The organism is Flavobacterium sp. AJR (genome assembly GCF_002156885.1).
Classification (GTDB): domain Bacteria; phylum Bacteroidota; class Bacteroidia; order Flavobacteriales; family Flavobacteriaceae; genus Flavobacterium.
Window position 1 is genome coordinate 1 of record NZ_NCWQ01000028.1, and the last position, 41,956, is coordinate 41,956.

Here is a 41,956-nt window from a genome sequence, read left to right on the forward strand (position 1 = left end):
CTTTACTTTTGTAAATCCGTATCATCCGCGTCCCTTTATAGATAATCTAAGTTAGCAACTCTTTCTCAAAGTCCTAAAAAATCTGTGGCCTGTTTTTTAGTTTAATAGCTTCAACGCTTCAATTAATTTTTTATTTTCAGCTTCAGTTCCAATAGTTAATCGCAAACAATTTTCGCATAATGGCTGAGTCGTTCTGTTTCTTATAACGATTCCTTTAGCGATTAATTCATCATATCTTTTGTTGGCATCGTCTACTTTTACCAATATAAAATTAGCTTCAGTTGGATATATTTTTTCTACAAATTTAACATTAAGTAATACTTTAAGTAATTGCTCTCTTTGCGCTATTATTGCAGCTATTTCGGTATTAATTTTAGCCGTTTCTTTTAATCGTAAACCTGCTCTTTGTTGTGTAAGTTCGTTTACATTATAAGGAGGTTTTATTTTGTTTAAAACTGAAATTACCGCTGCCGATGCATAACAAATTCCTAAACGTATTCCTGCTAAACCATACGCTTTAGAGAGTGTTTGGGTGATTACCAAATTAGGATATTCGTCTAGTTCGTTAATCCAGCTTTCTTTTTTAGAGAAATCAATGTAAGCTTCGTCTATAACTACCAAACCTTTAAAATTCTGCAATAAAGCTACTACGCTTTCATCAGAAAATGAATTTCCTGTAGGGTTATTTGGCGAACATAAAAAGAGTATTTTGGTATTAGCATCTACAGCTTCTAATATTTGGTCAACTTTTGGTTGGAAATCTTCCGAAAGCAAAACCTCTTTATTTTCTACATCATTTATATTAGCCAGAACACTATACATTCCGTATGTAGGCGGCAATGAAATTATATTATCTTTTTTTGGTTCACAAAATGCACGAAACAATAAATCTAATACTTCATCGCTTCCGTTTCCTAATAAAATTTGGTTTAGGTTAATGCCTTTTTGCTTTGCTAAAACTTGTTTTACATTATTTTGCTGTGGATCTGGATAACGATTTACGCCGTTTTCAAAAGGATTTTCATTAGCATCCAAAAAAACCATATCGGCAGTATCAAAATCCTCAAATTCATCACGTGCTGACGAATAAGGCTTTAAGATTTTTACGTTCTCACGTACTAGTGTATTTATATCAAAATTTTTCATCAATTTAATTTTGTTCCTGCAAGGTTTTTAAAACCTTGTAGGTATGATTATTTATAACAAAGTTTATCACGAGTCTGATTACATAAAACCTACAAGGTTTTAAAAACCTTGCAGGATTCTAACCTCAAAGTCACCGCATTTTTATGAGCTTGTAATCCTTCGGCTTCAGCCATAATTTCAATAGCTTTTCCGATATTCTGGATTCCTTTTTCGGTTATTTTCTGGAAAGTCATCGATTTCATAAAACTATCTAAATTCACTCCACTATAATTCTTAGCATATCCATTTGTTGGCAAAGTATGATTGGTTCCAGAAGCGTAATCACCAGCACTTTCGGGTGTATAATTACCTATAAAAACTGATCCTGCATTGTAGATTCCATCCGAATAAAAATCATCTTCATTTGTACAAATAATAAAGTGTTCTGGACCATATTCGTTAATTAACTGAAGCGCAACAGTACTATTTTCGACAAAAATGAGTTTTGAATTTGCAATTGCTTTTTCAGCGATTGCTTTTCTTGGTAAAACAGCAATTTGCGATTGAATTTCATTTTCTACAGCATCAATCAGTGTCTTAGATGTAGAAACTAAAATCACCTGACTATCTGTTCCGTGTTCTGCTTGCGATAACAAATCCGAAGCTACAAAGGCTGGAACGGCGCTATCATCAGCAACTACCAATAATTCTGATGGTCCTGCAGGCATATCTATTGCTACGCCAAACTGTGTTGCCAGTTGTTTTGCCACGGTTACAAACTGATTTCCTGGACCAAATATTTTATAAACTTTAGGGATTGTTTCTGTACCAAACGTCATTCCGGCAATGGCTTGAATCCCCCCTACTTTTATAATTTTGGTTACTCCGCATAAATTTGCTGCATATAAAATAGCTGGATTTATTTTACCTTTTTTATCTGGAGGAGAACACAAAACGATTTCATTACAACCTGCAATTGCTGCCGGAACTGCAAGCATTAAAACTGTAGAAAATAAAGGCGCTGTTCCTCCCGGAATATACAAACCTATTTTTTGAATCGGTCTTTTTTCTTGCCAGCAATTTACACCTTCGGTAGTTTCGATAATGATTCTATCTGTTTTTTGAGCTAGGTGAAACTTGTAAATATTGCTTTTTGCTAGCTGAATAGCTTCTTTAAGTTCATCAGCAATCAAAGCAATTGCTTCGTTTATTTCGTTTTGTGATACTTCATTAGTGTCTAAAGCAATTCCATCAAATATCGATGTGTATTTAGAAACTGCTTCGTCTCCCTTTTTTTGTACTTCTTTAAATATTTCTTTAACCGTAGTTTCGATATCATCGATTGTTTTGGTTGGTCTTTTTAATATTTCCGACCAAGTCTCGGGTGCTGGGTTGTATATCTTGTTCATTATTTTTTTTTTTATGCTTTAAGCTTTAGGCTCTAGGCCATAAGCTTTATCAACTTTGTGTTCTCATTTTAGGGCTTAAAGCTTAAAGCCTATTGCTTAAAGCTAAAAAGCAACGCTTTTTATTAAAGTACCATTTTCTCGATTGGACATACCAAAATTCCTTCGGCTCCAACATCTTTTAGCTTGTCTATTACATCCCAAAAAGTGTCTTTATCGATTACTGAGTGTACACTACTCCATCCTTCTTGTGCCAATGGTAATACGGTAAGGCTTCGTAAAACGGGAAGTATCTTACCTACTTCTTCTATTTTATCATTCGGAATATTCATTAGTATATATCTTGATTTTCTAGCTCTAAGAACCGATTCTATTCTGAATTTAAGCGTGTCGATTAGTTTCTGATTTTCAGGGTTTATCTTAGGAGAAACGGCTAGAACTGCCTCGCTTTTTAAGATTATTTCTACTTCTTTCAGATTATTTTTAAACAAAGTACTTCCGCTTGATACGATATCTACAATAGCATCGGCAAGACCAATATTTGGTGCAATTTCTACCGACCCTGAGATTTGGTGAATGTCTACCGATAATCCGAAAGAATTAAAATATTCGTTAACCGTATTCGGGTATGAAGTTGCAATACGCAATCCGTTAAGATCTTTTATAGAATTGTATTCGAAGGCTTTAGGAACTGCAACTGAAACTTTGCATCTAGAGAACCCTAATTTTTGTGCAATTTGAATGCCTTTTCCTTTCTCGACCAATAAATTATCTCCAACAATGGCGGCATCTACAACTCCATCGATTAAATATTGTGGAATATCGGAGTTTCTTAGAAATAAAACTTCTAGCGGAAAATTTGTTGCTTCGGCTTTTAATTGGTCGTTTCCGTTATCTATCGAAATTCCGCAATCTTTTAAGATTTGAATGCTTTCTTCGTTTAAACGACCTGATTTTTGAATTGCAATTTTTAAAGTACTCATTTTAGTTTTTTAGTTTAAATTAATAATCTGAGTACAAAGAATTGGGTATAAAAAAACCCGTTTGATGTACTCAAACGGGTTTTTAAAATATGATGATTTACACGCATACCATTAACACATCGCCTGAGAGCAATTATGAAAATGATGATGATGTAATTGAATTAATAACATAACTAGAATTCTTTTTTTTCTTTGTTTCGTTTGCAAATATACTAGATTAATTAATTAAAAAACAATTTTTAATTTAACTTAAAGTGAGTTTATTGTTAAATTACCTAAATCTATCTGACTTTACCCTGTAAATACTGCTATTTATTTAATAAAAATTCTGTTTGATTTAATTGGTTTTGTTTTTATAAAAACCAAGTTTTAATGTCGTCCCTTCGTTTAATTTACTAGACACAGAAATAGTAATGTCTAGCAATAAACTTAATTTTTTTACAATAGACAAACCTAACCCCATTCCGTTAATATCGGGATGTAGCTCTGAATGTGAACGGAAAAATTGATCAAATACTTTTTGCAAATCATCTGATGGAATTCCTATTCCAGAATCGATTATCTGACATTCAACACCATCGGGAGTTTCTGCAACTATAATACTGATTTTTCCATTTTCGTGTGAATATTTAATAGCATTTGAAATTAAATTATTCATTATTATCGAAAGTAAATAAGGATCTGTGTCAAAACAATAATCTCTATTAAATTCTGTAACAAGATGAATATTTTTGGACTGTATATTTCCTGAAAGTTGCGAAATTGTTTCCAGAATCAAAGCGTTTAAATACACTTTTTCTATCTGTAAACTTTGTTTTTGATTTTCGAATCGTGCCAATAATAACAATTGATCCACTAGAATATTTAATCGGTCGACTTCGGCAATACAAAAATTTATTTTTTCCTCATATTCGTTGTTATTACGAGGTTTACGTATTAATACTTCAAGTGTTCCTTTGATTATTGTTAATGGAGTTCTTAATTCATGAGATGCATAGGATGTAAATTGTTTTTCTCTCTCTACTGCATTTTCAAGTCTGTCTAATAAGCTATTTATTGTTTTTGATAATACATGCAGTTCATCTCGATTTCCTGGTAGCGGAATCCTGGTTTTTAAATTGTCTTTGGTAATAATGTTCGACGTTTCGATAATAGTATTAATTGGTTTAATACTTCTACCTGCAAAAAATCTTGCAATAAAAAACAACAATATTAAAATAAGCGGAAACGCGATAACTAGTATATAAAATAAGTTATCGAGCACCAATGTAGAATCGGTTAATGACATGGCAATCATTAAATACCCGATTTTCTTTTGATTTATATAAATAGGAACCTGAATTTGCCTAACGATATTGTCTAATAACTTGGTATTAAACAATTCAAAATTTTCTTTTTGGCTATGAAATGTTAGTGTTTCAAGCTTTAAATTGGGAGATTTCTCTATGATTTTTCCATTTACATCCAAGAACTGGACAAAAACTGGGTTTACATCAACAGTATTGTGTTCGCGTTCGTTCCATTCTTCTACATCTATTAAAGTCAGTGTTCCGTTTTTGACTTTAATTTCGTCTAAATGATTCTTAATTTCTACGATGATATCATTATCGATATGACTGTAAACGCTTTGTTTTACAATGGAATAAATAGTAAAAAACACCACAAAAATTAATAATGCAGTAATGGTTATATAATTAAAAGCGATTCTGTCTTTGAACGAAAATTGTAGCATTTTTTAGTCGTTTGCGATGTAACCAATCCCTCGAATTGTTTTTATGTAATCTTCTTCGATTTTTAAATTCAGCTTTTTCCTAATAGCATTCATAAAAACATCAATAACACTTGTATCGTATTCAAAATTTATTTGCCATACATCTTGCAATATTTGGTTTCGTGTACATACTTTACCTTTATTCTTAACGAGATACGTTAGTAACTCAAACTCGCGTTGAGTAAGCGAAACACATGTATCATTTGTCATAACAGTATGTTGTGCCAAATTAATTTGGATGTTTCCAAGTGTAAGTATTTCAGGAGTTTTCTGGTTTCTGAAGTGAATTTTAATTCGTTCGACCAATTCTTCAAAACTAAACGGTTTTTTTATATAATCATTTGCTCCAGCTTTTAATCCCTCAACGGTTTCAAGAACAGTATCTTTTGCAGTTAAAAAAATGATTGGTGTTGTGGTGTCTTTTATCCTAATGGCTTTGCACAAATCTATGCCAGCGATTTTAGGAAGCATCCAATCAAGCAAAATTAAATCAAACTTCTGTTTTTGAGTTAATTCAAAACCAGCCAATCCATCCGAGGCTGTAGTAATTTGATATCCTTCTTCTTCTAAACCTTGCTGAAGAAATTGTACAATACCAGCTTCATCTTCGACTATTAAAATATGCATTTTTTGATTTGTTATATATTCTAAAATTGATACGATTGTCTAAATAAAATTTATTAAAACAAGCCTATTTGATAGTTTCAAAGATAAATGTTTTTTGAACTTAGAAAACACAGTGTTTGTACTTCTTAAATTAAAAATATATTATTGTAAGAATTGCATTCCATTTAAAAATCCTTATATTCCCTTAAATTAAAGATAAAAAGCACCGTCTTAAGACAATCTTAAGGCAATGCTAAGACTTACAAAAGGTTTGGTTAATAGCCGACTAATAGAAAGAATTAAATTTGCATTAAAATTTTTTAGATGTCATTATACAAGAAATTAGCCCCATTTTATTATCTCTCCTTCTTTTACCTACTAGTAAGTTTTGTATTGAGATTAGTTTTGTTTTTTCATCCAATAACCGAAACTTCATTTAGTTTTATTGATACCATAAAAATATTTGGATTAGGTTTTCTCTCTGATGTATTTGTTTTTATTATAGCAAGTATATTTTTAGGGTTGTATCTTATATTTATATCCAATACTAAATACTCAAAACCTAGAGGATATATTGTTTTTGGGGTTTTGGTAGCCATGACACTTTATGTAGCAAGTGGTAAAAGTATTCTTAACGAATATGGTGGTGCCTTACCAAAAATTGCACTTATCTTTATTACTATAAAAACAATTTTGTTTGGAGTATTTCTTTTCTTGCCTAATTATCGCAGCAAAATGAGATTTTGGCTATATTCATTTGTAATCTTTTTGTATGTGCTTTTAATTTTGCAAAACGGAATAAGTGAATATTTATTCTGGAATGAGTTTGGGGTAAAATATAACTTTATTGCCGTAAATTATTTGGTTTACACCAATGAAGTTATAGGGAATATTATGGAGTCGTATCCTGTAATTCCGATATTTTCGGCATTGTTTCTTGTTGCAGGAACTGTTACTTATTTTATCGTAAAAAAGACAAAAAACTGTATTGATAATGTTCCATCATATACCGAGAAAGTAAAAGTATCTGGATTATACATTACACTTCTGGCACTTTCTTTATTCATGATTCCACGCTTGGCACTTTGTGAAAATTCGAGTAATGTATTTTCTAATGAACTACAATCAAATGGGTTATATAAATTTTATTTAGCGTTTAAAAACAGCAGTTTAGACTATTTTAAATTTTATAAAACAATTCCAAATGCTGAAGCTTATAAAATCTTGAAACAGCAATTACCTACTATATCTGGCGAAAGCACTTTACGAAAAATACAAAGTGATTCTACCGAAAATCGAAAAAATGTAGTCTTAATAACTATCGAAAGTTATAGCGCCGAATTTATGAAACGTTATGGTAACGAAGAGAATATGACTCCTTTCTTAGATAGTTTAGCTAATAAAAGTTTAGAATTTACTAATTTATATGCTGTAGGTAACAGGACTGTTCGTGGTCTGGAAGCAGTTACGCTATGCATTCCTCCTACTGCTGGAGAAAGCGTTGTAAAAAGAGAAGACAATAAGAATAAATTCTCGACAGGATTTGTATTTAAACAAAAAGGATATACTACTAAATATCTATATGGTGGAGATGCTTATTTTGATAATATGCAGGATTTTTATTCAGGAAATGGATATGATATTGTAGATGAATCTAATTTTACGCCCGAAGAAATCACATTCTCGAATGTTTGGGGTGTTTGTGATGAAGATATGTCTAATAAAGCAATAAAGGTTATGAATGCTGAAGCAAAGACAAATAAGCCTTTCTTTAATCATATTATGACCGTAAGTAATCACCGTCCGTTTACTTATCCTAATGGAAAAATTGATATTCCGGGTGATATTAAATCTCGCGATGGAGGTGTAAAATATACTGACTATGCGCTAAAAAGATTCTTTGAAATGGCAAGCAAACAACCTTGGTTTAAAAATACTGTGTTTGTAATTGTAGCCGATCATTGTGCATCTAGCGCCGGAAAAACAGAACTTCCTCTTGATAAATATAGAATTCCTGCTTTTATTTATAGTCCAGGTTTTGTTCCTGCTCAAAAGTATAATACGCTAATGTCGCAAATAGACATTATGCCAACCTTATTTGGTTTATTGAATTTTAGTTACGAAAGTAAATTTTACGGTGAAGATGTTTTAAAACCAGATTACAAGCCTAGAGCATTTATCGCTACATATCAGGATATGGGATTAATAAAGGATAATGTTTTAACGATACTTTCGCCAAAGCAAAAAGTAAAACAGTTTCAGTTGAACCTAGTTCCGAAGAAAGGCGTTGCACCCGAATATCAGATATTCTACGACGAAATCCCTCTGACTAAAGAACGTACTGATTTGGTTAACGAAACAATATCTTATTATCAAACCGCTTCGGATATGTTGAAGCATAAGAAATATGAGTTTTAAGAGCTCAAAGGTACTGAGGTACTAAGGTGCAAAGGTGCAGAGGTTTTGAAAGCTTAATCGCAAAGTAAAAAGCAATAAAAAAGGCTCAAATTCAATAGAATTTGAGCCTTTTATCTTTTCTTAGAACCTTAGTAACTTAGTCTCTCAGTCCCTTTAAAAAAACCTCTGAACCTTAGTGCCTCAGAACCTTTGAACCTTTTTTTAGTCATTTTGGTTTTTCATTCCGAATAAATTCCCGCTTTGGTATAATTTTAAATCATCTCTTAAAGCTTGATAATTTCTTTGTGTAACTGCTGGAGCATCTAAATCGCTTAAATCAGGTTTTCCTGCATTTACCCATGCAGTATACCAAAAACTTGCAGTTGCTGTAATAGCTTTTCTCATCTGACTTTCAACCATTCCGTTTAACTCTTTATGTAATTTCTTAGCATAATCATCAGAGAAAACAGCCGAATTGTATTTGCTTTTCACAATTTTTCCTTCAGCATCAATTTTAAAAACCTGATTTTCTGGAGTTGCAGTTCTTAGTTTCTTATCAACGTCTAATAATGGTTGAACCAAACTATGTGTATCATTAATCATATCCCAAGTTGCTTTATGAACATCTTCATAATACTGTGCTTGTGGAACATTTAACTTGTAATTTTTAGCAAATAATTCAGGTAGTCTGCTTTCCCAAAGTGAATGAATCCCTTTTTGATCCGTTAATTGTCCGTCATGATTTGCAGAAGTATGCAACGGCATGTGAGCATCACCAATATAATGACCTAAATCAGCAGCAAGAAATAAAATTTCAGCTCTATTTTTATCTTTAAAAGCTTTGGTTAATTTAACCATCATTTCTTCAATATACCAAGGTAAAATCCCGTTTACATTTAGGAATTTATCGTCATATTTTTTCTTTGCTTCTTCTAAAGTTTTTGGTAAGCTATCTGCAGAACCAAAATTTTCCATGTCAAAATAATGTCTTGGATTTTCATCCTTATAATTCAAGGCATATTTACGAATATCTGGTACAGAAGCTTCTTGTGTAATAAAATCGATGTGATTGTAAAAGAAAACCTGAAGTTGGTTTGGCAAAGCCATAACTGCGGCTTTATTAATACGCTCATGACCAACAATACCCCAGGATAATGTCAAAAAACCAATTGCTAATGCGAATAATGCAATTAGTCTTGGTTTCATTTTAAAGTTTTTCATTTTTTATATTTATTAGGGGTGCAAAAGTATTTTATTTAAGTAGAATTCAAAACAATATTGCTAAAGATTATGTTAATTTTAGAAAAATAACTTTTTGTGAAATTGAATTGTTCTTTAAAGTAGATTTATTTTGTCTATGCAGTTTTTTAGTTCCGAGCGATTGCAAAAAAATGAAGTAAATAGTTGCGAACAATGGAACGCGGATAAAACAGATTCGCTAAGGCGAAAAACACTGATAAAAACGGATTTTCTTTTTGTTGTTTTTAAAATACGTTTTTATCAGTGGCTTTACTTTTGTAAATCTGTTTTATCTGCGTTCATTTCTCAAAGAGTTAAACTCTCGATTAAGATTATTAAGAAAAATGTATAATTGCTATTAATGCAACTGAAGCAATAAATACCCAAAGTAAAACTCCTTGTAGTAAAGGCTTCACCCCTACTGTTTTTAGTACGCTAAAGTTTAACCCTGCCCCAATTAAGAACAAAGTAACCGTTAGTCCTATTTTAGCAAGAAGTACCAATGTAGGGGCTATAATAGCGGTTTGGGGTACATACGTATTTAGTAACATAGCCAGGATAAACAATCCGATAAAGTATGGGATTTTAATTCTTGTTTGTTTGTTTTTAAAAAGTACAGTTGTAATAAGCGCAATCGGGATAATCCATAAAGCACGCGCTAGTTTTACTGTTGTTGCGATTTGTAAAGCTTCTGCACCAAATTTATTAGCTGCTCCTACTACTGAGCTTGTATCGTGAATTGCAATGGCACACCAAAGTCCGAATTCTCTTTGTGATAGGTTTAATTCATGTCCTATATATGGGAATAAGAACAAAGCGATAGAATTTAGTATAAAAATTACTCCCAAGGCTACCGAAGTTTGTTTTTCGTCTGATTTTATTACTGGAGCAATTGCCGCAATAGCACTACCGCCACAAATAGCAGTACCACAAGAGATTAAGTGGGATGTTTTCTTGTCGATTCCAAACCATTTTCCTAAGAAAGTTCCTAGAATAATAGTACTAAAAATTGATGCAATGGTAAGAACCAATCCTTCTTTTCCAGCCGATAATGCGCTAGTTGCGTTCATCCCAAATCCTAAACCTACAACCGAGAATTGAAGCAAAATAGTAATTGCTTTATGATTGAAATCTAAAAATGGGTTCCCAGATAAGTTTGCTACCAATAAACCTAATAGTAAAGCGATTGGCGGAGATATAATTGAAGTAAGACAAAGTAATATTAGAAAAACAAAAATGACTTGTTTTGAAATTGTACTAATCTCAAATAAATGACTCGCTGTTTGTTGTTTTGTTTTCAAGGTAAAAGTATTTAATAATTACAGTACAAAGGTCTGTAGTTATTACAAGATTTACCAATCGTAAAATGCAATCGTCTATAACTTCAAGTTATAGTAGCTAGACATATTTTTTATAAACAACTCTGTAAGTGCATCCGATTTTCCGTGTAGCGTGATAATATAAAAGTATCTTTCAATCGTTAGTTTTTCTATATCTAAAACCACCAATTCATTGTTTTTTAATTCTTTATCTACGGCATGTATAGACATAAAGGCAACACATTCAGAATTTAAAAGATAGGATTTAATACTTTCTGTACTTCCTAATTGCATTTCAATTTGCAATTCTAATAACTTGATATTGAATTGTTTCAAAGCATATTCAATAACTTCAAGTGTTCCAGAACCTCTTTCACGAGTTATAAAACGTAGGTTTAGTAAATCAGTTAATAGAATCTCTTTTTTGTTAACCAAAGGATTTTTACTGCTGCAAACCAAAACCAATTCATCCTTTAAAAACTCGGTATATTTAATAGATTGATTTCTGGATTGCCCTTCAACAATTCCGATTTCTATCTCTTTATTGATTAAAGCGCTCTCAATTTGCTCGGTATTTCCGTTTAGTAAATTGACTTTTATGTCTTGCAATTTCTGATGAAAGCGTGCTAGTAAAGGTGGAATAATGTATTGAGAAATGGTTGTACTTGCTCCCAATCGCAATAATCCCTGACGCTCATTGATAAACGTACTCATGTCAAAATCGATTTCCCGATAAATTTCGAATATGTCTTTGGTATGTTTCAAAAGAATTTCACCAGCTTTGGTCAAAGTAATTTTAGAGCCATTTCGCTCAAAAAGCTTAGTTTTATAGGTTTCCTCTAATTCCTGAATATGCTTAGAAACAGCGGGTTGCGTAATATACAATTCGGCTGCAGCTTTGGTAAAACTCAACCTATTTGCAACAGCAGAAAATACTTTTAGCCTAAAATCCATAATCCTAAATTTTTAATTCGTAATCCACTTTTCTCCACAATATTTTTTTGTAATAAAATAATTTTAAAATTTACAAAAAAAGTTCAGGTCGATACTCAAAATGCATTGTGTCATAATGTTTCCAATTTCCTCCCCAAATAAAGCCATATTTCTCAAAAATTGAAACTAGCTTGAGGGGAATTTGATTTCTATACGAAAGAGTAGCTTCTTCATTTTTACATTTACAATCCCATTGCCAATAATTGGAATTTTTGACATTAATATCTATAGTCATTCCATAACTATGCATACTCAATCGGTTTGTTCCAGAAATTTTCCTCCAACTAAATGTACCTCCAATAGAATTAATATATTTTTTAAATTCTGGATTATTATCTAATTCTGCCGAGAGTTTTTTAACTATTTTGTCAATTCCATTTACGGTTGTTACTTTTATTTTTTGATTGACTAATTTTGGACACCAAATAATTTCAGTCATTTTTGATTCAACTTCTGCTTTTGAATTTCCGTAAATTTTCTTAAAAAAAGCTTCATTTCGAATTCTTCCCGCATCATCCTTTGGTATTAAATTCTTATTTGCTTTATTATAAACAAACTTAAATTGATCCTCAATATCCGGATTATCTAACAACTCTTGATTCGTTTTATTTTTAAAATCATCATAAATCAAATTTGATTTATCACTAAAAATGATTTTATTGTCTTTATAACCAACAATTTGATCTGGATATGCTTTAATTAATTTTTGAACATTCAATGGAATTTCCTGAGAAAAAACATTTTGAAATATAAGGACTAAAAAAAGGAATCGTTTCATTTAAAAACGTTTTAATTGTGAAGAACTAAAAGTCCATTCGGGTGTTTTAAGAGTGGTTCCAAAATCGACAGCGTACCAAGGACTCAACGAACTATTATTTGGGTTTTTCAATATTTGAATTTCCTGTGCTGGCATATAACTTTGTGCTAAAAGCATAATTTTTTGGTTGTTTTTTGGATTCACAGCTATATCAACCACAATAACAGCGTGACCTGGAAAACCTCCTTTTATAAAAACATCTCCAATTTTTATGTCTGAAACATTAATTGATTTCAGTTCTTTTTCTAACGAAGCAGTTCCTGCATACATAAAAACCATCTCTAAGTATTTCCAATAGGTTTCATAAGTGTCAGATGGTTTTGCCGTTTTTACCCAACTGGTTTTGTTGCCTTTAACTGCAATTCTGTAACCTGCGACCCATTTACTAAAATCAACTCGAAAACCATTTGTGAAATTAAAATGTATTTTATCGTACTGTTTTTGACTATAAAAATAATCCGCTCGCAAACGCATCACGGCATCAGCACATTGATGTAAATCCTGTTTTCCAATGGGTAAATCCACAACCGCATCATAAACATTTCGATTTGATTTTTCAGTTCCATTAAAATACAAAACATTTGAACCTGAAGGTTTTAATGGAAGGTTTCGCAAAAAAGATCCAAACGAAGTTTTAGGTTCCTCTTCACGTACAAATCCCTGAGGTACTTGAAAACGTTGCTGAATCGTGTTTTCCAAAAGATTAATTTTGGTAGTATTATTTGTCTTTGAAAATGAAAAAAAACAAAAAAATACCATTAAAATTGCTACAATAAACAAGAATTTAACTTTCATAATTTAGACTTTTAATTCATTACTACAGGATTACAAAAAGCTAGAAGGAATTCGATTATATTACATTACAACAATCCGTTATATTTTCTAACAAACCATTCGGTTGCTAATGCAATAGCGATTAAAATTAAAAGCCAAACCCAATCAATCAAAGGAGTTTTGGTACTCACATTCTTTTGAATTGCTTTGTATTCTGGATTTTCTAAAAGTGTTTTTATCAATGCATCCGATTGGTCTTGAAAAAAAGCTTTTCCATTTGTTTGTAATGCCAATTGTTGTAATTTCTGAACGTCTGGATTTACAAATTGTTTTTCGATATCAAAATCTAATATTTCGAAACGACTTGAATATGTGATTTTTGAATTTAATTCTTTAACCGAGAAAGAATATTTCCCTGCAGGAAGTCCATCTAAGTTTACCGAATAAGAATTATTTCCTTTTAATAAATCGTAATTTTTAGTTTGCTTAGTTTCTGTATTGGTTACAGAAATAGTAAGATTGGCTTTCTCATCAAACTCATAGTTTTTATTAAAATATTGAGCATTGATTTCTAGTGCATCTCCCGAATTATAAAAGCTTTCGTGATTTACAACTAATGATTTTTTAGTATTATTTAATGCTAAATATTGGATGATTTTATCAATAAAAATATCATATTTAGCAAACGACTGATTATCGATATGACTTTGCATGCGCCATTTCCAAGTATTCTCTCCTAATAGATAAGCATTTCTTTTTCCTTGATTTTCCGTGAAAGCCAATAACGGAGCATTGGTTGCTACATTTCTTATTTTTGACGAAAGTAAAGTCAAAACATTTCCATTGGTAGTAATTGTTCCAAATGAATTTTGCAAAGGTGGAAAATTTTCAAATCCGATTTCTTCAGCAGCAAATAAATTAAACTGTGAATTGAATTCAGCCAGATAATCTTCTTTCTGACTGCTCATTCTAAATGTGAAAGCAGTTTGTTGCTGATTCAGAAAATTAAAATCGGTATTATTTCCTGTTATAATAAAGGTATTAATTCCTGCCGCTTTATTAGTATCAAAAACTGTTTTGAATGCAGCAGTTGGTTGGTATAAAATTAAAATATTATAATCTTGTAATGATTTGATTTCATTTGGCTTGACCAAAACAACTTTACGTTGCGCATTAGATTCTATCGAACGTTTTAAAGCCGCAACGTCTGGATGATTTATTGCTGAAACAATCGCTACAGTTGTTTTTTGATCTATAATTTCTACTGCAAAATTCTTAGTATTGTTATAGGAGTTTTTTTCTTTTTCGCTTGACGAAATAGTCGCTTTAAAAATCTGTACTCCTACTTTATCTGCAGGTAATAATATATTTAAAGTAGCCGTTTTTTTTGATGGAGAAAAAGAAACTTTCTCTTTGGCTAAAACAGTATTTCCTTGCGAAATCGTAAAATCAGAATTTATGCTCTTTGTTCCTGAGTATTGCAAGAATACTTCAACCGGGAATTTATTTTTATAAAAAGCGTATTTGTTTACGTTGAGCTGATTAATTTTTAAATCCAGAAAAGTAGTTGTATCTCCTACAATTACAGGATATACTTTATTATTTGGATCAAAACGATACACATAATCATTTCCTGTAGTCTGATTTCCGTCGGTAATAATTACTGTTGGAAAAACTACATTCTTATTGATGCTTTTTAAGTTTTTGGCAATTTCGTCTAGATTAGTCTGCGTTCCTTTAAAATCAAATTCTTCCGATTGTTTAAAGTCTGCATCAAATTGATACGATTGAATTTCGTACTTATCTTGTAAATCTTTATTCGACGTTAATTTTTTATACAATTCAAGAACTTTCTCTTTAGTATTTAAAGCGGTTATAGAACTTGAATTATCCACTACAATTGGTAATGGAGTTTTTATGATTTCTAACGAGTTCTTGGTAATTATCGGATTTATCAATAAAACCAATATCCCAAAAATGGATAGAAAACGTAAAAAAGCCAAAAACAAAGTCAGTTTTGATTTGCTTTTGGCTTTATAATAATATTGAAAAAACGACAAACCTCCTGCAATTACTAATGAAAGTACTAATAATAGAATCGTGTTTGTAGTCATGTTTTTTTATTAAAAGATTTAATAATTGAAAGATTTAATGATTGAAAAAACAAAATCAGTCGTTATTACTCAAATCTATAAATTATTGAGCGATAGCAACCTAAATCTTTACAACTAAAACCTTTGAATCTTTGTTACTCAGAACCTCAGTACCTTCCTAAGTAAGCATTCCTCCACAAACATTAAGAACTTGTCCTGTAACGTAAGCACTCATATCTGAGGCTAAGAAAAGACAAGCGTTTGCAACATCTTCAGTAGTTCCTCCACGTTTCAACGGAATTCCTTCTCTCCAACCTTTTACTACATCTTCGCTTAATTTTGCAGTCATTTCTGTTTCGATAAATCCAGGAGCAATTGCATTACAACGAATGTTACGAGAACCTAACTCTAATGCTACCGATTTTGTAAATCCGTTAACACCTGCTTTAGATGCAGCATAATTTGTTTGTCCAGCATTTCCTTTTACTCCAACAACACTACTCATATTGATGATTGATCCAGAACGTTGTTTCAAAAATGTTTTTTGAATAGCTTTTGTCATATTAAAAACTGATTTCAAGTTAACATCAATAACTTGGTCAAAATCAGCCTCAGACATACGCATTAAAAGGTTGTCTTTAGTAATACCTGCATTATTTATCAAGATATCTACAGTTCCAAAATCAGCTAAAACAGCATCTACAAAAGTTTGAGCTTCAGTAAAATCTGCTGCATTCGATTGATATCCTTTTGCTTTAATACCTAGAGCGTTTAATTCTTTTTCTAAAGCCAAAGCCGATTCTACAGATGAACTGTATGTAAAAGCTACATTTGCACCGTGTTTTGCAAAAACTTCAGCAATTCCTTTTCCTATTCCGCGGCTTGCACCAGTAATGATGGCTACTTTTCCTTCTAGTAATTTCATATTAAGGTATTCGTTTTTTATTTTTGAAATACAAATATAGATTATTTAGGCGTTTTATAAAATTTGTAATACAAAAAAGCCTCACCGAAGTGAAGCTTTTTTATAAGTTAGCTATTATATAGATTATTCCTTAATAAATTTTGTATTAGATGTTCCTTTATCTGATTTAATGCTAAGGAAATAAGTTCCCGTTTTTAATGGAGAAACGTCTATCGTTTTAGTGTTTTTCGCATTTGGAACCGCAATAACCAATTGTCCTAAAAGATTATAAACTGCCATTGATTTAATTTCTATATTACCTTTTGCAGAAACATTCAAAATCTCTTTTGCAGGTACTGGATATACGCTTAAATAATTTGAAAATTCAAAATCCTGAATACCTAAAGTTTTAAAAGTTGATATAGCTTTATTGGTAAGTATAGGAAAATTATAATCAAAAAAGATGTTGGCTTCATTCTGAAAACTATCGCTAACAGAAAGTGTTGGTAACGTTTTTATTTTAAAAGCAATATAACCATCATTGTTAGCATTATCAAACGGTAATTGAATATTCTCAAAAATGAATTCGACTTTATTTTTATTTGAAATTTTGGTAATATACGAATGACTTGCATTCGTAGGTATTAAAGTCGAAATATCGAATTTTGTTAAATCGATAATATCTGTTACCACTACATTTTGAGCAGGATATGTACCTGTATTTTCAAAACGAATCATGTAATGCACATATTCACCTATTAAAGAAGGTGTAATTACATCACCTTCTAGACACGTTTTATCATTTGGATCGTAAGAACCCACAACTTTTTGATTTAAAGTAAATGTATTATCATTTGGCGTTTCGTCAGCATCTGATGAACTGATTGTTGCAGTATAACTAAGGATATCATCATTGTTTACTGCAGGAGTTTCCATAGGAGAATTTACATTCAATGTTATTGTTATCTCTCTAGTTTCAAAAGACTTTAAATCAACAAAACTCCAGGAAGCATTATTTATAGCTTGGCTTGAAGAAACTGAACTTGAACTTACTATATCCAAAATAGCGTCATTATAAGTAAGGCTCACACTACCCGATTGGGTTACATTTCCTTTGTTTTTATAAATGATTTTGTAACTCGCATCAAATCCTGGTCTTGCTGCTTCTATTGGTAATAAAACTATTTCTAAGTCTTTATGAACTTTATTAGGAGATAGACAGAAGTTTTGTAAAACTTGACCTGTAAAAGTAGGGTTGGTTTGTATAGATGATGGATAAACGTTAAAATAGCTTGGGTTTTCTAATAAAGGCGTAATAGTATGACTCCCTTGAGGAACTGAGATAGAATAATTTCCAGATTCATTGGTTATAAAATTCCCTTTTGTTACCCCATCGGTAATGGAAAATTTCACATTAGAAACATTGATATCTGATGCATCGCAACCATTATTGTTTTTATCCAGTGCAATTTTACCCTGAATTGAATAAAGAGGTCCTCCAGGAATAAAAGAACAATAAGAATTTACAACACAATTAACATTACCATTCTTTATCAATGATTCACTATACATTGATACTTTATAATCATCTGTACAAATATATTTTAAATTAGGCGAAGGATGATATGAAAAACTTGAATATTTTTGAGTACCATTTTTCATAAAAATAGTCTCTAGAAAAGGACTATTGTTTATTGTAAAATACCCTATTTTACCTAAATTCTCAATATTTAATGTAGTAAACTCATTGCTACCGCAAGCTAACATCTCAATTTTGTTTAGACCTGATAAATCTAATGTCTTTAATTTGTTATTTGTGCATTCTAACCACGTCAAATTTACAGATCCTTTTAAATCTAAATTTGTCAAATAATTGTTTTCACATCCTAACATTGCTAATCTTGTAAGTCCATTTAAATCTAAAGTAGTTAATCCATTGTTTCCACAGAATAATGAATATAGATTTGTTAATCCTTTTAAATCTAATTTAACTAGTGGATTACCACCGCATGATAGATCCGATAATTTTGTTAATGAAGAGATATTTACGTTTGTTAGTTTGTTATCATTATAACCTAAATGGGTTATATTATTTAGTCCTTCTATATTTAATTTATCTAATAGATTATTACCACAAGATAATCTCTCAAGATAAACTAATCCTTTTAGATTCAGATTTACTACCTGATTATTAGATAAAAATAAGTTTTGAAGAGAAATCATATCGCTAACGTCTAATTCTGTTAACTGGTTTTCTGAGCAATCTAAGAAAGATAAATTCTTAAATTTTTTAATTCCCTCTAAAGTAGAGATACTTGATTTTGTAATAATAAGACCTGCAATTTGTAAAGCTTCAGATTCTTGAATTTCTCCATCTCCATTTAAATCAATTTTTGTATACTCACCATTAAGCTTTTGAGCTATTTTGTTAGTTACATCCGCTTCAAGTAATTTGGCTTTAAAATTGGTGTCCGGAATATTGATAATTTGAGCATTAACAGAAGAAATAAGAGTTAAAGTAAATAGTAGTAAGTAATTTTTTATCATGTAGGTTTGCTTATAGGGTAAATATATAAAAATGAAATTTTGAAACAATTTTCTAAAAAAAAGCCTCACCGAAGTGAAGCTTTTTTATATTTTTATTAGGAGCATGACTAGAAAGCTACATTCCACCTTGGCAATCTACCTTTTTCATCTAAGAAATCTTGTAAAATTTTCCCCTCTATGTAAGTTGGGATTATTTTTACATCAGCATTAAAAGTCTCGTACCAAGAAACTTCTAATCTTTCGATTCCTTCCAATTTCATTTGAGCTGGCCAAGAATATTTTCTTCCAGTTTTTGCAAATTGGTGACCATTTACGATTTTATCGTGTAATCCACCATTTTTACTTTTTAAGGTTCCGTCGTTTTGTACGGTTCCTGTAGAAGCTACCATGATTAATTCTTTGTCATCACCATTAACAGCGTAAACAACAAAAACACCACTTCCTGATTCAGAAGCATTACAAACTTCTTCTAAACTATCGTCTTGTGTGTAAGTAAAATTTCCTTTTACTGTAAACTTTTCTAATTCTTTATACATATTTCTTCTAATTTTTCACGAAGGCTCTAAGATTCTAAGAAACTAAGTTGCTAAGTGTTTGTTATATTCCATACATTCTATTAATGTAAAAAAAGTCTCAACAAATATTGAGACTTTTTTTTGGAATTTATTATTTTGAATATTAGAGATTATCCTAATACTTCTTTTACTTTTTTACCAATTTCAGCTGGAGAATCAACTACGTGAATTCCGTTGTCTCTCATGATTTGTTTTTTAGCTTCAGCTGTATCATCAGTACCACCAACGATAGCACCTGCGTGACCCATTGTACGTCCTGCTGGAGCAGTAACTCCTGCGATGAAACCTACAACTGGTTTACGGTTACCATCAGCTTTAATCCATTTAGCAGCATCAGCTTCTAATTGTCCACCAATTTCACCAATCATTACGATACATTCAGTTTCTGGATCGTTCATTAACAACTCAACAGCTTCTTTAGTAGTAGTTCCGATAATTGGATCTCCGCCAATACCAATTGCTGTAGTAATTCCTAATCCTTGTTTTACAACTTGATCAGCAGCTTCATAAGTTAAAGTTCCTGATTTAGAAACAATACCTACAGTACCTTTTTTGAAAACGAAACCTGGCATAATTCCAACTTTAGCTTCACCTGGAGTAATGATACCAGGGCAGTTAGGTCCAATTAATCTAGCGTTTCTTTCTTTTACATAGCTATTAGCTTTAATCATATCTGCTACAGGAATTCCTTCTGTAATAGCGATGATAACTTTAATTCCAGCGTCAGCTGCTTCCATGATAGCATCAGCAGCAAATGCAGGTGGTACAAAAATGATAGTTGTATCTGCTCCAGCTTGCTCTACAGCATCTTGTACTGTATTAAAAACCGGACGATCTAAATGTGTAGTTCCTCCTTTTCCTGGAGTTACACCACCAACAACATTAGTACCGTACTCAATCATTTGAGAAGCATGGAAAGTTCCTTCGCTTCCTGTAAATCCTTGAACAATTATTTTGGAATCTTTATTAACTAAAACACTCATGATATATATTTTATGTAGTTTTTAAAATTGTGATGCAAAAGTAAGGTTTTGTAAATTATTTTAAACCTTTTTATTATCAAAATATCTTATAATAATTGACTCATTTGATAACCTCTGTATAATTTATTGTCTTTTATTTGCCAAATAGCCATAAAATGGGCTAAAAGCATTTCTTCTCTAGGATTTTCTATTGTTTTTACATAATGAGAATATCGTACAGAAACTAAATCATCTTCTTCTATAATATGACTAATTCTTACTTTAGAACGTACGTAAGCTCTGCCTAATTCGTTAGATAAATCTAATACACCATTGTAGTTCAACTGGATAGGTCCTTTTGTACTATGCCAATCAACTATTACCTCAGGATGCAGATATAATTTGAAAGTTTCACTATCAATCAATGCATCCGATTTATAAAATTTCTGAACAAATTCTTTAGCAGTCATAGTTATTTTAATTTATTAAGAATTTCTGGAATTTTCTTGATATTAGCTAATTGTTTTAGCTTTTCTCTAGATTCTTCTATTGGTGTACCAAAATAAGACTTCCCTCCTTCTACAGATTTAGTAACTCCTGTTTGTCCCATTATTACAGCTTTCTCTCCTATCGTAATACCACTTGTTGTACCAACTTGTCCCCAAATTGTTACTTCGTCTTCGATAATTACACAACCAGCAATACCAGTTTGTGAAGCAATTAAGCATTTTTTACCAATAACGGTATCGTGCCCAACATGAACCTGATTATCTAGTTTAGTACCTTCTCCGATAGTTGTATCACCAGTAACTCCTTTATCAATAGTACATAATGCACCAATGCTAACATTGTCTTTTATTACTACTCTTCCGCCAGAAATTAACTGGTCGAAACCATCTGGGCGTTTTTTATAATAAAAAGCATCTGCACCTAATATTGTTCCTGCATGAATCATGACATTGTCACCAATTACGGTATGATCGTAAATAGTAACATTAGGATGTATTAAACAGTTTTTACCGATTGTAACATTGTTTCCAATAAAACAATTAGGCTGAATAACGGTTCCTTCTCCAATAGTTGCAGAAAGAGCGATAGATACATTTGTTGCCTGAAAAGGTCTAAAATGTTTAGTTAGGGTATTAAAATCTCTGAACGGATCATCAGAAATTAGTAGTGCTTTACCTTCGGGACAATCAACAACTTTATTGATTAATACAATTGTTGCTGCCGAATTTAAGGCTTTGTCGTAATATTTTGGATGGTCTACAAAAACAATGTCTCCAGGCTCGACAACATGAATTTCATTCATACCTAGGACTTGGAAGTTTTTATCACCAACAAATTCGCAATTAAGCAAATTTGCAATTTCTTGTAAAGAGTGAACTTTTTGAAATTTCATAATTTATAATTAGTTTTTAGTCTCAGTTTTTAGTCCCAGTTTACAATCGATATTGATGTTAACTGGGACTAAAAACTAATAAAAACTACTCTTTTACACGCTCCATGTAAGAACCAGAAGCAGTATCAATTTTAATTTTATCACCTTCATTAATAAACAAAGGCACGTTTACTGTAGCCCCAGTTTCAACAGTTGCAGATTTAGTAGCATTTGTTGCTGTATTTCCTTTTACTCCTGGCTCAGCATAAGTAACTTCTAAGATTACAGAAGATGGCATATCTACAGATAAAGGTAAATCAGTTTCAGTATTTACCTGAACCATTACACTTGTTCCTTCTTTTAATAATCCAGGTGCATCCAGGATGTTTTTATTCAAAGAAATTTGCTCAAAAGATTCAGTATTCATAAAATGAAATTCATCTCCTTCAGCATATAAAAACTGGTAATTATGTGTCTCTACACGTACATCTTCAATTTTGTGTCCTGCAGAAAATGTATTATCTAATACTCTTCCTGTAGTTAAACTTCTTAATTTCGTTCTTACGAAAGCTGGACCTTTTCCTGGTTTTACGTGAAGAAATTCTACGATTTTATAAATATCGTGATTGAATTTGATACATAATCCGTTTCTAATATCTGATGTTGATGCCATTTTGTTCTTGTTTTATTTAATATTTTGTTTAATCGTTAAATCGTTTATCTGTTTTCGATGTAACGAATAAACAAATAAACGATTAAACTTTTATTTAATAATTTCCTGAGTATCCTTTCATAATACCACGTGATGAGTTTCTGATAAAATCTAAAATTTCATCTCTTTCTGGAGTTGCCTCCATTTCACCTTCGATTATGCTAAGTGCTTGGGTTGTGTTGTAATTTTTTTGGTATAAAATTCTATAAATTTCTTGAATTTCTCTAATTTTATCTGTGCTAAATCCTCTTCTTCTTAAACCTACAGAATTGATTCCTACATATGATAAAGGCTCTTTTGCCGCTTTTGTATAAGGAGGAACATCTTTTCTTACCAAAGAACCTCCAGATATCATTGCGTGATCCCCAATATGAATAAATTGGTGAATTGCAGCTAAACCACCAATCACGGCATGGTTTCCTACAACTACGTGTCCTGCCAAAGCAACACCATTTACAATAATTGCATTGTTCCCAATTTCGCAATCGTGAGCAATATGTGCATAAGCCATAATTAAGCAATTATTACCAAGGATTGTTTGTCCTGATGCAACTGTACCACGATTAATCGTAACACACTCTCTAATTGTACAATTATCCCCTATTATAGCCAAAGAATCTTCTCCTCCAAACTTTAAATCTTGCGGTACGGCAGAAATTACCGCTCCTGGAAAAATATTACAATTTTTCCCTATTCGCGCGCCTTCCATTATGGTTACATTTGAACCAATCCAAGTACCATCACCAATAACTACATTATTGTGAATTGTTGTAAAAGGCTCAATTACAACATTTTTAGCGATTTTGGCGCCAGGATGAACATAAGCTAAAGGTTGATTCATCTGTATTTTTTATATTTTAAATTAAAATTGTCTTTTTTTGAAACAATAAATCTAAATAATTAACTATTTTCTTTATTGTTTTCTTGCAATTTGCGCCATCAATTCTGCTTCGGTAACTAATTTACCATTTGCGTAGGCATTTGCTTGCATGTGACAAATTCCTCTTCTGATAGGAGAAATTAATTCACATTTAAATATTAACGTATCTCCAGGTAATACCTTGTGTTTGAACTTAACATTGTCTATTTTCATAAAATAAGTCAAGTAATTCTCTGGATCAGGAACAGTACTTAATACTAAGATTCCTCCTGTTTGTGCCATAGCTTCTACGATTAAAACACCTGGCATAACTGGTGCTTCTGGAAAATGCCCTACGAAGAAATTTTCGTTCATAGTAACATTCTTCATCCCAACAACATGGCTATCAGACATCTCTATAATTCTATCAATTAATAAAAATGGAGGTCTATGAGGTAAAACTGCCATAATTTTATTAATATCCATCAATGGTTCTTGATTTAAATCATAAACCGGAACATGATTTCTTTGTTCAATTTTTATAATCTTAGCTAATTTTTTAGCAAACTGAGTATTTACAAAATGCCCTGGTTTATTAGCAATAATTTTTCCTTGAATTCTTATTCCTGTTAAAGCTAAATCTCCAATAACATCAAGTAATTTGTGTCTTGCAGCTTCATTAGGATAATGCAAAGTTAGATTATCTAAAATACCATTTGGTTTAACAGATATCTTGTCTTTACCAAAAGCTTTCTTTAAATTTTCCATTGTAGCGTCAGATATTTCTTTATCTACATATACAATAGCGTTGTTTAAATCACCACCTTTAATTAATCCGTGCTCTAAAAGAGATTCTAGTTCATGTAAAAAACTAAATGTTCTTGAATTAGAAATTTCAGCTTTAAAGTCGGCAATACTTTTCATAGTAGCATTTTGAGTACCTAAAACTTTAGTACCAAAATCGACCATAGTAGTTACTTGGTAATCATCACTTGGCATAACAAGAATTTCACTTCCTGTAGCTTCGTCTGTAAAAGAAATAACTTCTTTTACAACATATATATTACGTTGTGCTTCTTGCTCTTCTATTTCTGCATTTTCGATTGCTTCAACAAAATATTTTGATGAACCATCCATAATAGGAAGCTCTGATGCATTTAACTCGATTATAACATTGTCAAGATCACATCCAACCAATGCAGCTAAAACGTGCTCTGGCGTTTGAATTTTAACACCTAATTTCTCAAGGTTAGTACCTCTTTGTGTATTTACTACATAATTAGCATCTGCCTCAATAATAGGATGTCCTTGTAAATCAACTCTCACAAAAGTAAATCCATTATTTATTGGAGCAGGTTTAAAAGTCATTGTTACTTCTTTCCCAGTGTGTAGTCCAACTCCTGTTAGTGAAATTTCCTTCTTGATGGTCTTCTGTTTAACCATTATTTCCATTTTTTTGGTTTAATATTTGTTTTTTTAATTCTTCTAATTCAGCAACGATTTTAGGCAAATTCTTAAAATGAACATATGATTTATTAAAATCAGTATATCCAAGTGAAGGTGTTCCTTGCAAAATTTCGTCATCTTTAATATTTCTGGCAACTCCAGATTGTGCTTGCAATCTAACATTGTTTCCAATAGTTAAATGTCCTGCAATACCTACCTGACCGCCAATCATTGCATTTTTACCGATTTTTGTAGAGCCAGCAACGCCAGATTGGGCTGCGATAACAGTGTTTTCACCAATCTCTACATTATGGGCAATCTGGATCTGATTGTCTAACTTCACTCCTTTTCGGATAATTGTAGATCCTAAAGTTGCTCTGTCTATAGTTGTATTTGCACCAATATCAACATTATCTTCGATAATTACATTCCCAATTTGTGGTACTTTACTATATATACCTTCTTCATTTGGTACAAAACCAAAACCGTCGGCTCCAATAATTGTTCCTGAATGAATTGTGCAATTATTTCCTATGATTGTTTCGGAATAAATTTTAGCGCCTGCAAAAATATGTACATTATTGCCAATAACAACATTATCTCCAATAAAAGAATTTGGATAAATTTTGACATCGTTTCCTAAAACTACGTTTTGTCCCACATAACTAAAGCTACCTAAGTATAGGTTTTCGCCATATTTTGCACTTTCAGACAAGAAAGATTGTGGTTCAATTCCGTTTTTATTCAATTTTACTTGATTATAAAACTCTAATAATTTAGAAAATGACGCATAAGCATCGTCAACTTTAATTAATGTTGTGCTAATTTCTGTTTCGGGTACAAAAGTATCATTAACAATTGTTACTGATGCTTTTGTCGAATATATATGATTGATATATTTAGGGTTAGCCAAGAAAGTAAGAGATCCTTCTGTACCTTCTTCTATTTTAGATAAGCGAGAAACTTCTGCATTGGGATTCCCAACTACCTCTCCTCCTAAAATTTCTGCTATTTGTTCTGCTGTAAATTTCATTGCGACAAAAATATAAAAAAATAGGTTTTAAATGTTAATTTTAGATCAGTTGTTTTGGAAAACAGAGGTAATACTTTGTTACCAATTTAGATAACGATTTCAAATTCAGCTGGTCTGAGGCTTCTACAACATCCTCAATTGTCTTATCTTTTTTTAATATTCGTATAGGTTCGGCTTCTTTACTGTATGCTTGATTTTTTATTTTCCCTCTATATATAAAGTAACTTGCATCAATTGCAGAGATATTATTCTGAGATGCAAATTTTTCTTTCAGGCTTTGCAATTCTTCTAATGAAATCTTTTCGCTACTTAGTTTAATTTTTAATAAATCCCTGTTTATTATCATTTTACTTAAAGTAGAAAGTATAAAATCATCATGTTTTTGCCATGCTTTTAAAGCGCCTATTATATCAAAATCGTCCAGTTGAGAGAATAAATCCAATGTTTCTGGAGTAAAAGTTTCCAAGGTAATTTTGTTTTGCATAAAAAACATCAAAGGTTCACTGCAAGGCAAATGAATTCCTTTTAGAGTTAATTCTTTGGCTCTTTTTAAGACTTTCGTCAAAATAAGTTCTGCAACCAAGCTCGTTTTATGCAAATAAGCTTGCCAATACATTAATCTGCGAGAGAGCAAAAACTTTTCGACAGAGTAAATACCTTTTTCTTCAATAACCAAAACATCATCTACAACATTCATCATTTGGATTAAACGCTCAGAATTGACATTTCCTTCGGCTACACCAGTATAAAAACTATCACGTTTAAGATAATCCATACGATCCATATCTAATTGGCTCGAAATCAATTGCAACATAAACTTTCTGTGATAGTCTCCTTTAAATATCTGAATTGCTAAACTTAGCTTTCCGTTAAACTCAATATTTAATTGATTCATAAACAATAACGAGATTGCTTCATGATTTACATCTTCAACAATACTTCTCTCCATTGCATGCGAAAAAGGTCCATGACCTATATCATGTAGTATAATCGCTATATATAATGCGTTTTCTTCTTCGACGGAAATTGTAACATCTTTAAAGCGTAAAGTTTCGATTGCTTTTTGCATTAAATGCATACAACCTAAGGCATGATGAAACCGAGTATGATTAGCTCCAGGATAAACCAAATAAGACAGTCCCATTTGAGAGATTCGGCGTAAACGCTGAAAATAAGGATGCTCTATTAAATCATATATAAAAGCATTTGGAATGGAAATGAAACCATATATGGGATCATTGAAAATTTTCAGCTTATTTATAACGTTCACTATTTGGTTATTTTTTAGGTCAACAAATATAACTAAATTACTACTTATTTTGTTTTACATTTTGGGCAAAAAAGCAAACAAATTAAGTTTTTATGATGTAATGTTATCATAATTATCTAAATTAGTGCATCGAAAAGGCAATATTACGCTTTTTTATTGGTAACAAACAATTAACACAAATTTAAGTTCGTTTAGTTCGGTAAATTACGAACCAATTTTATCTTTGCCCAAAAAATCATGGATACTAACATACAAAAGGAAAGAGAGGAGCTTATAGAGTTATTCGGTATTCATTTTGAATCAGTATATAACTTGCCCCCGCTTTGCTCAAGAATTCTTGGACTATTAATCGTTGAAGCTTTTAAAGATGGGCTGACTTTTGAGCAAATAGTAGAAAAAATGGGTGCTAGTAAAAGTTCTGTATCTACAAATTTGAATTTTCTTTTAAAAATAGGAAAGATAGATTATTATACTTTACATGGTGATCGAAAAAAATATTTCAGACCGCCACCGTTTAGTGAACGATTTACTAATTATTTAAAAATTCTTGAGTTTGAGAATAAAATAATTGACAAAATGATTTTTTACAGAGAGAAAACAATGAATACCCCTGAAGAAAGAATGAATATGGAACATGCAAAAGCATATAAAAGCCACATCCTAAAAGTCGAAGAATTAGTTATAGAAACAATTACTGAGATTATAGAAATCGAAAAAGTTAATAATAAATCATAAATCAAATTTAATACAAATGAAGAATATTTCATTCTCCCTAATAGCTATCATGCTAGTTTTTGCGTCATGTAAAAAAAAGGAAGAACAAGCCCCGCCGCAAGGCCCAGCTCCGTTCCCAGTTAAAACAATTTCAATACAAGATGCAGTAGTATATCAAGAGTATAGCGCAAATCTTGAAGGTCAGCAAAATGTTGAAATTCGTCCGAAAGTAAATGGATATATCCAAAAGATTTATGTTGATGAAGGTCAGGTTGTAAAAAAAGGACAATTGCTTTTTAAACTTGAAACACAAACATTAAATCAAGATGCATCTGCAGCAAAAGCTTCTGTTCAAGCAGCACAAGTAGAAGTTGACAGATTGAAACCGCTAGTTGATAGAAAAATCATTAGTATCGTTCAATTAGAAACTGCCAAAGCTAAGTTGGCTCAAGCCAAAAGTGCTTATGGAAGTATTGCTGCCAATATTGGATACGGAACAATCATTTCTCCGGTAAGTGGAGTAATTGGTGGTTTACCTTTTAGAGAAGGAAGCTTAGTTAGTGCAACTAGCGAAGTGCCTTTAACAACAGTATCTGATACAAAAATTGTTCGTGCTTATTTCTCTATGAATGAAAAACAGTTATTATTCTTTAATAAAACATTTAAAGGAGCAACTACTGCCGAAAAATTAAAATCTGCACCACCAGTTTCATTATTATTGGTTGATAATACAGAGTACGACCAAAAAGGGAAAATCGCTACAATGAATGGTTTAGTTAATGCAGCAACAGGAAACACACAATTTAGAGCAGATTTTAATAACCCACAAGGTATTTTAAGAAGTGGTAGTACAGGAATTATCCGTTTACCTATTGAGCAAAAAAATGTAATCCTAGTTCCTCAAAATGCAGTTTTTGAAGTGCAAGGGAAACAAATGATTTATGTTGTTGAAAAAGGAAACAAGGTAAAATCTACAATTGTAGTAACAAATGGTACTTCAGATTTAGATTTCATTGTAACAGAAGGTCTTAAAGCAGGCGATGTTGTTGTTGTAGAAGGAGCGTCAAAATTAAAAGATGACATGGAAATCACGCCACAACAAGCCAAAGATGCAGCTAATAAAGCTACAGAAACAACAAATACTACAGCTAAAAAATAATATACAAGATGTTAAAAACGTTTATAGAAAGACCTGTTCTCTCGACGGTAATATCCATCTTAATTACCATACTTGGTATTTTAGGATTGATGTCATTACCGGTAGAACAATACCCCGAAATTGCACCACCAACCGTTCAGGTAAGTGCAACATATACTGGAGCAAATGCTGAAACAGTATTAAATAGTGTCGTTATTCCTCTAGAAGAAGAAATTAATGGTGTGGAAGGAATGACATACATGACTTCTTCTGCTGCAAATGATGGTTCTGCAAAAATATCTGTTTATTTTGAACTTGGAGTTGATCCAGATATTGCTGCAGTAAACGTTCAGAACAGAGTTTCTCGTGCAACTAGTAAATTGCCACAAGCAGTTGTACAAACAGGGGTTACTACCCTAAAAAGTCAAACGAGTGCTTTGATGTTCTTTGCTTTGTATTCGAACAACGACGATTTTGACGAGACATATATTCAGAATTATGCCAAAATTAACCTTGTACCAAAATTGCAACGTGTTAAAGGTGTAGGACAAGTAAACGTTTTTGGAGCTAAGGATTACTCGATGAGAATCTGGATTAATCCAGAAAAAATGGCTGCTTATAATGTAGCGCCAAAAGATATTCAGGCAGCTTTGCAAGAGCAAAACGTTGAGGCAGCTCCTGGTAAATTTGGAGAAAATGCCGATGGTATTTACGAATACGTAATTAAATATAAAGGACGTCTTTCAGAAATTAAAGATTATGAAGATATTGTTATCAAAGCTACTGGTAACGGAAACTTTGTTCACTTAAAAGATGTTGCAACGGTAGAATTAGGTGGTTTTAATTATGGAACCAAAAATATTGCAATGGGTAAACAAGGGGTTGCCGTTGGGGTATTTCAAACTTCTGGTTCAAATGCACAAGACATTATAACCGAAGTAGTAAACATTTTAGACGATGCAAAACCTGATTTCCCAAAAGGAGTAGATTATGTAATTCCTTATAATACTAAAACCTTCCTAGATGCTTCGATAGAAAAAGTAATTTCAACATTAATTGAAGCTTTTATATTAGTATTTATTGTTGTGTTCTTGTTCTTGCAAGATTTCCGTTCTACATTAATTCCTGCAATAGCAGTTCCTGTTGCAATTATTGGTACGTTTTTCTTCCTACAAGTATTTGGTTTCTCTATCAATATGTTAACATTGTTTGCAATGATTCTGGCTATTGGTATTGTGGTCGATGATGCAATTGTCGTCGTCGAGGCAGTCCACGCCAAGCTGGATGAAGGAGCAAAATCAGGAAAAGAAGCTACAATTTCTGCCATGAGCGAGATTACAGGAGCGATTATTTCTATCACATTAGTAATGTCTGCGGTATTTATTCCTGTGTCATTCTTAAGTGGACCATCGGGAGTATTCTACCAACAGTTTGCAATTACATTGGCAATTGCGATTTTAATTTCGGCAATTAATGCATTGACTTTAAGTCCGGCATTATGTGCTTTGTTCTTAAAACCTCATGAAGCTTCAGATCATCACGATAAGAATTTCAAAGATAGATTCTTCATTGCTTTCAATACTAGTTTTGATAGAATGAACAATAAATATGTTAAGTCTCTTGGATTCTTAGCAAGAAAAAAATGGGTTGCAATTTCAGGATTATTAGTATTCACGGCAATCACTATATTCTTATTCCAAACTACACCATCAGGATTTATTCCTAATGAGGATAGAGGAATCATCATGGCAGATTTAACGCTTCCTCCAGGAACAACTTTGGAGAAAACACAATTAGCCGTTAATGAATTAGACTCTATTTTGGCCTCAATGGATATTGTAGAATCAAGAATGAGTGTTGTTGGTTTTAGTTTATTAAATAGTGTAAATGGAGGATCTTATGCATTTACAGTAATTAAATTAAAAGACTGGAAATACCGTAAAGAAGCCAATCAATCTGTAGATGCAGTTGTAGGTGAATTATTTGGTAGAACAGCACATTTTAAAGATGCCAAAGCATTATTCTTTACACCTCCAAGTGTACAAGGTTTTGGTTCTGCGGATGGTTTCGAATTAAAAATCCAGGATAAAGGAGATGATGATTGGACAACAGTAAGTAAAGTAAGTAATGAATTCTTGGCTGAATTAATGAAGAGACCAGAAATTCAGTACGCAATTACCAACTTCAATCCTACTTTCCCACAATATCAAATGGATATTAACGTAGAAAGAGCTAAAAATGCAGGTGTTTCTGTTTCTGATATTTTTAATACAATGCAAGGATACTACGGAGGATTGTACACTACCGATTTTAATAAATTTGGTAAACAATACCGTGTAATGATTCAGGCAAAACCATCAGACAGAGCAACTCTTGAATCAATCAATACGATTTATGTTAAAAATGCTGCAGGACAGCAAGTAGCCATAAGCCAGTTTGTTGATTTCAAAAGAATTTATGGACCAGAAGCAGTTGCACGTTTCAACATGCTAAAAGCCGTGAACGTTAATGGTAAAGCAAAACCTGGTTATAGTTCTGGAGATGCTATTAAAGCAATTCAGGAAGTAGCAGCTCAGCATTTGCCAAAAACTTATAGCTATGAATTCTCTGGTATGACACGTGAGGAAATCCTTGCCGGAAGTCAAGCAGCTGGTGTATTCTTATTGAGTTTAATATTTGTATATTTCTTATTAAGTGCACAATACGAAAGTTATTTAGTTCCGTTATCAGTATTACTTTCATTACCTGTAGGTATTGCCGGAGCAATTGGATTTGTGAAACTCGCAGGATTAGAAAACAACATTTATTTCCAGGTAGCCCTGATAATGCTTATAGGACTACTAGCGAAGAATGCCATTCTGATTGTCGAGTTTGCCATACAAAGGCGACGACACGGAATGGACTTGACACAAGCTGCGATAGAAGGTGCAAAAGCACGTTTACGTCCTATTTTAATGACCTCTCTTGCTTTTATCTTTGGTTTAATGCCATTGGCTTTAGCTTCAGGAGTTGGTGCTGTAGGTAACCGTTCAATCGGTATGGGAGCTGTAGGTGGAATGTTGATAGGAACAATTTTTGGAGTATTTGTAATTCCAATCTTGTTTATTATTTTCCAAAGCTTACAAGAAAGAATCTCTGGAAAACCATTTACAGAGAAAGAATCAGATGTTATACTTTTAGACGAAGAAAATGAAAAATAATATAAATAAAATAGTAACAGTTGTCATCACGGCAACTGTTATGCAATCCTGCTTCGTTGCAAAAGAATACGAAAGACCAAAGGATATTAAAACCGAAAACTTATATAGAACCGAAGTGGTTTCTAAAGACAGTACTTCGATGGCAAATCTTTCTTGGGACAAAGTTTTCACAGATCCAATTTTGCAAGGTTACATCAAAAAAGGATTAGAAAACAACTTGGATATCCGAATTGCAATGCAAAACATTGCTGCTGCCGAAGCATCAATGAAACAAGGAAAATCAGGGTACTTCCCTACTCTTTCTGTTGGTGCAGATTGGACACACCAACAGTTATCAAAAAACAGCCAGTTTGGAGCTTTACTTCAAAATCGCAGTACCGATCAATACCAGCTTGCTGGAACTCTAGGTTGGGAAGCTGATATTTGGGGTAAAATTAGAAGTAATAAACGTGCAACAAATGCTGTTTATTTACAAACTACTGCTGCAAATCAAGCTGTAAAAACTCAATTAATTGCAGATATTGCTTCTACTTACTATCAATTGATTGCAATAGATGAGCAAATCAAATTATCTGAAGAGACTTTGATTAACAGAACAGAAAGTGTAGAAACGATTATTGCTTTAAAAGATGCAGGAAACGTTACCGAAGTTGGAGTTAAGCAAACAGAAGCTCAAAAATATGCTACAGAAATTATCATTGCTGATTTAAAAGTAAGCACGATTCTTTATGAAAACAAAATGAGCATTCTTTTAGGAGAATCTTCTACTAAAGTAGAGAGAAGTAGTTTTGAAGTGCAGAAAATGCAACCAGAAATTACGCTTGGTGTACCTGCAACTTTATTAAGAAACAGACCAGATGTAATTGCTGCAGAATATAATTTGATTTCAAATTTTGAAAGAACCAATGTTGCAAGAAGTAATTTTTATCCAACACTTAAAATTACAGCAACTGGCGGACTTCAAAGTATTGATTTAAAAGAATGGTTTAGTGCAAATTCATTTTTCGCAAATGTTGTAACAGGATTAACACAGCCAATTTTTAATCAACGTCAGATTAAAACAAATTTTGAAATAGCTAAAGCAAATCAGGAAAAAGCATACCTACAATTTGAGCAATCATTGCTTACTGCAGGAAAAGAAGTTTCTGATGCCTTAGCACAATATAACAATGAAACCAAAAAAATTGCAATTCGCGAGAAACAAGTAGAAGCATTAAAAGTTGCTACAGGATATTCAGATGAATTATTAAAATATGGTTTAGTGAATTATTTAGAAGTTCTTACTGCAAAAGACGATGCCTTAAATGCAGAATTAACTTTAATCGAAAACAAATTTTCACAATATAATGCCATTATTCAATTATACAGAGCCCTTGGAGGTGGATGGCAATAAGATTTCATAATTAGGTTACTTATTAATTTTCATATTTAAACCACTGGATATTTTTTATATTCAGTGGTTTTTATTTTTTTCATAGTAAAATTATCATAATATTAATAAATAGCCGTTTTAAAAAGAAGTAAATTGCCACTTAGATTTAACAATTTTGAACAAGCTATATAATTATGGATAAGATAAAAATACTTTGGGTTGATGATGAAATCGACTTATTAAAGCCACACATATTATTTTTGGAGAAAAAAAACTATGCAGTAACGACATGTAATAATGGACTTGATGCAATTGCGATTTTTGAAGATGAAAATTTTGATATTGTTTTTCTTGACGAAAATATGCCTGGAATGAGCGGATTAGAAACGCTTTCGGAAATGAAAGAGAAAAAATCTACTATTCCGATGATTATGATTACCAAAAGTGAAGAGGAATATATCATGGAAGAAGCTATTGGATCTAAAATAGCCGACTATTTGATAAAACCTGTAAACCCTAATCAAATCTTGTTGAGCTTAAAGAAAAATCTCGATCACTCAAGATTAATTTCTGAAAAAACAACACTAGATTATCAAAAAGAATTCAGGAAAATTGCGATGGAAATGGCAATGGTTAATTCTTATGAAGATTGGATTGAATTGTACAAAAAATTAGTTTTTTGGGAACTAGAATTGGAGAATATCAATGACCAGGGAATGATTCAAATTTTGGAATCTCAAAAAGTTGAAGCAAATTCTCAATTTGGGAAATACATAGAGCGTAATTATGAAGATTGGTTTGCACCAAAAGCAGATAAACCAATTCAGTCACATACTTTATTTAAAGAATTAGTAGTTCCGGAAATTAAAAAGAAAGACAAACCAATTTTGTTTGTTGTAATTGATAATTTACGTTACGACCAATGGAAATCATTTGAAACCGTAGTAGGGAATTATTATAAACTAGAAAAAGAAGTTCCATATTTCTCGATACTTCCTACGGCAACACAATATGCCCGAAATGCAATATTTTCAGGTTTATTACCAATAGAAATGGAAAAACAATTTCCTGAATATTGGAAAAATGACGTTGAAGACGGAGGGAAAAATTTATACGAAGCAGAGTTTTTAAGTGCACAATTAAAACGATTGGGATTAAATATAAAAGAAGACTATTTTAAAATCACCAACCTTGCAAGCGGAAAAAAACTAGCTGAAAATTTTAAAGCACTTAAGAATAATGATCTTGTAACAGTCGTTTACAACTTTGTAGATATGCTATCGCATGCAAAAACAGAGCTAGATGTTGTAAAAGAATTAGCTTCGGATGATAAAGCTTACCGATCGCTGACATTAAGCTGGTTCAAAAATTCTCCTTTGTTAGAGATTATACAGCAAGCTCAGAACTTAGGATTTAAATTAATTCTAACTACAGATCACGGAACAATCAATGTAAAAAATCCATCGAAAGTTGTAGGAGATAAAAACACAAGCTTAAATTTACGATACAAAACAGGGCGAAGTTTAACCTATGAGCATAAGGATGTGTATGTTGTAAAAGAACCTAAAAAAATAGGTTTACCTGCAATAAATATGAGCAGTTCGTTTATTTTTGCAAAAAATGATTTGTTTTTGGCTTACGTAAATAATTACAATCATTATGTGAGTTATTATAAAAACACCTATCAGCACGGAGGAATTTCATTAGAAGAAATGATAATCCCGTTCTTGATATTTAATCCAAAGTAAAAGAAGAAAAATTTAGTTTCAGTTTACAGCGGAAGTAAAAAAAATTAGCTTAAAAAAAATATAAATAAAAAATGGAAGTTACTTTTTCGTTAGACCAAATTCAGGAAGTTGCAAAGCAAATCTTAGCACAAAACCCTAATAAAATTCTCCTTTTTAATGGAGAAATGGGTGCGGGAAAAACTACACTTATTAAGCAATTGTGTAAAAGTTTAGGAATTGAAGATGCCACAAGTAGCCCAACTTTTTCTTTGGTTAATGAATATCAGACAAATGATAATCAAACTGTGTATCACTTTGATTTTTATAGATTAAATCATGAAACCGAAGCTCTGGACATGGGAGTTGATGATTATTTATATTCTGGAAATTGGTGTTTTATTGAATGGTCAGAAAAAATTCCAAATTTAATCCCAGAACAACATTCGGTTGTTACAATCGAATTGTTACCAGACGGAAAACGTTTATTAAAACTAGTTTAATTCCTTAGGCTAATACAAAAATTATACTTCATTGAAGAATGTGTATTAGCCTAGAGAATACTGTTTTATTAAAAAGATTTTACGTAATTTGTACTCTTAATTCTGCATAAACAATGTCAATAACGATAACTCCATTTACGAAACAAGATTTGTTGCCTCAAGAAGAAAAACTTGAAATTGGCAGATACAAAAGAGAACTTTTCATTGGAATTCCTAAGGAAACAAGTTATCAGGAGCGTCGTATTTGCTTAACACCAGATGCCGTAAACTCTCTCACCTACCAAGGACACAGGGTTATGATAGAATCTGGCGCAGGAGAAAGTTCTAGTTATACCGACAAAGAATATAGTGATGCTGGTGCAGAAGTTACAAAGGATACCAAACGAGTTTTTGGTTGCCCTATGTTGTTAAAAGTTGAACCACCAACAGTTGCAGAGATTAAAATGATGAATCCAGAAACAATTTTAATATCTGCGATTCAACTAAAAACTAGGAAAAAGACCTATTTTGAAGCTTTGGCTCAAAAAAGAATTACCGCATTAGCATTTGAGTATATAAAAGATGAAGACGGAACTTATCCAGCTGTAAAATCATTAAGCGAAATTGCAGGAACAGCATCAATACTTATTGCTGCCGAATTAATGATTACAAATGAGTTTGGAAAAGGATTACTATTTGGTAATATTACAGGAGTCCCTCCTACCGATGTTGTAATTTTAGGCGCAGGAACTGTTGGTGAATTTGCTGCTAAAACAGCAATTGGTCTAGGAGCAACTGTAAAAGTTTTTGATAATTCGATTACTAAATTACGTCGCTTACAAAACAATCTTAATCAGCGTGTATTTACTTCGACAATACAACCAAAAGCGTTATTAAAAGCGTTAAGACGTTGTGATGTGGCTATTGGTGCTATGCGAGGTAAAGAACGTTGTCCGATTATAGTAACTGAAACTATGGTAGAGCACATGAAAAAAGGTGCTGTAATTGTAGATGTAAGTATTGATACAGGTGGTTGTTTTGAAACCTCGGAAGTAACTACACATGAAAAACCAACTTTTATTAAAAGTAATGTTTTGCATTATTGCGTTCCAAATATCCCATCTCGATATTCTAAAACTGCCTCACTTTCAATAAGTAACATAATTACTCCTTATTTATTGCAAATTGCTGAAGATGGCGGACTTGAAAGCGCTATAAGATGCAATAAAGGATTAAAAAACGGAATTTATATGTATCACGGAATCCTTACCAATAAAGCTATAGGCGAATGGTTTGATTTACCTGATAATGACATTAATTTACTTGTATTTTAAGGCAACTTTAGCGTACCTTTGCCAAAAATAGAATTCATGAAGTTTGTACATCGTTTTGCATATTATTTAGTTGGATTAGTTATGGGATGTTTCTTTGTAGCCCTTGTATTTAGTGGAAAAGATACACGTTGTAATTATTTTCCTAATGCAAGAGTTTTAAATGATTTAAGAAACAAACCATTTCATTATTCTGAAGAAGCTTCTAAAATTTTGACAGAAAAATGGATTGACACTTTGGATATAAAAAACACATTACAATTTGGTGATGTTGATTTTGATAAAAGTAATGTAGAATATAAAAAAGGTAAATTATACGTTATAGAAGGTAAAACCTTGAAAAATCAAGAAGTAATACTTAAAGTAATTAATTATCCAGGGAAAGCTGTTTTAGAATCTATAGAAAAGAAACCAGCAAATTAGAGCTATCGTATATACAGATATTTAAAAAAAACTGAACACGAATTTACTTCGTCTGTTCGACTTCCAGTCTCGAGTCACAGCTAAGTTAATCATTAAAATTAATGGCCATTAATTAGAGAAATTCGTGTTTACTTTTTTTTTATGTTGAAGTGGTGTCAAATTAAAGCCATTTAATTTCTTCGATTTTCTTCGATTTTAAAAAATCATTTGTTTTAGTAAAATGCTTGTTTCCAAACCATTTTCCTTGATTGGCACTCATAGGCGATGGATGACCAGATTCTAGAATCAAATGTTTGGTGCGGTCTATTTTAAGACCTTTCTTTTGAGCAAAAGCACCCCACAATAAAAATACAACATCTTCTTTTTGATCAGATATTGTCTTGATTACTGCATCGGTAAATAAATTCCATTTTAAATGTTTATGACTATTAGGTGTATCTTTTCGAACAGTTAATGAAGCATTTAAAAGTAAAACGCCTTGTTTTGCCCAAGATTCTAAATTACCCGAAGTCGGCATAAAAACCGAATCGAAATCGGCATTTAATTCTCTGAAAATATTACGGAGAGAAGGAGGAATTTTTACATTATCATTTACCGAAAAACTTAAACCATTAGCTTCTCCTACTCCATGATAGGGATCTTGCCCAATGATAACTACTTTTACATCTTGAAATGAACAATGATTGAATGCCGAAAAAATTAAATCAGTTGGAGGATAACAAACTTGGTTTTTATACTCATCTTCAAGAGATAATAACAAATCATTAAAATAAGGTTTTCCTATTTCATCTGATAATACTGCTTGCCAATCTGGATTGAGGTTAATTTTCATTTAATAAATTTTACTACAAATTACGCAAAGTTTTTTGCAAAGAACCAATTAATACTACTATTTAGTTTCAAAACTTTGTAACTTTGAAGCTTTACAACTTACGATATAATATGATATCTATTACTGATAAAACATTACAAGATTTACAATTCCCTACAGTGCTCGAAACTATTTCGGACATTTGTAATACCGATATAGGCAAACAAAAAGCTTTAGAAATAAGACCTTTTAGAGATAAAGAAACTTTGATGCAAGCATTGATGCAAACATCGGAGTATATTTCGTCTTTCCAAAATAACAATGCAATTCCAAATCATGGTTTTGATGCGATTACTTACGAAATTAAATTTCTGGCAATCGAAGATAGTTTTCTGGAAGTTGGCAGTTTTAGAAAAATTGCAACCTTATCATCTACAGTTAATTTCTTATTGAACTACTTTAAAAAATTTGATGATTATTATCCAAATTTAAATGCGAGAGCTTCGCAAGTAGAATTTACAAAAGAAATTATTTCGCAAATAGATGTTGTTGTAGATAAATATGGAGAAATTAAAGATAATGCTTCTCCAGAATTAGCTAACATTCGACGTGATATGAATTTGGTTCGTGGTAAAGTAAACCAAAGTTTTGGTGTAGCTTTAACACAATACAATAGTTTAGGTTATCTGGACGATATTAAAGAAAGTTTTGTGCAAAACCGTCGTGTTCTTGCAGTTTTGGCAATGTATCGTCGTAAGGTAAAAGGTTCTATTTTAGGAAGTTCTAAAACCGGAAGTATTGCTTATATAGAACCAGAAACTACTCTTAAATACTCTAGAGAACTTAGCAATTTAGAATATGAGGAAAAAGAAGAAATTACTCGCATTTTAAAACAATTATCAAATGCTATTCGTCCGTATTTGTCTTTGCTTGTTGATTATCAAGCTTTTTTAAGTGATATAGATGTTGTTGCTGCCAAAGCAAAATATGCCAATAAGATAAATGGTATTTTACCAACAATTACAGAGGAACGTCGTTTGTATTTTAGAGATGCTTTTCATCCTATTTTGTATTTGAATAACAAACAGAAGAATGAAATTACGCATCCGCAAACTATTGAATTAAAACAAGATAACAGAATTATTGTAATCTCTGGACCAAATGCCGGAGGTAAAACAATCTCGCTGAAAACCGTAGGATTACTACAATTAATGCTACAATCAGGAATGTTGATTCCTGTGCACGAGCGTAGTGAAACTTTCTTGTTTGATAGAATCTTAACTGATATTGGTGATAATCAATCTATTGAAAATCATTTAAGTACATATAGTTATAGATTAAAAAACATGAATTATTTCTTGAAGAAATGTAACAAGAAAACCATGTTTTTGATTGATGAATTTGGAACTGGTTCTGATCCTGAATTAGGTGGAGCTTTGGCTGAAATTTTCTTAGAAGAATTTTACCATCGTGAAGCTTTCGGAATTATAACGACGCATTATTCTAATCTTAAGATTTTGGCAAACGAATTGCCTTTTGCAACAAATGCCAATATGCTTTTTGATGAACAATCATTAGAGCCAATGTACAAATTAGTTCTTGGTCAAGCCGGAAGTTCGTTTACATTTGAAGTTGCTTTGAAAAATGGAATTCCGTATGGTTTGATTAATCGTGCGAAAAAGAAAATCGAAATTGGAAAAGTTCGTTTTGATAAAACCATTGCAACACTTCAGAAAGAACGCTCGAAGCTAGAAAAAACTTCTTTGAACTTAAAAGAAGAAGAAACTAGAGCGCGTGCCGAAAGTAACAAAATGGAAAATATAAATGTCAAGATAAAACAAAAACTAGAAAGCTATCAGGAATTATATGATAGTAACCAGAAGACGATTTATATTGGACAAAAAATTGAAGATATCTCTGAGAAGTATTTCAATAATAAAAATAAAAAAGAACTGATAGGAGAATTTTTGAAGATTATTGAAATTGAAAATTCCAAACGCAAAAAAGCAACTCCGAAAGAAGCAAAAGCAATAGTTGAAAAGAAAAAAGAAGTTATTGCCGAAGTAACTGTTCAGGTTGAAGAAATTCGAAAAGAGAAAAAAGAAAAGAAATTAAAAGCTGTTGTCGAAAAACCTAAAGTAACTTTAAAAGTTGGTGATCGAGTGCGTATGATTGACGGAAGGTCTGTAGGAAGTATTGACTCTATCGAAAAAAATAAAGCTACAGTAAATTATGGCATTTTTACTTCGAAAGTAAATTTGGATGAATTGGAATTTGTAGAAGAAGCTAAAAAATAGTTTTTAGTTTTCTGTCGCGGTTTTCAGTACTAAAAAGCTAAAATTTTATCAAAAACCAAAATAAAGCGATTTAAACAATCATCTTCAGGAAGACACTTAATGAGTTGGAAGATTTTAAAAGACCACTTAAAAGTTATTTATGAAAGCTGTTTTTAATTTAATAAATTTATGCAATAATCAACATCGATAGAATAAACCAATAGTAATAAAAAGGAATATTTTTAACGAAATAAACTACATAAAGTAGCTTTGTCAAAGTTTTGAACTAAAGATGTAAGGAACTTTGATAAAAGCTAAAGTTTAATGTTGGTCTGCGCATTTTTGTCATTTCGACGAAGGAGAAATCTTCACAAGTAACTCCGTAACGAAAGTTCAATCTTTGTCGAGCTTCTAGCGAAGATTTCTCCTTCGTCGAAAGGACAAGTTTGGGGTTATTTTGTGTAAATACAAAGTTCCTTTCATCATTAATTTTTTACTTTGACAAAGCTTTTTAAAATTTTAACCAAAAAAAAATGAATCCACAAGATGACATTACTTCGTTTTTCGCAAAATCTGCTGAGAACAAAAAAATAATTCTCTTTGATGGAGTTTGTAATTTATGCGATTCGGCGGTGCAGTTTATTATTAAGCATGATAAGAAAGATGTTTTTCGTTTTGCCGCTTTGCAGTCTGAAATAGGAAAAGAAATTTGTAAACATATAGGAGTTGATATTACCAAAGTTGATAGTATTATATTTTACGAACCTAGAGTTGCTTATTATTACAAATCGGGAGCAGCGATTGCCATAGCCGAAAATCTTGGAGTTTTATGGAGTTGGTTTTCTGTTTTTAAAATAATTCCTGTTTTTTTGAGAGACCCACTATATAATTATATCGCTAAGAACAGATATAAGTGGTACGGGAAAAAAGAAAGCTGCATGATTCCTACTCCTGAATTAAAAGCTAAGTTTTTGTAAGACCTATTTTTTTTTACGCAGATTTAGCGGATTTGAGCAAATTTTAGTTTAATCTAATCTTGTCTTTTTCAAATCAAGGAGAAATTCTGAAAATTCATTTTTTTAACTCACGCAAATTTAGCAGATTTGGGAGATTTTATTTTGCGCTAAAATTAGATTCGATACAATTTTGCCATTTTGAATGAAGGAGAAATTATAATCTGAGAATTGTGACTGAAACTTGAAACTGAAAACTAAATCTCTAGCCCTGATGGTCGCGGCATCCTTTTTATTTTTTCTTTAAAAATAAAAAGATA

General features: G+C 31.8%; 34 protein-coding genes. 11 read left to right on the top strand and 23 right to left on the bottom strand.

Going from position 1 to position 41,956, the window contains the following annotated elements; all coding sequences use genetic code 11:
* Nucleotides 1–96: 96 nt before the first annotated feature.
* The 5 genes from hisC to B8T70_RS08940 all read right to left on the bottom strand — a co-directional run bounded on the left by hisC (nt 97) and on the right by B8T70_RS08940 (nt 5,912).
* Nucleotides 97–1,146: a histidinol-phosphate transaminase gene (hisC, locus tag B8T70_RS08920; RefSeq protein WP_086894643.1), complete on the bottom strand. Its 1,050-nt coding sequence runs from the start codon at nt 1,144–1,146 to the stop codon at nt 97–99.
* Between the two features lie 89 nt (nt 1,147–1,235).
* Nucleotides 1,236–2,534: a histidinol dehydrogenase gene (gene hisD, locus B8T70_RS08925; protein WP_086894644.1), complete on the bottom strand. Its 1,299-nt coding sequence runs from the start codon at nt 2,532–2,534 to the stop codon at nt 1,236–1,238.
* A 122-nt stretch (nt 2,535–2,656) separates the two neighbouring features.
* Entirely contained in the window at nt 2,657–3,514 is an 858-nt protein-coding gene (hisG, locus tag B8T70_RS08930) for an ATP phosphoribosyltransferase (RefSeq protein ID WP_086894645.1), read from the bottom strand.
* Nucleotides 3,515–3,851: 337 nt separating this feature from the next.
* Entirely contained in the window at nt 3,852–5,246 is a 1,395-nt protein-coding gene (locus B8T70_RS08935; RefSeq protein WP_086894646.1) for a cell wall metabolism sensor histidine kinase WalK, read from the bottom strand.
* 3 nt (nt 5,247–5,249) lie between these two features.
* Nucleotides 5,250–5,912, bottom strand: a complete 663-nt coding sequence (locus B8T70_RS08940) for a response regulator transcription factor (protein WP_086894647.1) — start codon at nt 5,910–5,912, stop codon at nt 5,250–5,252.
* A 303-nt stretch (nt 5,913–6,215) separates the two neighbouring features.
* Between B8T70_RS08940 and B8T70_RS08945 the strand changes: the two genes are divergently transcribed.
* Entirely contained in the window at nt 6,216–8,309 is a 2,094-nt protein-coding gene (locus tag B8T70_RS08945; protein WP_086894648.1) for an LTA synthase family protein, read from the top strand.
* A 201-nt stretch (nt 8,310–8,510) separates the two neighbouring features.
* Here B8T70_RS08945 and B8T70_RS08950 read toward each other — a convergent pair whose 3' ends face one another.
* From B8T70_RS08950 to B8T70_RS09035, 17 genes are all read right to left on the bottom strand, one after another.
* Nucleotides 8,511–9,509 carry a zinc dependent phospholipase C family protein gene (locus B8T70_RS08950; protein ID WP_086894649.1) on the bottom strand — a complete coding sequence of 333 codons (999 nt, stop codon included), beginning with the start codon at nt 9,507–9,509 and terminating at the stop codon, nt 8,511–8,513.
* A gap of 353 nt (nt 9,510–9,862) precedes the next feature.
* Complete coding sequence (locus tag B8T70_RS08960) at nt 9,863–10,828, bottom strand: YeiH family protein (protein ID WP_086894651.1); 966 nt, start codon at nt 10,826–10,828, stop codon at nt 9,863–9,865.
* A gap of 75 nt (nt 10,829–10,903) precedes the next feature.
* Nucleotides 10,904–11,800: a LysR family transcriptional regulator gene (locus tag B8T70_RS08965; RefSeq protein WP_086894652.1), complete on the bottom strand. Its 897-nt coding sequence runs from the start codon at nt 11,798–11,800 to the stop codon at nt 10,904–10,906.
* A 70-nt stretch (nt 11,801–11,870) separates the two neighbouring features.
* On the bottom strand, nt 11,871–12,617 hold the full coding sequence (locus B8T70_RS08970) for a M15 family metallopeptidase (RefSeq protein WP_086894653.1): 747 nt from the start codon (nt 12,615–12,617) through the stop codon (nt 11,871–11,873).
* Entirely contained in the window at nt 12,618–13,451 is an 834-nt protein-coding gene (locus tag B8T70_RS08975) for a DUF4846 domain-containing protein (protein WP_086894654.1), read from the bottom strand.
* Nucleotides 13,452–13,516: 65 nt separating this feature from the next.
* Entirely contained in the window at nt 13,517–15,544 is a 2,028-nt protein-coding gene (locus B8T70_RS08980) for a hypothetical protein (protein WP_086894655.1), read from the bottom strand.
* A 157-nt stretch (nt 15,545–15,701) separates the two neighbouring features.
* Complete coding sequence (fabG, locus tag B8T70_RS08985) at nt 15,702–16,448, bottom strand: 3-oxoacyl-[acyl-carrier-protein] reductase (protein WP_035624079.1); 747 nt, start codon at nt 16,446–16,448, stop codon at nt 15,702–15,704.
* A 123-nt stretch (nt 16,449–16,571) separates the two neighbouring features.
* Nucleotides 16,572–18,974, bottom strand: a complete 2,403-nt coding sequence (locus B8T70_RS08990) for a T9SS type A sorting domain-containing protein (RefSeq protein WP_086894656.1) — start codon at nt 18,972–18,974, stop codon at nt 16,572–16,574.
* Between the two features lie 107 nt (nt 18,975–19,081).
* On the bottom strand, nt 19,082–19,510 hold the full coding sequence (locus B8T70_RS08995; protein WP_086894657.1) for a hypothetical protein: 429 nt from the start codon (nt 19,508–19,510) through the stop codon (nt 19,082–19,084).
* Between the two features lie 149 nt (nt 19,511–19,659).
* Nucleotides 19,660–20,532, bottom strand: coding sequence for a succinate--CoA ligase subunit alpha (gene sucD, locus B8T70_RS09000; RefSeq protein WP_035624087.1), 873 nt, complete (start codon nt 20,530–20,532; stop codon nt 19,660–19,662).
* A gap of 86 nt (nt 20,533–20,618) precedes the next feature.
* Nucleotides 20,619–20,981: a nuclear transport factor 2 family protein gene (locus B8T70_RS09005; RefSeq protein WP_039112002.1), complete on the bottom strand. Its 363-nt coding sequence runs from the start codon at nt 20,979–20,981 to the stop codon at nt 20,619–20,621.
* Nucleotides 20,982–20,983: 2 nt separating this feature from the next.
* On the bottom strand, nt 20,984–21,913 hold the full coding sequence (locus tag B8T70_RS09010) for a UDP-3-O-(3-hydroxymyristoyl)glucosamine N-acyltransferase (RefSeq protein WP_086894658.1): 930 nt from the start codon (nt 21,911–21,913) through the stop codon (nt 20,984–20,986).
* A gap of 85 nt (nt 21,914–21,998) precedes the next feature.
* A complete protein-coding gene (efp, locus tag B8T70_RS09015; RefSeq protein WP_039112000.1) occupies nt 21,999–22,565 on the bottom strand; it encodes an elongation factor P in 567 nt (188 codons plus the stop codon).
* 94 nt (nt 22,566–22,659) lie between these two features.
* Nucleotides 22,660–23,445 (bottom strand): acyl-ACP--UDP-N-acetylglucosamine O-acyltransferase, encoded by a 786-nt coding sequence (gene lpxA / locus B8T70_RS09020; protein ID WP_035624097.1) that lies wholly within the window; start codon nt 23,443–23,445, stop codon nt 22,660–22,662.
* 72 nt (nt 23,446–23,517) lie between these two features.
* On the bottom strand, nt 23,518–24,906 hold the full coding sequence (locus B8T70_RS09025) for a bifunctional UDP-3-O-[3-hydroxymyristoyl] N-acetylglucosamine deacetylase/3-hydroxyacyl-ACP dehydratase (protein WP_039112154.1): 1,389 nt from the start codon (nt 24,904–24,906) through the stop codon (nt 23,518–23,520).
* Nucleotides 24,899–25,942 (bottom strand): UDP-3-O-(3-hydroxymyristoyl)glucosamine N-acyltransferase, encoded by a 1,044-nt coding sequence (gene lpxD, locus B8T70_RS09030; protein WP_039111999.1) that lies wholly within the window; start codon nt 25,940–25,942, stop codon nt 24,899–24,901. Before lpxD ends, B8T70_RS09025 begins: the two co-directional genes overlap by 8 nt.
* Before the next feature lie 40 nt (nt 25,943–25,982).
* Nucleotides 25,983–27,212 carry an HD domain-containing protein gene (locus B8T70_RS09035; RefSeq protein ID WP_039111998.1) on the bottom strand — a complete coding sequence of 410 codons (1,230 nt, stop codon included), beginning with the start codon at nt 27,210–27,212 and terminating at the stop codon, nt 25,983–25,985.
* 237 nt (nt 27,213–27,449) lie between these two features.
* Here B8T70_RS09035 and B8T70_RS09040 point away from each other — a divergent pair, with 237 nt between their 5' ends.
* From B8T70_RS09040 to B8T70_RS09075, 8 genes are all read left to right on the top strand, one after another.
* Nucleotides 27,450–27,947 carry a GbsR/MarR family transcriptional regulator gene (locus B8T70_RS09040; RefSeq protein WP_039111997.1) on the top strand — a complete coding sequence of 166 codons (498 nt, stop codon included), beginning with the start codon at nt 27,450–27,452 and terminating at the stop codon, nt 27,945–27,947.
* 16 nt (nt 27,948–27,963) lie between these two features.
* On the top strand, nt 27,964–29,085 hold the full coding sequence (locus B8T70_RS09045; RefSeq protein ID WP_039111996.1) for an efflux RND transporter periplasmic adaptor subunit: 1,122 nt from the start codon (nt 27,964–27,966) through the stop codon (nt 29,083–29,085).
* 8 nt (nt 29,086–29,093) lie between these two features.
* Complete coding sequence (locus tag B8T70_RS09050; RefSeq protein ID WP_039111995.1) at nt 29,094–32,264, top strand: efflux RND transporter permease subunit; 3,171 nt, start codon at nt 29,094–29,096, stop codon at nt 32,262–32,264.
* On the top strand, nt 32,254–33,657 hold the full coding sequence (locus tag B8T70_RS09055) for an efflux transporter outer membrane subunit (RefSeq protein WP_086894660.1): 1,404 nt from the start codon (nt 32,254–32,256) through the stop codon (nt 33,655–33,657). Before B8T70_RS09050 ends, B8T70_RS09055 begins: the two co-directional genes overlap by 11 nt.
* A 173-nt stretch (nt 33,658–33,830) precedes the next feature.
* Nucleotides 33,831–35,384 (top strand): bifunctional response regulator/alkaline phosphatase family protein, encoded by a 1,554-nt coding sequence (locus B8T70_RS09060; RefSeq protein WP_039111993.1) that lies wholly within the window; start codon nt 33,831–33,833, stop codon nt 35,382–35,384.
* 71 nt (nt 35,385–35,455) lie between these two features.
* The gene (gene tsaE / locus B8T70_RS09065) at nt 35,456–35,863 is read left to right on the top strand and encodes a tRNA (adenosine(37)-N6)-threonylcarbamoyltransferase complex ATPase subunit type 1 TsaE (protein WP_039111992.1); all 408 of its coding nucleotides are present in this window, start codon (nt 35,456–35,458) and stop codon (nt 35,861–35,863) included.
* Between the two features lie 113 nt (nt 35,864–35,976).
* Nucleotides 35,977–37,176, top strand: a complete 1,200-nt coding sequence (locus B8T70_RS09070; RefSeq protein ID WP_086894661.1) for an alanine dehydrogenase — start codon at nt 35,977–35,979, stop codon at nt 37,174–37,176.
* A gap of 36 nt (nt 37,177–37,212) precedes the next feature.
* On the top strand, nt 37,213–37,596 hold the full coding sequence (locus B8T70_RS09075) for a DUF4258 domain-containing protein (RefSeq protein WP_039119188.1): 384 nt from the start codon (nt 37,213–37,215) through the stop codon (nt 37,594–37,596).
* A gap of 160 nt (nt 37,597–37,756) precedes the next feature.
* Here B8T70_RS09075 and B8T70_RS09080 read toward each other — a convergent pair whose 3' ends face one another.
* Nucleotides 37,757–38,428, bottom strand: coding sequence for a uracil-DNA glycosylase (locus B8T70_RS09080; protein ID WP_039119189.1), 672 nt, complete (start codon nt 38,426–38,428; stop codon nt 37,757–37,759).
* A 110-nt stretch (nt 38,429–38,538) separates the two neighbouring features.
* On the opposite strand from B8T70_RS09080, the gene B8T70_RS09085 reads away from it, so the two are divergent.
* The gene (locus tag B8T70_RS09085; protein WP_086894662.1) at nt 38,539–40,704 is read left to right on the top strand and encodes a DNA mismatch repair protein MutS; all 2,166 of its coding nucleotides are present in this window, start codon (nt 38,539–38,541) and stop codon (nt 40,702–40,704) included.
* Between the two features lie 512 nt (nt 40,705–41,216).
* Nucleotides 41,217–41,660 carry a thiol-disulfide oxidoreductase DCC family protein gene (locus B8T70_RS09090; protein WP_086894663.1) on the top strand — a complete coding sequence of 148 codons (444 nt, stop codon included), beginning with the start codon at nt 41,217–41,219 and terminating at the stop codon, nt 41,658–41,660.
* Nucleotides 41,661–41,956 lie beyond the last annotated feature (296 nt).

Excerpts from the sequence above, each read along its gene's own strand:
- B8T70_RS09055 (WP_086894660.1), top strand. The coding sequence starts at position 32,254 with ATGAAAAATAATATAAATAAAATAGTAACAGTTGTCATCACGGCAACT.
- B8T70_RS09010 (WP_086894658.1), bottom strand. The coding sequence starts at position 21,913 with ATGAAATTTCAAAAAGTTCACTCTTTACAAGAAATTGCAAATTTGCTT.
- B8T70_RS09025 (WP_039112154.1), bottom strand. The coding sequence starts at position 24,906 with ATGGTTAAACAGAAGACCATCAAGAAGGAAATTTCACTAACAGGAGTT.
- B8T70_RS09085 (WP_086894662.1), top strand. The coding sequence starts at position 38,539 with ATGATATCTATTACTGATAAAACATTACAAGATTTACAATTCCCTACA.
- fabG (WP_035624079.1), bottom strand. The coding sequence starts at position 16,448 with ATGAAATTACTAGAAGGAAAAGTAGCCATCATTACTGGTGCAAGCCGC.
- efp (WP_039112000.1), bottom strand. The coding sequence starts at position 22,565 with ATGGCATCAACATCAGATATTAGAAACGGATTATGTATCAAATTCAAT.
- B8T70_RS09005 (WP_039112002.1), bottom strand. The coding sequence starts at position 20,981 with ATGACTGCTAAAGAATTTGTTCAGAAATTTTATAAATCGGATGCATTG.
- hisC (WP_086894643.1), bottom strand. The coding sequence starts at position 1,146 with ATGAAAAATTTTGATATAAATACACTAGTACGTGAGAACGTAAAAATC.
- B8T70_RS08945 (WP_086894648.1), top strand. The coding sequence starts at position 6,216 with ATGTCATTATACAAGAAATTAGCCCCATTTTATTATCTCTCCTTCTTT.
- B8T70_RS09050 (WP_039111995.1), top strand. The coding sequence starts at position 29,094 with ATGTTAAAAACGTTTATAGAAAGACCTGTTCTCTCGACGGTAATATCC.
- B8T70_RS09045 (WP_039111996.1), top strand. The coding sequence starts at position 27,964 with ATGAAGAATATTTCATTCTCCCTAATAGCTATCATGCTAGTTTTTGCG.
- B8T70_RS09075 (WP_039119188.1), top strand. The coding sequence starts at position 37,213 with ATGAAGTTTGTACATCGTTTTGCATATTATTTAGTTGGATTAGTTATG.
- hisG (WP_086894645.1), bottom strand. The coding sequence starts at position 3,514 with ATGAGTACTTTAAAAATTGCAATTCAAAAATCAGGTCGTTTAAACGAA.
- B8T70_RS08965 (WP_086894652.1), bottom strand. The coding sequence starts at position 11,800 with ATGGATTTTAGGCTAAAAGTATTTTCTGCTGTTGCAAATAGGTTGAGT.
- B8T70_RS08935 (WP_086894646.1), bottom strand. The coding sequence starts at position 5,246 with ATGCTACAATTTTCGTTCAAAGACAGAATCGCTTTTAATTATATAACC.
- lpxD (WP_039111999.1), bottom strand. The coding sequence starts at position 25,942 with ATGAAATTTACAGCAGAACAAATAGCAGAAATTTTAGGAGGAGAGGTA.
- B8T70_RS08980 (WP_086894655.1), bottom strand. The coding sequence starts at position 15,544 with ATGACTACAAACACGATTCTATTATTAGTACTTTCATTAGTAATTGCA.
- sucD (WP_035624087.1), bottom strand. The coding sequence starts at position 20,532 with ATGAGTGTTTTAGTTAATAAAGATTCCAAAATAATTGTTCAAGGATTT.
- B8T70_RS09040 (WP_039111997.1), top strand. The coding sequence starts at position 27,450 with ATGGATACTAACATACAAAAGGAAAGAGAGGAGCTTATAGAGTTATTC.
- B8T70_RS08990 (WP_086894656.1), bottom strand. The coding sequence starts at position 18,974 with ATGATAAAAAATTACTTACTACTATTTACTTTAACTCTTATTTCTTCT.
- B8T70_RS09090 (WP_086894663.1), top strand. The coding sequence starts at position 41,217 with ATGAATCCACAAGATGACATTACTTCGTTTTTCGCAAAATCTGCTGAG.
- B8T70_RS09080 (WP_039119189.1), bottom strand. The coding sequence starts at position 38,428 with ATGAAAATTAACCTCAATCCAGATTGGCAAGCAGTATTATCAGATGAA.
- lpxA (WP_035624097.1), bottom strand. The coding sequence starts at position 23,445 with ATGAATCAACCTTTAGCTTATGTTCATCCTGGCGCCAAAATCGCTAAA.
- hisD (WP_086894644.1), bottom strand. The coding sequence starts at position 2,534 with ATGAACAAGATATACAACCCAGCACCCGAGACTTGGTCGGAAATATTA.
- tsaE (WP_039111992.1), top strand. The coding sequence starts at position 35,456 with ATGGAAGTTACTTTTTCGTTAGACCAAATTCAGGAAGTTGCAAAGCAA.
- B8T70_RS08975 (WP_086894654.1), bottom strand. The coding sequence starts at position 13,451 with ATGAAAGTTAAATTCTTGTTTATTGTAGCAATTTTAATGGTATTTTTT.
- B8T70_RS08950 (WP_086894649.1), bottom strand. The coding sequence starts at position 9,509 with ATGAAAAACTTTAAAATGAAACCAAGACTAATTGCATTATTCGCATTA.
- B8T70_RS09060 (WP_039111993.1), top strand. The coding sequence starts at position 33,831 with ATGGATAAGATAAAAATACTTTGGGTTGATGATGAAATCGACTTATTA.
- B8T70_RS08940 (WP_086894647.1), bottom strand. The coding sequence starts at position 5,912 with ATGCATATTTTAATAGTCGAAGATGAAGCTGGTATTGTACAATTTCTT.
- B8T70_RS09070 (WP_086894661.1), top strand. The coding sequence starts at position 35,977 with ATGTCAATAACGATAACTCCATTTACGAAACAAGATTTGTTGCCTCAA.
- B8T70_RS08995 (WP_086894657.1), bottom strand. The coding sequence starts at position 19,510 with ATGTATAAAGAATTAGAAAAGTTTACAGTAAAAGGAAATTTTACTTAC.
- B8T70_RS08970 (WP_086894653.1), bottom strand. The coding sequence starts at position 12,617 with ATGAAACGATTCCTTTTTTTAGTCCTTATATTTCAAAATGTTTTTTCT.